The sequence below is a fragment of the Streptomyces sp. NBC_01571 genome (assembly GCF_026339875.1).
In the GTDB taxonomy this organism is placed as follows: domain Bacteria; phylum Actinomycetota; class Actinomycetes; order Streptomycetales; family Streptomycetaceae; genus Streptomyces.
The window spans coordinates 7,884,603-7,939,928 of record NZ_JAPEPZ010000001.1; the positions used below are offsets into that span (position 1 = coordinate 7,884,603).

55 protein-coding genes and 1 pseudogene (2 of these 56 running past the window's edge) are annotated in these 55,326 nt (G+C 69.9%); 28 read left to right on the forward strand and 28 right to left on the reverse strand.

Features of this window, described 5'->3' with window-relative positions; translation table 11 throughout:
* Positions 1–1,096 carry the 3' portion of an IucA/IucC family protein gene (locus OHB41_RS35425; RefSeq protein ID WP_526024999.1) on the forward strand. It extends 569 nt beyond the left edge of the window, so only the last 1,096 of its 1,665 coding nucleotides appear in the window; its start codon lies off the left edge, out of view; it ends in the stop codon at positions 1,094–1,096.
* A gap of 176 nt (positions 1,097–1,272) precedes the next feature.
* Here OHB41_RS35425 and OHB41_RS35430 read toward each other — a convergent pair whose 3' ends face one another.
* The 3 genes from OHB41_RS35430 to OHB41_RS35440 all read right to left on the reverse strand — a co-directional run bounded on the left by OHB41_RS35430 (position 1,273) and on the right by OHB41_RS35440 (position 4,347).
* Entirely contained in the window at positions 1,273–2,235 is a 963-nt protein-coding gene (locus tag OHB41_RS35430) for a cytochrome P450 family protein (RefSeq protein WP_266702868.1), read from the reverse strand.
* 716 nt (positions 2,236–2,951) lie between these two features.
* On the reverse strand, positions 2,952–3,500 hold the full coding sequence (locus OHB41_RS35435) for a DUF1062 domain-containing protein (RefSeq protein WP_266702870.1): 549 nt from the start codon (positions 3,498–3,500) through the stop codon (positions 2,952–2,954).
* A gap of 301 nt (positions 3,501–3,801) precedes the next feature.
* Positions 3,802–4,347, reverse strand: a complete 546-nt coding sequence (locus OHB41_RS35440) for an FUSC family protein (protein ID WP_266702872.1) — start codon at positions 4,345–4,347, stop codon at positions 3,802–3,804.
* Between the two features lie 417 nt (positions 4,348–4,764).
* Between OHB41_RS35440 and OHB41_RS35445 the strand changes: the two genes are divergently transcribed.
* On the forward strand, positions 4,765–7,059 hold the full coding sequence (locus OHB41_RS35445; RefSeq protein ID WP_266702874.1) for an ATP-binding protein: 2,295 nt from the start codon (positions 4,765–4,767) through the stop codon (positions 7,057–7,059).
* Here the strand turns inward: OHB41_RS35445 and OHB41_RS35450 are convergent.
* From OHB41_RS35450 to OHB41_RS52070, 3 genes and pseudogenes are all read right to left on the reverse strand, one after another.
* Positions 7,041–7,508, reverse strand: coding sequence for a response regulator (locus OHB41_RS35450; protein ID WP_266702876.1), 468 nt, complete (start codon positions 7,506–7,508; stop codon positions 7,041–7,043). The genes OHB41_RS35445 and OHB41_RS35450 overlap by 19 nt on opposite strands.
* The gene (locus OHB41_RS35455) at positions 7,505–9,277 is read right to left on the reverse strand and encodes a PP2C family protein-serine/threonine phosphatase (protein WP_266702878.1); all 1,773 of its coding nucleotides are present in this window, start codon (positions 9,275–9,277) and stop codon (positions 7,505–7,507) included. Before OHB41_RS35455 ends, OHB41_RS35450 begins: the two co-directional genes overlap by 4 nt.
* Positions 9,278–9,547: 270 nt before the next feature.
* Positions 9,548–10,005: pseudogene (locus tag OHB41_RS52070) on the reverse strand (maleylpyruvate isomerase N-terminal domain-containing protein).
* A gap of 247 nt (positions 10,006–10,252) precedes the next feature.
* Here OHB41_RS52070 and OHB41_RS35465 point away from each other — a divergent pair.
* The 3 genes from OHB41_RS35465 to OHB41_RS35475 are packed head-to-tail and all read left to right on the forward strand — an operon-like array spanning position 10,253 to position 15,301.
* Entirely contained in the window at positions 10,253–11,194 is a 942-nt protein-coding gene (locus OHB41_RS35465; RefSeq protein WP_266702880.1) for an ABC transporter ATP-binding protein, read from the forward strand.
* A complete protein-coding gene (locus OHB41_RS35470; protein ID WP_266702882.1) occupies positions 11,191–12,546 on the forward strand; it encodes an ABC transporter permease in 1,356 nt (451 codons plus the stop codon). Before OHB41_RS35465 ends, OHB41_RS35470 begins: the two co-directional genes overlap by 4 nt.
* Positions 12,547–12,550: 4 nt before the next feature.
* The gene (locus tag OHB41_RS35475; RefSeq protein WP_266702884.1) at positions 12,551–15,301 is read left to right on the forward strand and encodes a bifunctional YncE family protein/alkaline phosphatase family protein; all 2,751 of its coding nucleotides are present in this window, start codon (positions 12,551–12,553) and stop codon (positions 15,299–15,301) included.
* A gap of 583 nt (positions 15,302–15,884) precedes the next feature.
* On the opposite strand, the gene OHB41_RS35480 is transcribed toward OHB41_RS35475, so the two are convergent.
* Both OHB41_RS35480 and OHB41_RS35485 read right to left on the reverse strand, forming a co-directional pair.
* On the reverse strand, positions 15,885–16,799 hold the full coding sequence (locus OHB41_RS35480) for an SDR family NAD(P)-dependent oxidoreductase (protein ID WP_266702886.1): 915 nt from the start codon (positions 16,797–16,799) through the stop codon (positions 15,885–15,887).
* 90 nt (positions 16,800–16,889) lie between these two features.
* Positions 16,890–17,753: an NAD(P)-dependent oxidoreductase gene (locus tag OHB41_RS35485; protein WP_266702888.1), complete on the reverse strand. Its 864-nt coding sequence runs from the start codon at positions 17,751–17,753 to the stop codon at positions 16,890–16,892.
* A 203-nt stretch (positions 17,754–17,956) separates the two neighbouring features.
* On the opposite strand from OHB41_RS35485, the gene OHB41_RS35490 reads away from it, so the two are divergent.
* Both OHB41_RS35490 and OHB41_RS35495 read left to right on the forward strand, forming a co-directional pair.
* Positions 17,957–18,778, forward strand: coding sequence for a helix-turn-helix transcriptional regulator (locus OHB41_RS35490; RefSeq protein ID WP_266702890.1), 822 nt, complete (start codon positions 17,957–17,959; stop codon positions 18,776–18,778).
* A gap of 287 nt (positions 18,779–19,065) precedes the next feature.
* On the forward strand, positions 19,066–19,329 hold the full coding sequence (locus tag OHB41_RS35495) for a hypothetical protein (RefSeq protein WP_266702892.1): 264 nt from the start codon (positions 19,066–19,068) through the stop codon (positions 19,327–19,329).
* 827 nt (positions 19,330–20,156) lie between these two features.
* On the opposite strand, the gene OHB41_RS35500 is transcribed toward OHB41_RS35495, so the two are convergent.
* The 4 genes from OHB41_RS35500 to OHB41_RS35515 form a co-directional block, all read right to left on the reverse strand.
* Positions 20,157–20,921, reverse strand: coding sequence for a DUF6292 family protein (locus OHB41_RS35500; protein ID WP_266702894.1), 765 nt, complete (start codon positions 20,919–20,921; stop codon positions 20,157–20,159).
* 1,078 nt (positions 20,922–21,999) lie between these two features.
* Positions 22,000–22,434: a DUF2267 domain-containing protein gene (locus OHB41_RS35505; protein WP_266702896.1), complete on the reverse strand. Its 435-nt coding sequence runs from the start codon at positions 22,432–22,434 to the stop codon at positions 22,000–22,002.
* 112 nt (positions 22,435–22,546) lie between these two features.
* Positions 22,547–22,936, reverse strand: coding sequence for a DUF2267 domain-containing protein (locus tag OHB41_RS35510; protein ID WP_148013329.1), 390 nt, complete (start codon positions 22,934–22,936; stop codon positions 22,547–22,549).
* A gap of 113 nt (positions 22,937–23,049) precedes the next feature.
* Positions 23,050–23,484 carry an Hsp20/alpha crystallin family protein gene (locus OHB41_RS35515; RefSeq protein WP_266702899.1) on the reverse strand — a complete coding sequence of 145 codons (435 nt, stop codon included), beginning with the start codon at positions 23,482–23,484 and terminating at the stop codon, positions 23,050–23,052.
* Between the two features lie 126 nt (positions 23,485–23,610).
* Here OHB41_RS35515 and OHB41_RS35520 point away from each other — a divergent pair, with 126 nt between their 5' ends.
* Positions 23,611–24,261 carry a type III effector protein gene (locus tag OHB41_RS35520; protein ID WP_266702901.1) on the forward strand — a complete coding sequence of 217 codons (651 nt, stop codon included), beginning with the start codon at positions 23,611–23,613 and terminating at the stop codon, positions 24,259–24,261.
* A 752-nt stretch (positions 24,262–25,013) separates the two neighbouring features.
* Here OHB41_RS35520 and OHB41_RS35525 read toward each other — a convergent pair.
* The 3 genes from OHB41_RS35525 to OHB41_RS35535 all read right to left on the reverse strand — a co-directional run bounded on the left by OHB41_RS35525 (position 25,014) and on the right by OHB41_RS35535 (position 26,910).
* The gene (locus OHB41_RS35525; RefSeq protein WP_266702903.1) at positions 25,014–25,853 is read right to left on the reverse strand and encodes an RNA polymerase sigma factor SigF; all 840 of its coding nucleotides are present in this window, start codon (positions 25,851–25,853) and stop codon (positions 25,014–25,016) included.
* Between the two features lie 204 nt (positions 25,854–26,057).
* Positions 26,058–26,411: a PRC-barrel domain-containing protein gene (locus OHB41_RS35530; RefSeq protein WP_266702905.1), complete on the reverse strand. Its 354-nt coding sequence runs from the start codon at positions 26,409–26,411 to the stop codon at positions 26,058–26,060.
* Positions 26,412–26,739: 328 nt separating this feature from the next.
* A complete protein-coding gene (locus OHB41_RS35535; protein ID WP_067385923.1) occupies positions 26,740–26,910 on the reverse strand; it encodes a hydrophobic protein in 171 nt (56 codons plus the stop codon).
* 181 nt (positions 26,911–27,091) lie between these two features.
* On the opposite strand from OHB41_RS35535, the gene OHB41_RS35540 reads away from it, so the two are divergent.
* Positions 27,092–27,268 (forward strand): CsbD family protein, encoded by a 177-nt coding sequence (locus OHB41_RS35540; RefSeq protein WP_266702907.1) that lies wholly within the window; start codon positions 27,092–27,094, stop codon positions 27,266–27,268.
* 161 nt (positions 27,269–27,429) lie between these two features.
* Here the strand turns inward: OHB41_RS35540 and OHB41_RS35545 are convergent, their stop codons facing one another.
* The 3 genes from OHB41_RS35545 to OHB41_RS35555 are packed head-to-tail and all read right to left on the reverse strand — an operon-like array spanning position 27,430 to position 29,917.
* Positions 27,430–27,759, reverse strand: coding sequence for an STAS domain-containing protein (locus tag OHB41_RS35545; RefSeq protein WP_266702909.1), 330 nt, complete (start codon positions 27,757–27,759; stop codon positions 27,430–27,432).
* On the reverse strand, positions 27,756–29,111 hold the full coding sequence (locus OHB41_RS35550; RefSeq protein ID WP_266706378.1) for a PP2C family protein-serine/threonine phosphatase: 1,356 nt from the start codon (positions 29,109–29,111) through the stop codon (positions 27,756–27,758). The genes OHB41_RS35545 and OHB41_RS35550 overlap by 4 nt, the downstream gene beginning before the upstream one ends.
* Positions 29,111–29,917: an alpha/beta fold hydrolase gene (locus tag OHB41_RS35555; protein ID WP_266702911.1), complete on the reverse strand. Its 807-nt coding sequence runs from the start codon at positions 29,915–29,917 to the stop codon at positions 29,111–29,113. The genes OHB41_RS35550 and OHB41_RS35555 overlap by 1 nt, the downstream gene beginning before the upstream one ends.
* Positions 29,918–31,003: 1,086 nt before the next feature.
* On the opposite strand from OHB41_RS35555, the gene OHB41_RS35560 reads away from it, so the two are divergent.
* Positions 31,004–31,342 (forward strand): MerR family transcriptional regulator, encoded by a 339-nt coding sequence (locus OHB41_RS35560; RefSeq protein ID WP_266702913.1) that lies wholly within the window; start codon positions 31,004–31,006, stop codon positions 31,340–31,342.
* A gap of 248 nt (positions 31,343–31,590) precedes the next feature.
* Here the strand turns inward: OHB41_RS35560 and OHB41_RS35565 are convergent, their stop codons facing one another.
* Positions 31,591–32,031 carry an ATP-binding protein gene (locus OHB41_RS35565; RefSeq protein ID WP_266702921.1) on the reverse strand — a complete coding sequence of 147 codons (441 nt, stop codon included), beginning with the start codon at positions 32,029–32,031 and terminating at the stop codon, positions 31,591–31,593.
* Positions 32,032–32,660: 629 nt separating this feature from the next.
* Between OHB41_RS35565 and OHB41_RS35570 the strand changes: the two genes are divergently transcribed.
* From OHB41_RS35570 to OHB41_RS35585, 4 genes are all read left to right on the forward strand, one after another.
* Positions 32,661–32,864: a cold-shock protein gene (locus OHB41_RS35570; RefSeq protein WP_067385816.1), complete on the forward strand. Its 204-nt coding sequence runs from the start codon at positions 32,661–32,663 to the stop codon at positions 32,862–32,864.
* A 330-nt stretch (positions 32,865–33,194) separates the two neighbouring features.
* Positions 33,195–34,688 carry a DEAD/DEAH box helicase gene (locus tag OHB41_RS35575; RefSeq protein ID WP_266702924.1) on the forward strand — a complete coding sequence of 498 codons (1,494 nt, stop codon included), beginning with the start codon at positions 33,195–33,197 and terminating at the stop codon, positions 34,686–34,688.
* Positions 34,689–34,734: 46 nt separating this feature from the next.
* Positions 34,735–35,139, forward strand: coding sequence for a CBS domain-containing protein (locus tag OHB41_RS35580; protein WP_266702926.1), 405 nt, complete (start codon positions 34,735–34,737; stop codon positions 35,137–35,139).
* Between the two features lie 58 nt (positions 35,140–35,197).
* On the forward strand, positions 35,198–35,506 hold the full coding sequence (locus tag OHB41_RS35585) for an SCO5918 family protein (protein ID WP_266702928.1): 309 nt from the start codon (positions 35,198–35,200) through the stop codon (positions 35,504–35,506).
* Positions 35,507–35,613: 107 nt separating this feature from the next.
* On the opposite strand, the gene OHB41_RS35590 is transcribed toward OHB41_RS35585, so the two are convergent.
* Positions 35,614–35,973, reverse strand: a complete 360-nt coding sequence (locus OHB41_RS35590) for a GvpU-like protein (protein WP_266702930.1) — start codon at positions 35,971–35,973, stop codon at positions 35,614–35,616.
* A gap of 297 nt (positions 35,974–36,270) precedes the next feature.
* Here OHB41_RS35590 and OHB41_RS35595 point away from each other — a divergent pair, with 297 nt between their 5' ends.
* Positions 36,271–36,615, forward strand: coding sequence for a MarR family transcriptional regulator (locus tag OHB41_RS35595; RefSeq protein WP_266702932.1), 345 nt, complete (start codon positions 36,271–36,273; stop codon positions 36,613–36,615).
* A gap of 96 nt (positions 36,616–36,711) precedes the next feature.
* Here the strand turns inward: OHB41_RS35595 and OHB41_RS35600 are convergent, their stop codons facing one another.
* Positions 36,712–37,272, reverse strand: a complete 561-nt coding sequence (locus OHB41_RS35600; protein ID WP_266702934.1) for a hypothetical protein — start codon at positions 37,270–37,272, stop codon at positions 36,712–36,714.
* A 391-nt stretch (positions 37,273–37,663) separates the two neighbouring features.
* On the opposite strand from OHB41_RS35600, the gene trhA reads away from it, so the two are divergent.
* From trhA to OHB41_RS35630, 6 genes are all read left to right on the forward strand, one after another.
* Positions 37,664–38,320 (forward strand): PAQR family membrane homeostasis protein TrhA, encoded by a 657-nt coding sequence (trhA, locus tag OHB41_RS35605; RefSeq protein WP_266706380.1) that lies wholly within the window; start codon positions 37,664–37,666, stop codon positions 38,318–38,320.
* Positions 38,321–38,545: 225 nt separating this feature from the next.
* Positions 38,546–38,902 carry a PRC-barrel domain-containing protein gene (locus tag OHB41_RS35610; protein WP_266702936.1) on the forward strand — a complete coding sequence of 119 codons (357 nt, stop codon included), beginning with the start codon at positions 38,546–38,548 and terminating at the stop codon, positions 38,900–38,902.
* A 37-nt stretch (positions 38,903–38,939) separates the two neighbouring features.
* Positions 38,940–39,107, forward strand: coding sequence for a hypothetical protein (locus OHB41_RS35615; protein WP_266702938.1), 168 nt, complete (start codon positions 38,940–38,942; stop codon positions 39,105–39,107).
* Positions 39,108–39,413: 306 nt separating this feature from the next.
* Positions 39,414–39,785 carry a tyrosine-type recombinase/integrase gene (locus OHB41_RS35620; RefSeq protein ID WP_266702940.1) on the forward strand — a complete coding sequence of 124 codons (372 nt, stop codon included), beginning with the start codon at positions 39,414–39,416 and terminating at the stop codon, positions 39,783–39,785.
* A 70-nt stretch (positions 39,786–39,855) separates the two neighbouring features.
* Positions 39,856–40,770: a HipA family kinase gene (locus OHB41_RS35625; protein WP_266702942.1), complete on the forward strand. Its 915-nt coding sequence runs from the start codon at positions 39,856–39,858 to the stop codon at positions 40,768–40,770.
* Positions 40,767–41,057: an Rdx family protein gene (locus tag OHB41_RS35630; protein ID WP_266702944.1), complete on the forward strand. Its 291-nt coding sequence runs from the start codon at positions 40,767–40,769 to the stop codon at positions 41,055–41,057. The genes OHB41_RS35625 and OHB41_RS35630 overlap by 4 nt, the downstream gene beginning before the upstream one ends.
* A 12-nt stretch (positions 41,058–41,069) precedes the next feature.
* On the opposite strand, the gene aceB is transcribed toward OHB41_RS35630, so the two are convergent.
* A complete protein-coding gene (gene aceB, locus OHB41_RS35635) occupies positions 41,070–42,695 on the reverse strand; it encodes a malate synthase A (protein ID WP_266702946.1) in 1,626 nt (541 codons plus the stop codon).
* A 187-nt stretch (positions 42,696–42,882) separates the two neighbouring features.
* The gene (locus OHB41_RS35640; RefSeq protein WP_266702948.1) at positions 42,883–43,482 is read right to left on the reverse strand and encodes a nucleotidyltransferase family protein; all 600 of its coding nucleotides are present in this window, start codon (positions 43,480–43,482) and stop codon (positions 42,883–42,885) included.
* Between the two features lie 197 nt (positions 43,483–43,679).
* Between OHB41_RS35640 and OHB41_RS35645 the strand changes: the two genes are divergently transcribed.
* Complete coding sequence (locus OHB41_RS35645) at positions 43,680–43,994, forward strand: DUF5955 family protein (RefSeq protein ID WP_266702949.1); 315 nt, start codon at positions 43,680–43,682, stop codon at positions 43,992–43,994.
* 15 nt (positions 43,995–44,009) lie between these two features.
* On the opposite strand, the gene yczR is transcribed toward OHB41_RS35645, so the two are convergent.
* Positions 44,010–45,485 (reverse strand): MocR-like transcription factor YczR, encoded by a 1,476-nt coding sequence (gene yczR / locus OHB41_RS35650; protein ID WP_266702950.1) that lies wholly within the window; start codon positions 45,483–45,485, stop codon positions 44,010–44,012.
* Positions 45,486–45,601: 116 nt separating this feature from the next.
* Between yczR and OHB41_RS35655 the strand changes: the two genes are divergently transcribed.
* Positions 45,602–45,823, forward strand: a complete 222-nt coding sequence (locus OHB41_RS35655) for a hypothetical protein (protein WP_266702952.1) — start codon at positions 45,602–45,604, stop codon at positions 45,821–45,823.
* A 34-nt stretch (positions 45,824–45,857) separates the two neighbouring features.
* On the opposite strand, the gene OHB41_RS35660 is transcribed toward OHB41_RS35655, so the two are convergent.
* Positions 45,858–46,673 carry an IclR family transcriptional regulator gene (locus OHB41_RS35660; RefSeq protein WP_266702954.1) on the reverse strand — a complete coding sequence of 272 codons (816 nt, stop codon included), beginning with the start codon at positions 46,671–46,673 and terminating at the stop codon, positions 45,858–45,860.
* Between the two features lie 297 nt (positions 46,674–46,970).
* Between OHB41_RS35660 and allB the strand changes: the two genes are divergently transcribed.
* Positions 46,971–48,302: an allantoinase AllB gene (gene allB / locus OHB41_RS35665; RefSeq protein ID WP_266706382.1), complete on the forward strand. Its 1,332-nt coding sequence runs from the start codon at positions 46,971–46,973 to the stop codon at positions 48,300–48,302.
* Positions 48,303–48,445: 143 nt separating this feature from the next.
* Positions 48,446–49,561, forward strand: a complete 1,116-nt coding sequence (gene alc / locus OHB41_RS35670; protein WP_266702956.1) for an allantoicase — start codon at positions 48,446–48,448, stop codon at positions 49,559–49,561.
* Between the two features lie 220 nt (positions 49,562–49,781).
* Here the strand turns inward: alc and OHB41_RS35675 are convergent, their stop codons facing one another.
* Complete coding sequence (locus OHB41_RS35675; RefSeq protein WP_266702958.1) at positions 49,782–50,789, reverse strand: magnesium transporter CorA family protein; 1,008 nt, start codon at positions 50,787–50,789, stop codon at positions 49,782–49,784.
* A 251-nt stretch (positions 50,790–51,040) separates the two neighbouring features.
* Between OHB41_RS35675 and OHB41_RS35680 the strand changes: the two genes are divergently transcribed.
* Both OHB41_RS35680 and OHB41_RS35685 read left to right on the forward strand, forming a co-directional pair.
* Entirely contained in the window at positions 51,041–51,946 is a 906-nt protein-coding gene (locus OHB41_RS35680) for a DMT family transporter (protein ID WP_266702960.1), read from the forward strand.
* A gap of 86 nt (positions 51,947–52,032) precedes the next feature.
* A complete protein-coding gene (locus tag OHB41_RS35685) occupies positions 52,033–52,425 on the forward strand; it encodes a guanyl-specific ribonuclease (protein WP_266702962.1) in 393 nt (130 codons plus the stop codon).
* Positions 52,426–52,464: 39 nt separating this feature from the next.
* Here OHB41_RS35685 and OHB41_RS35690 read toward each other — a convergent pair whose 3' ends face one another.
* A complete protein-coding gene (locus OHB41_RS35690) occupies positions 52,465–52,683 on the reverse strand; it encodes a hypothetical protein (protein WP_266702964.1) in 219 nt (72 codons plus the stop codon).
* 169 nt (positions 52,684–52,852) lie between these two features.
* Between OHB41_RS35690 and OHB41_RS35695 the strand changes: the two genes are divergently transcribed.
* Positions 52,853–54,154: a sensor histidine kinase gene (locus OHB41_RS35695; RefSeq protein ID WP_526025000.1), complete on the forward strand. Its 1,302-nt coding sequence runs from the start codon at positions 52,853–52,855 to the stop codon at positions 54,152–54,154.
* 296 nt (positions 54,155–54,450) lie between these two features.
* Here OHB41_RS35695 and OHB41_RS35700 read toward each other — a convergent pair whose 3' ends face one another.
* Positions 54,451–55,326 carry the 3' portion of an aldo/keto reductase gene (locus OHB41_RS35700; protein WP_266702966.1) on the reverse strand. The gene runs 153 nt beyond the window's last position, so only the last 876 of its 1,029 coding nucleotides appear in the window; its start codon lies off the right edge, out of view; the stop codon is at positions 54,451–54,453.

A 55,326-nucleotide genomic window follows, 5' to 3' on the forward strand; every position in this document is an offset into this window, starting at 1 on the left:
CACGACGCCGCTCGACGTCCTCGGACAGGCGCCGGCCGGCTACCGGCTGCTGCCGGCCCACCCCTGGCAGCTCGACCTGGTCGGGTCCCGTCCGGAGATCCGGGCCGCCTTCGCCGACGGCCGGCTGGTCCGCCTCGGCCGCACGGCGCGCCCGCTGTGGCCGACGGCCGCCATCCGCACGCTGTACGCCCCCGAGGACGACCTCTTCGTCAAGTTCAGTCTCGACGTGCGCATCACCAACGACATCCGCCGGCTGTGGCGGCACGACCTGCTGAAACTGCGCCGCACGGACGCGGCGACCGCGGCGGCCTTCACCGCCATGAGCAGCCCGGCGAGCATTCCCACGGACCGCCCGGACCTTCCGGACCGCCCGGACCTTCCGGACCGCCCGGACCTTCCGGCGAGCGCCCACACCGATCCGCCGTCGTGGACTGCCACGGACCGCACGCCGGGCAGCCGCGCCGCGTGGCTGAGCGACCGCGGCTACCGCACCGCCGACTTCGCCTTCGAGGAACTCGCCGTCCTCGTCCGCGACGGGCTGCGCCGGCACGTCGCCCCCGGCACCACACCCCTGCTCGCGGCCGCCCTGGTGGAAGGCTTCGACGGCAGCCCGCTCGACGGTCTCGGCGATCCGTCCGCCTGGTGGACGGCGTATCTGCGTGCGGTCGTACCGCCGGTGCTGGAGGCGTTCGCGCGCCACGGCGTCGTCCTGGAGGCGCACCTCCAGAACACCCTCGTCGCCGTGGACGCCGCCGGCACACCCGCCCAGGCGCTGTTCCGGGACGCGGAGGGCGTGAAACTCCTGACGGACGTGGACCGGGCCGCGGGGTGGGAACGGCTGGTCTACTGCCTGATCGTCAACAACGTGCTCGAGCTGGCCGCCCTGCTCGCGGAGCAGCACTCGGGCTGGGACCCCTGGCCCGCCGTACGGACCGCACTGGCCGGGCACGGCCTGCCCGGGATCACGGACGAGATCACCGACCTGCTCACCGCCCCCACCCTCCCCGGCAAGACGAACCTGCTGCTCCGCTGGACCGGCGCGGACGGTGCCGACGCCCGCTATCTGCCGCTGCCGAACCCGCTTGCGCGCGCCTGACCGGCCCGCGCGGACCGCCACCGCCACCGGCTGTCGCGGGGCTCGGCGGGGCACGGCGTGGGACGGCGGGGCACGGACCGAGCGGGCCTCCTCAGGGGGTCTTCGACACGTAGTCCCCGAGGGAAAGCGGGACACGGGATACGCGACACGGGTGCCGTACGCCGGTCGGATTCGGCCTAGGGCGTCGCGGGAACCGGGGTGTAGGTGACGGGCAGGCTGACCGGTCCGCGCATGAGGCCGACAGGTATCAACGGAATGTCGGCCGGCGGCACCGCCGTGGTCAGATCCGGGAAGCGGCGCAGGAGTGTCCCGAGACCGACCTCCGCCTCCAGCCGGGCCAGCGGCGCGCCGAGGCAGTGGTGGATGCCGTGTCCGAACGACAGGTGACGGACGGCGGGGCGGCTCACGTCGAGGACGTCGCGGTCCCTCTCCGTCATGGCGGGGTCGGCCCGCCCGACCGAGGTCGGTGCCACCACGACGGCACCTCCGCGCGGGATCCGGGCGCCACCGAGGGTGATCTCCTCGGCCGCGTACCGCATCGGTGTGAACTCGACCGGCGGATCGAACCGCAGTAACTCCTCGACGGCGCCGGGCAGGAGCTCCGGCCGCTCGCGCAGCCGCCGTGCCTGCTCGGGGTGGCGTAACAGCGCCACCATGGCGTTGCCCAGGAGGTTCACCGTCGTGTCGTGACCGGCCACCACCAGGAGGTTCGCGGTGCCCACCAGTTCGGCCTTCGACAGCCGGCCCTCCCGCTGGTCGTACACCGCGGTGAGGGCGGACAGCAGGTGGTCACCGGGCGAGCGCTGTTTCTCCGAGACGAGTTCGGCCAGATAGCCGTTGAGCTCGACGAAGGCCTCCCGCTGCTTCTCCGACGTCGAACCCAGGGCCTGGGACGTCCAGGCGCGGAACGAGGCGCGGCCGTCCTCCGGCACGCCCAGCAGTTCCGAGATGACCTGGACGGGAAGCGGGCCGGTGAACGACCGGACGAGGTCGGCGGTGCCCAGCGGCGCCATGGCGTCGGCGAGGCTCTCGGCGATCTCCGCGACGCGAGGCCGCAGCGCCTCGATCCGGGGTCTGGTGAACGCGGCCGCCACCAGACCGCGCAGCCGGGTGTGGTCGGGCGGGTCGGCGTTGAGCATGTTGACACCCAGACCGGACTCCGGCCGATGCGCGGTGAATCCGACCGCTTCGAGGGCGTCGGCGGCCGGCGTCGCGTCCTTTGAGCAGAGCGGGGTGGGTCAGAGCGACCTTCGCCAGTTCGTGGTCCACCACCACCCAGGTGTCGAGGCCGCGCAGGATCCGCACCTTGTGGATGGGACCGCGGGCACGCAGTTCCGCGTACCGGTCGTGCGCGTCGGCCTTGAAGGCGTTGTCCAGCACGGTGATGTCGTCGTGGTCGGTCGTGGTCATGTTCGTTCCTCCTGTCCAAGTGCGGTGTGTCTGCCGGGGCTTGGGACCGGGGCGTGCCACGGGCATCGGTGGCGGGTCGGCGGGGGAACCGTCGGTGACCGCGACGGACGCCCCGTCGGCCGCACGGGCGGCACGAGGCCGGCGTGCCGGTGCCGGCGTCCACGAGCCGGCCGGGGTCCTCCCCCTCGACGATCACACTCGACCACTATGGTCACCTCACGCCGGAGGGGGAGGCCCATCCGCCAGATAGCCTGGGAAAATGCTCACGGACGGGACTCCGACCGGGCCGGCGCGACTGCCTCCCGGCCCCGACACGTCGGTCCGCCCTCGTGTTCGTGATGTCGAGGCCGTCGCCTCCGAGTTCGGTGTGGAGACGAAGACGTCGCGCCGCCGTCAGGGCCTGCCCGGCGGATCGTGCCGGACAGGCCCGTGTCCCGAGGTGGGCTCAGCGCTTGAGCGTGAAGGTGAAGTCGCCGGAGAGCCTGCCGCTCAGCCGGACCGCCGAGACGACTTTCCCCTCCGTGATCAGTCTCTCCACCTCGGCCCGTGAGAGACCGCAACCTTCAGCGATCAGTCGTACGGGCCGGACAGGGATCCGCGCCGCGAGGCGGACCGAGACGTCGATCGCCTCGCGGTCCAGGTGAGCCGATCCGCCGGTGTCCAGGCGCCAGGCGTTGTCCCAGTCGAGGGTGATGCGATTACGGCGCTGCACGACCGGATCCTGGAGCAGCTCAGCGGTCAGGCCAAGGTCGTTGTCATGCAGCCGGTCGAGCAGCTCAGATCGTACGGAGCGCACGTTCATCCGCTCCAGGACCGTGAGTTTCGTGGTGTCCCCGCAAGTGGTGCAGAGCGCGAGGAGCCAGGCGTCGATGAGCTTGTGGTGTGCGTTGACGCGAAATTTTCCGCTCGCCCGGAAGCGCTCGGACGCGCACGCGTGGCAACGGCGGCGAACGAGCGGCAGGCAGGTGGGAACGACCACCCAGTTTTCGAGCACAGAAGTACACCGGTTTCAGTGAGAAGTCCGCAGCAAAAAGGAGCGCGGCGCACATGCGCGACGCGCGACAGATCAGCGCTCGGGAGGTCTCACAGGGTGTACAACGGCACGTCCTTGACCGACGACTTGGTTCGGCAGCACGGTAATGGCGCGCAGCGGCGTCCCTCCACCGGTTTTCGAGCGCCTCACCGCCGCTGGGGCCAGGATCGAACCGCGCGTGAGGGAAGGCGAGTTCGGAGCAGTCGAGAGCTCGCCCCGTGAAGGCACGAGTGGTCGGTCGGCGCGGGTCGCGGCCGGTCGGTCAGGTGGGTGGAGAGCCGCGGTCCCTGCCTGTCCACTTGCCGATCCGATGCACGATGACCAGCGTGACGATTCCCGCGGCTACGCCGATGGCGGTGTCGGCCAGACGGAGGAGCGGCTGTTTCCAGGCCTCGTGCGGGCTCAGTCCCGCGACGACCATGACGACAGTGGTGGTGATGGCGGCGGTCGCCTCGTCACCCGGCCGTCCGACCAGGCCGGGCACCAGGACGCTCAGGCTCACGAGCAGGGCGAGGCCCCAGATGTGGAAGGGCAGGAACACGAGGTAGACCAGACACAGTGCGAAGCTGACGAGCGTCGCCGACATACGGGCGACCGCCGCCGCAAGGCTCTTCCCTTCGCATTCCCGGCACACGAAAATCGCGGAGATCGCAGCCCACATGCCGCCGAGTTGGACGTCCTCGTACGACTGGTGGGCGCCCGACCAGATGTTGGTGGCCGCCCAGTAGCTCAGCAGACCGGCCAGGCCGACCTCGATCGCGTACGTCAGCAGCTTGGCGTTCCCCGCCTTTGGCGAACCCGCGCTCACCGCCGCCCTCCGACCGCCGCCTCAGGATCCACCGGGTGCCTCGCTCTCACCGGCGAGCGGAAAGCGGCTCGGGTCGGGTAGGTGTGCAAAGAGGTGAATTACGGTGTTTATCGTGTGAATCTACCATGAAGGCATGCCCCGTGCCCGTGTCGGCCTCGCCGCCCGACCCCTCCTGGCCGAAGTGCCGCGAGCGTCACCCCGGCGCGACCACTGCCGCGTCGGGGGAGGCGTCCGCCGCGACGCCGTTCCCCGACCGCCTCGACATCATTTGACGGAGGGCTGCCGGCAGAGGGCCGCGTCCGACCGGGGAGAACGAGGGTGTGTGCTGCCGGGCCGTCCCCGGGTGCCGTGGAAGGATCTCGGCGGGCCCGACGGCCGACCAAGAGCGGATCGAGAACACGGTACGTGGGAGAAGAGATGTCCCATCCGGACCCGGGGCGGGAGGCCGAGGCCGCGGCGGCCATGGGCTTCGATCTCGGCGAATGCGTCCAGGAGCCCATTCATCTGCTGGGCAGGATCCAGTCCCACGGCACCCTGCTCGCGGTGGAGGCCGACACCGGCACCGTGGACACCGCGGCCCTGAACACCGGTTGCCTGCTGGGGATCGAGGCCCAGGAGCTGGTCGGGGGACCCGTCACGCGGGTGCTGTCCCCCGAGGACTGGGCCGAGGCCCTTGAGGCCGGCGCTCAGCACGAGGCAGTGAGCTTGGTTCTCCCTGTCTCCATCGACGCGGCCGGCGACCCCCGGATGTTCGACGTGACCGCACACCGGCAGGGGCCTCTTCTGATCCTGGAGTGCGAGCCGCGAGCCGTTGCGCTGCCGCACTTCGCGCGCTACTACCAGGGGGTCAGGCGAGCCCTGACCCGGCTCCGGTCGTCGACGTCGGCCATCGAGTGCTGCCAGGCGGCCACCCGTGAGATCCGGGCGCTGACCGGCTTCGACCGTGTCGTCGCCTACCGCTTCGAGGGCGAGGACGGGCCGGGCGAGGTTGTCGCGGAGGAACTCACCGACGGCCACGAGCCCTGGCTGGGACTCTGGTTCCCCGCCAGTGACATCCCGCCCCAGGCGCGGCGGCTCTACCGCGACAACTGGATCCGGGTGATCGCCGACGTGGACGACGTCAGCGTGGGCCTGCACCCCCCTCGACAGGCCGGCTCGGGCCTGCCACTGGACCTGTCGAACTCGGTCCTGCGCACCGTGTCGGGCTTTCATCTGGAGTACCTGCGGAACATCGGTGTGAAGTCGTCGATGTCGGTGAGCGTCCTCCGGGAGGGCGGGCTCTGGGGGCTGATCGCCTGTCATGGTGACACCGCCACCACCGTTTCCCCGGAACTGCGGGCGGCATGTGAGTTCTTCGGTGTCGCGTTCTCCCTGCAACTCGCGGCCATCGAGGAACGGCAGCAGGCCGAAGCGCTCGCCGCGTCCCGCGAACGGCTCGACCGGATCGTCTCCCGGGTCACGTCCGATCTGGGGACCTCGCTCCTGACGGGCGACGACGCCCTCAGAACACTGCTGGACGCCGATGGCGCGGCGCTCTGCCGGGGCGGACGCGGCCACTTCAGCGGGATGACCGTCGCGCCCGCTCTGCTGGAGACCCTCCAGGCGCACGCGTCAGGGCTGTCACCGGGCACGGTCTGGAGTACGGACCGCCTCTCCGGGGAACCGGACCGCCCCGGCGGCGACCTGACGAGCGGTCCGGCGGGAGTCCTGATGGTGACGCTGAGCCGCTCGGGCGACTTCCTCGCCTGGTTCCGCAGGGAGCGTCCCACCGCCCGCCAATGGGCCGCCGACCCTTCCAAACCCGTCCAGGCCGGCCCGCGGGGCGAGCGGCTCACCCCTCGTGGATCAGGTGCCGTCTTCCGCGCGGTGGTACGTGGACAGAGCCCGCCCTGGACGCCGGCCGACCGTGCCACCGCGCAGGAGCTCTGGCGCGCGCTGACCGGTCTCGTACTCCGGCACGAGGCCGAACTGAGGGCGCTCAACGACCAGTTGCGCGTCGCGAACGCCGATCTCGACTCGTTCGCCCATGCGGCAGCCCACGACCTCAAGGAACCACTGCGGGGCATCTCCAACGCCGCGGCCTTCGTCGTCGAGGACGCGGCGGCGGATCTCGACGCGACGACCGTCCGGCGGATGCACACCATGCGGCGGCTGGCCGGCCGGATGGACGAACTGCTCGACTCGCTGCTGCATTTCGCCCGGCTGGGCCGGGGCGGCCTGCACCGCGTCCGTGTCCCACTGGACCGGGTGCTGGACTCCGCGCTGGAGGTGGCCGGGGAGCGTCTGGCCGAGGCCCGGGTGCGGGTCATCAGAAGAGATCTGCCCGAGGTGTACGCCGATGAGCACCGGCTCTACGAGGTCCTGGTCAACCTCCTGGTGAACGCGGCCAAGTACGCCGCCGACCAAGGAGATCGCACCGACCGCACCGTCGAGGTTCTCGTCGACACCCTCCGCACCCCGGCAGGCGGAACCCCCCGGCAGACCGTCGTGGTCCGCGACAACGGCATCGGCATTCCGGCCGACCGGCAAGCCGAGGTCTTCGAGCTGTTCCGCAGACTGCACGGGCCGGACGAGCGTGGTGGAGGCGCCGGCGTGGGCCTCGCGATCGTCAAACGGATCATCGAACGGCACGGCGGCGAGCTGTGGCTCGAAAGCGAACCAGGCCGCGGGACCAGTTTCTGCTTCACCCTGGGTCAAGGCGGCGGCGACTGAGCCGCCGGGCCCTCGTCCTCGCCCCGCGCTCTCTTCTGCCAGTAGTCCACGGCCCCCTTCAGAACGGTGCGGAAGAGCTCGAAGTTGACCGGCTTGTAGATGTAACTGTCGGCCCCCGCCGCGTAGGTCGCGTCGACCTCGTCCGGCGCGGCGGACGACGTGAAGACAACCACGGTCACGCGGTCCAGTTCGGGCATGGAGCGGATCGACCGGAGCACCGCGGCTCCGCTGAGGCCGGGCAGGTGCAGATCCAGGAGGACGAGCCCCGGTCGCCGGGTGGCTTCCCGCAACCGCTCCGCCACTCCGGCACCCCTGTCGGTGAATTCCAGCGTCAGACCCGGATGAGTGCGACCGAGCGCCCGCTGAATCGCCTCCGCGTCCTCCGCCGAATCCTCGACCACCCAGACGAAGTCGTGATCGATCCTCGGATCCCCGGACGACCCGCTCACGCGACCGCCTCCGCCTGTGCGACGAGCACGGCGATGTCGTCCGTACCCGCCGCCCGGAATTCCACCACAGCCGCCGCCAACCGTTCGGCGAACCCCTCGGCCTCACCGGCCCCCTCCCGCGTCACCGCGTCCCGCAGGCAGGATTCGAAGAACGTTCCATCGGCCGCTCTCGCCTCGGTCACCCCGTCGGTGAACAGCACCAGCGCGTCCCCCGGCGCCACGTGCGCCGATCCGGATCCGTACTCGATCTCCTCCAGCACACCGAGCAGATCCCCGTGGGCCGTGAGCTCCTCCACAGTGCCGTCCCCACGCCGCACCAGAGGCGCGGGATGTCCGGCACTCCAGTAGCGCAAGCGGAATCCCTTTCCCTCCGACACCAGCACCGCCACGAGCGCTGTCACGAAGCGGGACGTGCCCTCCCTGAGCAGCGCCCGGTTCAGTCGTCCCAGCGCGTGCTCGGGCGTACTGCCGTCCTCGAGCAGGGTGCCCAGGGTGTGGCGGGCCAGACCGGTGAGTGCCGCAGCCTCCGCCCCGCGACCGCACACGTCACCGACAAGGAGCGTCACACCGCCCTGTGCCCCCGGGACAGCGTCGTAGAAGTCACCGCCCACGTCGAGCGAGACGTCGCCCACCGCGTACGCCGAACTCAGAGCGAGCCCCGAGACCCGCGGCAGCTCTCTCGGCAGCAGATACCGCTGGAGGGAGATCACGTGCTGGCGCCGCTGTTCGTACAGGGTGCTGGTGTCGATGGCCAATGCGGCCCGGTCCGCGAGACCGGCGAGGAACCGCGAGGTCACCTCGGCGATGTCCCCCCGGTGGTAGAGGAACGTCAGCGTGCCCAGAGACCGGCCCCGGGCCTTGAGCGGATTCACACTGAGCGCTTGAACGGCCCGCCCCGTCCCGGACGAGGCGGGCCCGAAGGGTCCGCCGGCCAGCTCGACCCCTCGCAGCACCAGCCCCTCCCCGCGGCTGACGACGTGCTCCAACAGATCCGTGAGCCAGTGGTCCTCGGCCGCGATCGCACCGAGCCACCGCTGCTCGCCCGCGTCCACATGTGAGAAGGCCACGGGAGTCAGTCCGCCGGAAAGACGCAGATGGAGGACGCACCCCTCGGCGACAGCGGGAACAGCCGTCCGTGCCACCCGTCGCACGGTCTTCTCCACATCGAGGCTCGAATCCATCTGCAACGACGCCTCCGCCAGGAAGGCGTCACTCACCTGGCGCAGCTCATCCTCCCGCCGCGCCATGATGCGCCTGTCGGTGACCATGGTGACCTCGGCAACCTGCTTCAACCGGGCCCGTAGCGTCGCGTCGACCGTGTCGCTGTCCGCGGTGCCGACCATGAACGACGCCCAGTCGCCCTGCCCCATCGACACGGAGCACAGGGCCACGCTCCGCGCGCCCGCTGCCGCCAGAACCCGGACATACGGCATGGCGCCGTCGAGACCCGACACCTCGTGAACCGTGACGGTCGGATCGCCGTCCGGAGCCCCGGCGGCGGCAGCGTCGCCAAAATCCTGTTCGAATTCCACGAACGACAGCGTCGGCTCCGCCAGGGTGGCGCTCCGCAGACTGTGCAGCAGCCCACCGCTCCAGCGGGTGCCCACGACGGCCAGCACACCGGGCATACGGAGCAGCATGTCGTAGAGGGAGTCGGCCAGCCCTGTCACGTCATGCGCCCCGTCGGCGACACGCCAGAGCTCATGCAGACGGCCGGACCACCATTCGTCATCCGCCTGGCAGAAAGCCCTGTCCTCGTGCTGCTCCACCGCTGATCCGCCGTTCCGTATCACCGCTGCCGGCCCCGGACCACCAGGGAAACGCTATGTCACACGGCGGCTGAGCGCCTCCAGGCGCCGTCTCGGCGGTGGCGCCGCGCGGGGAGACGTGCGAGGCCGGAGGCCGCGTCGTCTCGTCCTATTCCTCCGGCTCCCGCGCGCGGAGCAGGTCGAGCGGACCCGCGACTCCGTCGATCCGCGGAGAGTCCACCGGGATACGGCCGTACACGAAGAGGACCAGGTCACTGGCCCTGCCGCACCTCACCCGGCAGCGGCTCCGGGGCACCCGCGGTGACCGGGGCGTCGTAGGTGCGCCGCGATCTCCTGGAGCTGGTGCCGGGCGACGGCGCCACAGGCCCGCGGCGACTGCGACGCACCCCACCACGTCCAGCAACCGCGATCCGGGCCGGCCTCCCGCAGCGTGTCCAGCAGCCTCTGCGTCGACGCGGCCAACCAGGCGGACACGGCCTCGCGCTCCCGGGGCGCGGCCGGAGCGCCCTTCGGCGCGGACTTGGCCGGGCGGCAGGCTCCGCGGCGACGGTGGCGGCCCAGGAACGGCGCCCCTCGCCCAGGTGCCGCACCAGATCGAACAACGTCCACTCCGGGCGGGTCGGCACCCGCACGTCGGGACCTGGCGCGGCGGCGACCGCGGCACGGAAGGCGGCCGACCGTTCGTCGGTCAGTCGCAGGAGAACGGGGAACGCGATCGTCGCCGTCACACGGACTCTCTCTCACCGCGTTCCGAGCACGGACAGGGATTTTCACAGGGCGACAGGTGTCAAATCAGACGGAACGTCAATTTCCCCTGGAATCCGCGGAACTGACGACATGCAGCGAACAAACGGAAGCAGGACATCGCCATGGCGGATACGAGTCGTCTGCCGTTCCGTGACCGTTCAACTCGCCGTCCCTGACTTCGATGTAGGTCACACCTAGGGTCCTTGAGGGCTTCTGAGGAAGGGACTCATGGACACTCTCCCCGCAATCCGGGCGCGTGAGATCACCAAGTCTTTCGGCGACGTCGTCGCACTCGACGGCATCGATCTGGATGTGACGCAGGGACAGATTCACGGCTTGGTCGGACCGAACGGCGCGGGCAAGACGACCCTGCTCGGCCTCCTGCTGGGTCTGGCCGTCGCCGAGGGCGGCCGACTCGAGATCCTGGGTACGCCGGTCGGGCGCGCGCTCGCGGCCCCCGAGGGTGTCGCGGGCTTCGTGGACGGGCCGGGTCTCTACCCCTCGTTGACCGCACGGCAGAACCTCGCCGCGCTGGCCGCCCTGCGCGGCCGGGAGGCGCGGACGGCGGGGATCGACGACGTACTCGATCAGGTCGGGCTCACCGACGTCGCCGACGACCGGGTCCGAGGCTTCTCCCTGGGGATGCGCCAGAGGCTGGGTCTCGCCGCCGCTCTGCTCACCAAGCCGCGGCTCCTCCTGCTGGACGAACCGTCCAACGGTCTCGATCCAGCGGGCAAGAAGCATGTCCACGGTGTCCTCGCGCGGCTCGCGGCGGAGGGAACCAGCGTGGTGCTCTCGAGTCACCGTATGGACGATCTCGAGGCCCTGTGCTCCGAGGTCACCATCCTCGCGACCGGGCGGGTCGTCTTCTCCGGTCCGCTGGGCAAGCTGGCCGCCGAGAACCGTGAGCTCGACTACCGGGTGCTCACCTCCGATCCGCAGGCCGCCCGTCGGCTGGCCGCCGAGACCGCCGGGATCCAGGTCGTCGGCCCTGCCGGGGCGCAGCGCGCCGCGGAGGTGCTCGTGGTGCGCGGGCTGGTGCCCGCCATGGATGAGCTGGTGGTACGGCTCGTGCGCGCGGGGATCGCGTTGCGCGAGCTGGCCCCCGTGGTGTCGCCGCTGGAAGCCGCGTTCCTCGCCCTCACCGAGCAGCAGGAGGCGGCCCGATGACCGCGACCCTCACTGAGAACGTCACCGTCGGTGCCCCGCGGGTGTCGGTGGTACGCGGCTACCGCTTCGAGCTGGTCAAGCTCCTCTCGCAGTGGCGGATCCGCCTGGTGATCCTCGCCTGCTGGATCGCGCCCGCGCTCTTCGTCGCCGCGGTGAGTCAGCAGGACTCGCTCCCCGTCGACACCCTCTTCGGCCGCTGGATGCACGCCACCGGGTGGGCCGGACCGCTGGTGGTCCTCGGATTCGCGGGCACCTGGGCGCTCCCGCTGCTGACCTCACTGGTCGCCGGTGACGTGTTCGCCTCCGAGGACCGTCTCGGTACCTGGCGCCACCTTCTGGTGGCGGTCCGGTCACCCCCGCGGATCTTCGCGGCGAAGGCCCTGGCCAGCCTGACCGTCATCCTGTCGCTCGTGGCCGGGCTGGTGTGTTCCAGCGCGGTCGGTGGGGTGGCGGCGGTCGGCAACCGGCCGCTGGTCGGCCTCGACGGTCACCTGCTGACGGCGGGGGACGCCGCCGGCAAGGTCTTCCTCGCCTGGGCCTGCGCACTCGCCCCCACGCTCGCCCTCGCGGCGATCGGACTGCTCGGGTCCGTCACGCTGGGCCGTTCCCCGATGGGCCTGCTGCTGCCGGCGCTCGTCGCGCTCGCGATGCAGATCGCCCAGATGCTGCCGTTGCCCGTCGCCGTGCGCCTCGCGCTGCCCGGGTACGCCTTCATCTCCTGGAACGGCCTGTTCACGGGTACGGCGCAGTGGCGTCCGCTGCTGATCGGCATCGTCGTCAGTGCGGTGTGGGCCGTGGTCGCGACGGGGTTGGCCTATCTGCTCTTCCTGCGGCGGGACTTCACCAATCTCACCGATGACGGGTCACCCCGCCGCGCTCTCGTCGCCGGAGCGCTGCCGCTCGCCGGGCTGCTCGCCCTGACGGTCGGGGTCGTCGCCGGGGCGACCGGGGCGATGGGCTCGGGAATCGAGCAGACCAAGGTGCAGGACTCGGTGGCCGTGGCGTTCGCCCACCTCTATCGCCAGCAGGCCGAGGAGCTCAACCGCCCCGCCGTCACCGAAGCACAGCTGCACGCCTCCGCGGCGTGCACCAAGGGCGACGTCGCGGACGGTGCGCAGGGGGCGGGCAACGACTGGCGCTGTGTCGTGTCCTGGCATCTTCCCGACGTCGTGGCCACCGGCACGGCCGTCTACCAGCTCGACGTCACTCCGGACGGGCGGTTCGTCGCCGACGGCGACGGGCCGAAAGAAGTGAACGGCTACTTCCTGGTGCGCACCCCGATCGGGGACGCACCGAATCCGCTCTGGCAGTTCGACGGCAATGTCGCACTGCTCGGCACCACGAAGGGATGACTCCATGCAGGTAACACGCCGCAGACGTGTCGGGGGGGACCGTCCGGGCCTTCTCGGCAGACGCATCGGCCGCATACCCCTGGTGACGGCCGGCATCACCGTCCTCGCCGTCGCCGCCGCCGGCACCGCTCTCGCCCAGACACGCCAGTTCGGCACCGAGCAGGTCGGCCAGACCACTCGTCACGGTCAGGTCGTCTCCAGCGACCAGTACATCGCCCCGTACGGCGACCGACTCGTCATCGGCAACGGCAAGATCATGTCGTCGTCGGTCAGCCCGGACGGCACCCATCTCGCGGCCTCGGTCACCGATGGTGGTGCGGCGCTGTCGATCGTGGACCTCAAGAGCTGGAAGGTGCAGCAGCTCGTCGGCAGCGCCGCGTCGTCGGTTCCGCGCATCAGTGGCAACGACGTGGGCCAGGAAGGGCCCACGTACTCGCCCGACGGCAAGCAGTTGTGGCTGGGCCGGACCGACGGCTACACCAGGTTCAGTGTGAACCCGGACGGCAGCGTCACGGGCCCGGTCAACATCTCGATCCCGGCGGACGGCCCCAAGCACGCGCTGGTCGGTGCCGCGGTGTTCTCACCCGACGGGGCCACCGTGTACTCCGCGGTCAACGGCCAGAACCGAGTGGTCGCCATCAACGCGGCGACGGGCGCCGTCCAGCAGAGCTGGGCCGTGGGGAACGCGCCGCGCGGCGTGGTCGTGGCCGGCGGCAAGCTGTACGTCAGCAACGAGGGCGGCCGTCCGGCGAGGCCAGGCGAGACCACCATCAACTCCTACAACACACAGGTGCCCGCCGACCCGGTGACCGGCGCCACCACCACCGGCACGGTCACGGTCATCGACCTGGAGAAGCCGGCCGCCGCCGTCAAGACCGTCAACGTCGGTCTGCACCCGACCGCGTTGTACGCGAAGAAGGGCGCGGTGTTCGTCACCAACACGGCCACCAACGACGTGTCGGTCATCAGGACCGCCGACGACAAGGTCGTGCAGACCATCGCCACCCAGCCGTGGCCGGAGGCGTCGGTGGGCTACGAGCCCGACGCGGTGACGCTCACCGACGACGGTCATCTGCTGGTGACGCTCGGCCGCGCCAACGCGGTCGCCGTCTACCGGTACACGAGCCCGCAGGAGCCGGTCAGTTACGTCGGTCTGCTGCCGACGGACTACTTCCCCGCGGAGATCGCCACGGTCGGCGACCAGGTGGTGGTCTCCAACACCCGTGGTATCGACGCCCGCCGATCCACCACCAGCGCCGGGCACGGCACCCACGACACCACGTCGAGCCTGACCCGTTTCACGTTGCCCAGTGACAGGACCATCAAGTCCGAGACGGACAAGGTCTTCAAGCAGAACGGCTGGACCGCCAACTCGGTCAAGCTCGCCAAGGGCAGGAGCAAGGCCAAGCCGGTCCCCGTCCCGGTGAAGCTCGGCGACCCTTCGACGATCAAGCACGTCTTCATGATCGTCAAGGAGAACCGGACCTACGACCAGGTCCTCGGTGACATCCCGCAGGGTGACGGCGATCCGACGCTGACGCAGTTCGGCGAGAACGTGACTCCGAACCAGCACGCGCTCGCGGAGCAGTTCGGGCTCTACGACAACACGTACGACATCGGCACGAACTCCGCCGAGGGACACAACTGGCTGATGCAGGCCGACAACCCCGAGTACACCGAGTCCTCGGCCGGCGAGTACCTGCGCAGCTACGACACCGAGGACGACGCCCTCGGCCACCAGAAGTCCGGCTTCCTCTGGACCGGCGCGCAGGCGGCCGACAAGACGGTTCGTGACTTCGGCGAGTTCCACCAGTTCCTGACCAAGCCGACCGGTTCGACCTGGCAGAACCTGTACTGCGACGCCAAGAACATGGGCGCGACGGGGCAGCCCTCCGCGTACTCCCTGGTTTCCTCGTCACCGATCCCGTCGCTCAACAGCGTGTCGGTTCCCGGCTTCCCGAAGTTCGACACCAGTGTCCCGGACGTCTACCGGGAGGAGATCTGGAAGCAGGACTTCGAGAAGAACGGCCCGGCGAACCTGAACATGTTCTGGCTCTCCAGCGACCACACGGGTGGTCCGGCGAGCCCGGCCGCCCAGGTGGCGGACAACGACCTCGCGGTCGGCAGGATGGTCGACGAGATCTCGCACAGCGCGTACTGGAAGGACTCCGCGATCTTCGTCGTCGAGGACGACTCCCAGGCCGGCCTCGACCACGTCGACGGTCACCGTGCACCGATCCAGATCATCAGCCCCTATGCCCAGCACGGCGGCGTCGACAGCCACTACTACTCGCAGATCACGATGATCCGCACCATCGAGCAGATCCTCGGGATCCACCCGATGAACCAGAAGGACAGCGCGGCCACCCCGATGAGCGGGGCGTTCACCAAGAAGGCGAACCTCAAGCCGTTCAACGCCCTGGCCAACCGCACCTCGTTGACCGACGGCCTGGCGACGCCGCCGTCCTGCGGCACGGACACCCCCGCGCCGCAGGACCCTGAGGCGGCGGCGGTGCCGACGGCGAAGGTCCCGGCCGGCATGCGGTCGCTCGCGTCGCAGTGGGACACCTGGAAGTCGCGGCAGCGGCTCACCGGGCCCCATGCCGTGCCCGACTACGCCAACCCCGCACAGATGAACCACCTCACCTGGTACCAGACCCACAACTGGAAGCAGCCGTACCCCGGCGAGAAGAAGATCTTCGCGCCCAAGGACGTGCCGGGCGCCTACATCCCCTCGGCCGAGTCCGACGGCTGACCCCGGCAGATCAGGTGAAGGGGCTCCTGGCCGGCATGACCGCCGGCCGGGAGCCCCTTCCCGCTCCCGGCGGCCTTCCGCCGGGGGAGCGACGAACCCGCAGGGTCGGTGAACCGGCAGGGGGCGGCGGCGCCGAAGGACGGCTTCCACGTGCTGCGGCCCACCCGCGCCTCGATCATGCTGGGGCGGGGGGGTCCGTGGTGACCACGGCACGGCGGCCCGGGCACTTGCTCCCCGGCGATCACCCTCGGTCACTGTGCTCACTTCGTGCCGAAGCGGATTCTCCCCAGGGCCGACGGCGGGCACATCCCGTTGTGCGGCAGCTCCGGAGTCGGTCGTGGAGGGCAAGGTGGATGGGACAGGTGACCTGAGGAGATGCTGAGAGAGGTCACCACGACCCGTTACCTCGTGCCCCCGCACGAGGGCGGTTCGCTGCCGTGACTCGTCGAGGCCGACGACCTGGGCACGTACGTCGTGGAGTCGTGTACCGGGTCGCCCTGACCTGCGATTATGGGCCTCGGTAGTCCTCGCATGGAGGCGACCGGCGCACGAGTGGTGGCGGGTGCGCCCGGCCGTGGTGAGGTCAGGACAGGAGCCGGAGGGACACCTCCCACATGCGTTCCGCGTTGGCGGTGTCGAGTGCGTAGGGTGCGACGCCGCTGGCCCAGCCGTTGCCGTCGGAGACCGGGACGGCCTCGTTGCAGTCTTCGAAGTAGCGGCCGCCGAGGCCTTCCAGCTGAGGAGCGGTGGCGAGCAGCAGGGAGGTTGCGGCGCCCTGCTGGGGGGACTTGCGGCGCTCGGGCGGGGTTTTGAGGCCGCCGGTGTGGCGCTGGAGGCTGGTGGCGATGGCGCCGGGCATGAGGGCGTTGGCGGTGATCCCGTCGGCCGCCCAGCGGCGGCTGGCCTCGACGGCGAAGAGCACGGTGGCGGTCTTGGACTGCCCGTAGGCCACCAGCGGGTCGTAGGGGCGGTAGTGGAAGCCGATGTCGTCGAAGACGACCGGGGAGATCAGATGTCCGCTGGAGCTGACCACCACGACGCGTGCGTTGCCGTCGGCGGCCAGTGCGCCGTGCAGGCCGGTGGTCAGGGCGAAGTGGCCGAGGTGGTTGGTGGCGAACTGCATCTCCCAGCCCTCGGGGGTGCGTTCGAGCTCGGGGGTGGCCATGATCCCGGCGTTGTTGACCAAGAGGTGCAGCGGACCGTCCCAAGCCTGCACGAAGGCGTTTACCGAGGTCCGGTCCGAGATGTCGAGGCGGGCGACGTGGATGTCCTCGTTGCCGGTGGTCGCGGTGATGTCGGCAGCGGTTGCTTCACCGGCTGCCGTGTTGCGTACGGCCAGCGTCACCTGGGCGCCGGTGGCTGCCAGGGTCCGGGCGGTCTCGACGCCGATGCCGGAGGTGGCGCCGGTGATGATCGCGCGCCGTCCGGAGAGGTCGATGCCGTGGGCTACTTCGTCAGCGGTGGAGGAGAAGCCGAAGGACGTCGTGAGGCGAGTCATGATCAGATTTCTTTCGCGAGGGTGCGTGGGAGTGGAAGTTCGGGGTGCCGGTGCGGGGAGCGGCGCGGTGGGCCTCAGACGGTGAGGGGGTCAGGCCGCGTGGCCCCGTGCGGTTGCAAGGGCGACCGCCTCCATCAGGCCGTCGGCGCCGGCCAGTGCACGGCGGCGCAGTTCCTCGGGGTCGATGCCCCGGGCTCTTACGGCATCGGCGAAGTGCTCGATGTCCTTGCGCATCAGGCCCTGCAGGTGGGGGGCGATCTCGGGGGTGATGACGGTGCCCAGTGCGCGCAGTGATGCGCTGCCTCCGCTGCTGTCGGAGATCACGTCGAGGACGGCCGGGATGTCCACGTTGAGCTGCTGGGCGAGGCGGACCAGGTCCACGGCGTTCTTGAGGTTCGACATCGTCATGGCGTTATTGAGGAGTTTGGTCATCTGACCGCTCCCGACCGGGCCCATGCGGCTGACGCGGGTGGAGAAGGTGGCGAATACCGCTCGGCACCGCTCGAAGGCGCCCTCGTCGCCGCCGACGAATGTGGTCAGGGTGCGGGCCTTCGCCCCCGGGCCGCCGCCGCTGACCGGAGCATCCAGGTAGGAGGCGCCGAGGCTGCGCAGAGACTCGGCGATCTTCACGTTCTCGCCCGGATCTCCGGTGCCGTGATTGACGACTACCGTCCCCGGCCGAAGGTGCTCGCGTACCCCCGGGGTGTTCAGAACGTCCCAGATGTCGTTGTCGTCGCGCAGGCACAGCGCGAGAATGTCGCTGGCGGCCACGAGATCGACGACCGTGGTGTGAACGGTATGCGGGACGTCTGCCACGGCGTCCAGCGACGTCGGGCGTCGGGCCCACAGGTGAAGGTCGAGACCACGGTCTCCGATCGCCCGGGCCATGGGGGCGCCCTGGTCTCCCAGTCCGATGAAGCCGACGGCCAGACGTTGCTGTTCAGGGCTGCTCACTGCGGCCACCTTCCAGATGGGGTCACGTATACGGGGAACCGGAACATTCCGTATTTCTTGTCCCCGTCATCGTTGCTGTGCGCCTCGATCCCAGCCAGGGCCGTATCAACACTGGTAGTGCCAGGACCAGGGAGCCGGGCCACAGATCATCAGCCGACGGAGGCGACCCGCGTGGGCGCGGAATGCCTCGTACCGTGGAGCACGTGAGCGCCAACCATCTCGGCACCTACCTGCGAGCGCGTCGTGACCTCGTTGACCCCAAGGATGTCGGCCTGCCCGGCGGGGGCCGCCGCCGCGTGCCGGGCCTGCGCCGCGAGGAGGTCGCCCTGCTCGCCGGCATCAGCAGCGAGTACTATCTGCGCCTCGAACAAGGACGCGACCAAAACCCCTCACCAGCCGTCCTTGATGCCCTCGCTCGCGTCCTCCAGCTCGACCTGGACGCAACACGGCACCTGCACGCCCTCGCCACCCCCGCTCCGCGACACGGCAGTCCGTCCCCCGGCGACGAGCGGATTCCTCCCGGCATCCAGCAACTGATCAATACATCCTGGGCGAGCACCCCTGCCGTGATCTTGAACCGCTACATGGACGTTCTGACGGCCAACCCCCTCGCCATCGCGCTGTCGCCCAGCAACCAGCCCGGCACGAATGCCATACGGTCCGCACTCCTCGACCCGCGCATGCGCTCCCTCTACCTCAACTGGGGCGAGATGACCGTCCGTGCCGTCGCCAGCCTGCGCGCCCTCATCGGCCCAGATGGCAGTGATCCACGCATCGTCGAGCTGGTGAACGAACTCTCCGCAGACAGCGAGACCTTCCGCCGTCTGTGGTCCCGTCACGACGTCAGCCCCCGGGGCGCCGGCGCCTCACAGATAGACCACCCGCAGGTGGGGCGGCTGGAGCTGCGCTACGAACGACTCCTGCTCGCCGGTACCGACGGCCAACTCCTCGTCGTGCACCATGCCCTTCCCGGCAGCCCATCCGCCCAGAAACTGGCCCAACTCGCCGACGCCCTCAGTACGTAGCGAACCAACGCTGCTCCCCGACCAGCCACCGTCCTAACCTCCATGGACAGCCCTTAGTGCCGCGGCAGGCAACGTTTGGCCTTCGGGGAGCGGCGTGCGCTGCCACCAGCCGTGAAAATCAGGAGTCAGTGGGCACGCTACGGCAGGGGGAACCCCGGCGGGTGCTCCGGTGGCCCGTTCGCAGTGCTGGTGGTCTCCTGGAACTACGGGTCTGTGCCCAGGCCAGCCTAGATGTGGCTACGCCAGAACCCGTTCCCATCGTTCTCTCTAGCGTCCTGGGAGCAGTTATGTTCGTAAAAAAGCTACATGAGGCCGGGATGACCAGCGAGCATGCCTATACTGCGGGGTTTGCGTCCATCGGTCTATCTGTTGTTTCCTGGTTCGCTTCAGTGAAGGCCGAGGCTCGCGGCATCGAGCGAGCCGACCGCTGGGGAATCTTCGTCGGCGAATGGGCGGCCACATTCTTCGCCCTCGGCCTCGCTCTCCACACCTACGAGCGCGATGCTCTCATCACCCCCGAAAAGATTACTGGCGAGACGGTCCACACCTGAAAACCGAAGAGCCGTGGCGGCATGACTGCGGCCCGCCGCGTCGCGGCCTTTCTCGATACCGATCGGCACGCCTCGACAGCAGTTGCCGCGTGCGAGGACTTCTGCAGGGGACGTTTCGGCAGAGCTCATTGACGCGCACGGCGCGGTGCCTCCGGTTGAGGTAGATCGGGTGTGCCGTCAGCGGGGTGGGTGTTCCCTTCCAGGTGTAGTTGGCGCAAGGTGCTTTCTGTCTCGTGCCTGAGGTGTTCGGGAGAAGCCAGACGCTGCCACAGCGGGTCCGGGCGGCAGGGGACGGTGGCGCCGCGGGCGGCCCACTCCTTGGCGAGCTGTGTGTACACGGGTGTGCCCTGGTCCGGGGCTTCTGCTGGGGTCTGGCCACGGGCGTGTGCGGGGTGCCTTCGGCGCGTTTGTCCAGGGAGACGGGCGTCGGCTCTGCGTTTGCCGCTGCCTGCCTGTGGGCCCTGGCTGGAGGTCATCCAATGATCATCCGTCACGTTCGTCAAAACGATCCGGCCGCCCTCTTGGACACCGCTTCTGGTCCGCTGCGACGAACTCGGCCACGGCCCTCCTTCAGCGAGGTGCGACACCGTTGGGCTGCCCGGCCGTAAACCGGTTGGTCCGTCTGGTCGTTGGGTGGTCCGGGATGAACTCCCGACCCGGGGTATTTCCCCGAGCGTCCGCGGGGCGGGGCCCCGCCGGCCTGGCACCTGAATCCGCTCCGCCCCGCGCCGTCGCGCCGAGCGGGATTGCGTGGAGCGGGAAGTTGCCTGCGCGGCGCAGAGAACGGGCGGCCGGCCGGCGCGTTCTGCGTCTGCGCTCCGTCTCTCTCAAGGCGCTTGCCGGCGGTGGTCCGCTTCCTGGAGGGCACCCTTGTATGTCTCCGCGGCTTCGGGGGGCCGGCCCGCGCGGGCGCCGAGGTCGGCCGCCAGCAGCCTGTTGAGGGCGCTGGAGTTGCTGCTTTCGGCGTACTCGAGCATGTGCAGGAGGGCTGTGAGCTCGCCCTGGCGGAGGTGCAGATGGGTCAGGGGGTCGGAGGCGCGGGAGACCAGTGCCCGCCGCACGCGGTCTTCGTAGGCACGTCTGTGCAGGTCGGCGAAGCGGATCTGGGGTTCCTCGAACAGGTAGGGCTGGGCGGGAAGGTAGGGGGCCAGGCTGTCCAGCAGCGTGGGGATGTCCTGGCCCTCCTGTCGGTAGGACGGCTGTTCGCCGCTGCCGGCCCCGCCCGGGTCGAGACGGAAAGCGTCGACGAAGGCCGTGACGAGCCGGGGCTCGGGAAGCAGGCCGGCCCCGGGCCACCGGACACCGGACAGGTACCGGTCCTCTTCGTCGGCCGTGTAGAGACACCAGCCGGACGTGCCCGCCCAGTGGAGCCCGCAGTCGCCCCCGCCATGCCGGTCCTGGAATGCCTGCGTGAACGAGATGCCGGCCTCGACGTCGAGGTACTCGCCATCCTTGTCGCGCCAGGGACCGCAACTCTGAATCCCGGTCACCGGCAGACCCGCTTCCAGGAGGCACTCGGCGACAGCAGCGGCATAGTGGCCCGCCCGCCTCGCGAGCTCAGCTGACATCTGGGGGCTCGGTTCGCTGGCCACGGAACTCTCTCTCCGCTGTCGGGATCGGACGGTGACGTCGCCGTAGGCCGTGCCGGGCCGGATCGGCGTCCGCCGCAGCGCGTGCAGCAGCGCGTCCCGGCTCGCGTCCGCGGGGTACGACGGCTGGTGATGGTACCGACCCGAACTCGGAGCGGCCGGCACTGCTCCCTGTGTTGCGCCGCGGCGGTGCCGGGGGAGCGGCCGTGGTTGTTCGAGCTCGATTACCTTCTCACGAGCCATGCGGAAATCTATGTTGGCTGGAGTAGACATTGGGCGGTGGCTTGGTTATGGTTTCTCTCGTAGCCAGGAAGAGAGCAGGACCCGGCAGACACGAACTGCCAGGTAGCAGCATGTAGTTGCAGTGCGCAGGACGGTGCGGTGGTGGAGTTTCGAAGCCATTTTTTTTGCAGGACGGCGACGGGACTGACGACCGGACCGGGTGGCCCGCAGTGATCAGGGGCCACCATCAGTAGGACCGCAGGTATTGCGGTGGCAGTACCGGCAAGTGCAGTACGCAGTACCCAGCAGTGGAGTCAGTGAGCGGTACCTCGGTGAAGGCGTCGGCTGCGGGCGCGCGCACCGGGAGGTTCGGCAGTGGGGTTCTAAGCCAGAGCAGATGCAGGACGGGCGACGGGGCTGGCTGCCGAAGAGTGGCGCTGTGACAGGCCACTGTGCGGTTCGCATCACCAGCAGTACGCAGTTCCCGTTTGGTAAGTGATTGATCCCAGAGGGAAAGAACGGAGGGACCGAGCGCCATCAGGATCGCCCGGGCGTGAGTAGTGAGCCCGGGTACCGCAGGACATCGATAGTGAGGTGGTCTCCGGTCGAGCAACCGCGATCCCCGCATTCCCCGTCCTCTCCCGGGCGGGCGTGCGGACACAGAAGGCCGGCGCGATATCAGGGCCGGCAGATGGTGTAGCAGTTCCTTCGGGGCCCTGGTGCCAGTACGGCACCAGGGCCCCTCGACGCGTTCCACAGAGAGATCAGATGACAGCAGACGATTCGTTCAGCCGTCCCGATGACGGCGATCACCCCGCCTGCACGCTGGGCCGCGCCGCCGAACAACCGCCCGGAACCGTCAGGCGGCCTGGGTGAGTTCGGCGCGGCCGAACAGCAGCGCGTATCCGGACGGGAGCCGGCCGAGGATGCGGTCCATGAGGCCAGGCCCCGCCAGGTGGGCGACGACGGCGAGGACGGCTCCGGTGTCCCAGCGTGCGACCGCGGGGGTGACACCCGCGTGTGTGGCGAGGTCCTTGACGAAGCCCCAGCCGGTGAGCGGTTGGAGGTCGGGGATCTGGCTGGTGAAGACGAGGGCGGCCTCAGCGGGCAGGCAGGCGGCGAGGTCGACGCGCTCGTCGCCGGTGAGCTGACGGCCCAGGGCCTCCAGCACGCCACGTGTGACGTCCTCGGCCCGCTCCCGGGTGGGATATGCGCCCTCGTACCGGACTCTTTCAAGCATCTGCCGAAACGTCATGCTGGGTCGGGCAGTGGCCGGTTCACGCAGCGGAAGCATGGGGGAGTGGTTGCCTTTCTCGTGCGACGGCGTTTTCTCCGTTGGGCAGGGCCGGCCGGGTGGGTCCCGGCCGACCCCGCCGATGTGATGAGCGGGTCGCGCTTTCCTGGGTTCAGGCGCGCTCGGGACGGCCGAAGAGGAGGTCGTAGCCCGGGGGGAGCTGGAGCAGGATGCGGCCGGTGAGTTCCTCGCCCGCCGCATCGGCGGCCACGCTCAGTACGGCGCTGACATCCCAGGCCGCCGTCTGTTCGGTGGCTCCCTCGATCCACGCCGCGGTCGCTCGCAGGAACCGCTCCGGCGGGAGCGGTTCGGCTGTCTGCAGCGGGTTGAGAAGAACCAGGGCGAAGGTCTCCGGGAGCCGGGCGGCCAGCTCGGCCCGGACCTCACCCACCAGATGCGCGCCCAGCAATGCCAGAACGGTACGCGCAGCCCGTTCGGCTTCCTGGGGTGTGGTGTACTCGCCGCGTTCTTGAACGTGGTCGAGGAATGCTTCCCATCGCATGGCTACCACTGCCTCTTCACGTCGTTGTGTGACGGACGCGGGGCGGAGGACGGGACCAGAGAGGCGGAACGATGCCCGTCCTCCGCCGTCGGCGCGGCCGGGGAACCGGCTCCTCAGCCGCCGAGTTGCTTGCGGTCGGACTCCCCGCCGATTGCGATCTTGCGGGGCTTGGCGCGCTCGGCGATGGGGATCCGCAGCGTCAGTACCCCCGCTTCGTAGTCGGCCGTGATGCGCTCGGTGTCCAGGGTGTCGGCCAGGACCAGCTGGCGGGAGAAGACGCCCAGGGGCCGCTCGGAGAGCTCCAGCTGTACGTCGTCGGCCTTCGCGACCGGACGCCGCTCGGCCTTGACGGTGAGCATGTTCCGCTCGACATCGACATCGATCGCGTCCTTCGCGACACCGGGCAGATCGAGGGCGATCACGTACTCCTCGCCCTCGCGGTAGGCGTCCATCGGCATGGTCGAGGGCCTCGTCCAGGTGCCGGCCCCACCCGTCAGCTGCTGAGCAAGACGGTCGAGTTCGCGGAAGGGGTCAGTGCGCATCAACATCGCGAAAACACCTCCAAAGGTCTGGCATGAACTGCCAATGCGCTTGGTCTGACACCGTTGTAACATGTCATCCAAACGATGACAACTGAAGGCGTCATCGAAAGGGTGACACCCGAGAGGATCTTCATGAGCGCCTCCTCCGAGCCGCATGACCCCGCCTCGTTCCTCGCCGCCGCGACAGCGCTGAACACGATCAGTGAGGCCGTCCGCACCGCTCACGACCCACCGACCGCAGCGCCCTCCCAGGACGGACCGGTCAGTGTGGACCAGGCCCTGACCGCACTCCTGCTGTTGCGAGAACTACGCGACGAACTCGCACGCTGGGAACCTGGACTGATCGAGGCAGCCCGCGCCGCAGGCTCCAGCTGGGCGGACCTCGCCCACCCCCTGGGCGTCGCCAGCCGCCAGGCCGCCGAGCGCCGCTACCTGCGCGTACGCCCCGGAACACCCGGCACCACCGGCGAACAGCGCGTACAGGCCACCCGCAACCGCCGGGCCGCCGACCGCACCACTACCACCTGGGCCCGGGCCAACGCCGCCGAACTGCGCCAGCTCGCCGGCCAGGTCTCCGCGCTCACGGACCTCCCGGCTCGTGCCCGCACGCCGCTGGCCCGGCTCGCAAACGCCCTGGCCGACAACGACGCCGCCCACCTCATCGATCCACTCGCAGACACCCACACACACCTCGCGGCCACCCACCCCGACCTCGCGGCCCGCATCGCCGCCATCACCCACCACGCCGACCAAATCCGCCAGGCCGGTGACGACCCCCACTGAACACCGGAGCACTCCCGATTGGCGGTTGTGCTCCGGTCTGCGGCACTGATGCCAGAAGCCGGTCGCCCTGGAGTGGGCGGTGGCACGGATGCGCTGGTCGGGCACCCGTCCACGCAATCCTTGGCGGAGCTGGAGAAGTGTGTGAGGCAGGCACACACATCAGGAGCCGGCGCTCTGACCGAGCCCCAAGGCTGGCATATCGTCATACGTCAGAGCACGGAACACTCGTTGGCCACGGGTCTCGTCCGGCATGATCGGACTCTGGCGCCGTCCGACGACGTGCGCATGACCCTGGTCAGGGACCAGGCCCGCGGATGCATGACACATGACCGAGCGGCGCCAGCCCCGTTTCGACCCCGTCCGCGCCGCGGCCGGCCAGGCCGGCAGCATCGCCGAACTCCTCGACGTCATGTGCGAACAAGACCACAACGACGGCCCGCCTCCGTATGTCTGTGTCTCCCAGTTGCGTGTGACGCACATCGTCGACCGCGAGAGAGGGATCCGCGTGCGGGCGCTCACCCGGCTCCTGGGCGCATCGCCGCCCTCGGTCCGCCGCTTGGCCGACCCGCGCCGACGCCACGAGAGACACTTAGCCCGGCCCCCCGGCATGCCGGTACACCGATCCCCCAGATCTGTCCGCCCAATGATCCACACGTGAGGTGGAGGAAGGCGCCCTCACCGACATGCCGTGACGCGAACCGGCGGTGCCTCCCTCCCTGGTGGAGGAGGGAAACACCACCGGTTCGCTGCGGTCAGCTCGTGGTCAGCATGCCTTCGCGAAGCTTGGCGAGGGTGCGGTTGAGCAGACGGGAGACGTGCATCTGGGAGATGCCGAGGTGCTCGCCGATCTGGGCCTGGGTGAGTTCCTCGACGAACCGCATGTGGATGATGCGCCGCTCGCGGTCGTCGAGTTCGGCGATCAGCGGGGCGAGGGCGTTGAAGTCCTCGACGAGTTCGAGAGCGTTGTCATCGATGCCGATGAAGTCGGCCAGCGCCGCTTCGCCGTCCTCACTGGAGCTGATGGTGGCGTCGAGGGAGGAGGAGTTGTAGCCGTTGGAAGCCAGGCGCGCTTCGTTGACCTCCTCCTCGCTCAGGCACATGAGCTGCGAGAGTTCCTTGACGCTGGGCATGCGCCCCAGTCGGCTGCGGAGTTCCTCGGTGGCTTTGGCGAGCTGGATGCGCGCTTCCTGCAGGCGGCGGGGGACATGGACCGCCCAGGAGGTGTCGCGGAAGAAGCGCTTGATCTCACCGACGATGTAGGGGACGGCGAAGGAGGTGAACTCGACCTCGCGGGACAGCTCGAACCGGTCGATGGCCTTGATCAGTCCGATCGTGCCGACCTGGACGATGTCCTCCATCTCGTCCTGGCCCCGGCTGCGGAAGCGCCCGGCCGCGTACTGGACGAGGGACATGTTCATTTCGATGAGTGTGTTGCGCGCGTACTGGTACTCGGGTGTGCCCTCTTCGAGCACGGCGAGCTGGTCGAAGAACAGCCTGGACAGTTGCCGGGCGTCCTTGGGCGCGACCTGCGAAGGGTCCGCGATCTCGGGCAGCGCCGCGGTCCGTGCCTCTGCCGTCTTCGTCACTGTCATGTCAGGCCCCTCCTGCGCGATTCAGCTTTCGTGTCACCGGCCCCTTGTGTGGCGGCAACAGACGGCGTACCCGAGTTCGAAGAATGCATGCCAGGTGATTTTACTGCGCACCCGGCCTTCGCCCAGTGGGCTGGTCCGGGCCACGAGAAGTGGGGCCCGCCGGAGACGTTCCGGCGGGCCCCACTTCTGGGCTGGTGCGTGATCTCAGACGCCTCGGTGGTTCTGGTAGTAGCCGCCGACCTGCTCGTGGTAGCCGACGTCGCCGACGTGCTTGTCCTTGTCGAACTCGGGGGAGCCCTTGATCTGGTCCTTCGTGAGGTCGACGTAGATCTTCCGCGCGGTCAGGTCGACCGTTTTCACGGTCCCGGCCGGCAGCAGAACGTGCTTGCCGAAGATCCACACGCCGGTGTCGACGACAAGGTACGAGGAGCTGACGTCGTCCGAGTGCTTGTCGACCTTCCCGATGCTGCCGTCGGTGGCCTCGACCTTCCATCCGGTCAGGTCAGTGCCCGCGGTGTAGCCGGCGGTCGGCTGGTAGCCCCAGATGCTGTCACTCATAAAGAACGGCTCCTTTATCGAGATTCCTTGCTGCTGCCGCAGCAGAACTGCGGAGTTACCGGCGTCATCGAATTCGGTGACGCTTCCTCAGCAAGCCGGGTGCCCCGGCCTCCCGGACCCCACACATTCATGCCGAGAAGAAATGCGGATGGCCGGAGGTGCCGTGCTGGAGGCCACGGTTCCTGGCGTCACGGCCACCTCCGGTCATGACCTCCAGGTACCCCGAAGCGGAAGAATCACCACTTTCATCCCTGAGGTAACAGGAAACGGGTGGGGCCCGACGCCAAGGCGTCGGGCCCCACCCGCATGGGTGCGCTGGTCAGACCGCTTACCAGCGGTACCAGCGGCCGCGCTTGCCACCGCTTGCTGTGGGGCGGATCACGAAGCCGAGGACCCACACGATCAGCACGATGACGGCGATCCACCACAGGGCCTTGAGTGCGAAACCCGCACCGAAGAGGATCAGGGCGAGCAGAAGAACGAGAAGAATAGGAACCATAGTTATCAACCTCCGCCGCCTCGTGTGCCCCGCGTGGCGATCTCCATTCCTGGGGACCTCGCGTACTTCGGAGAGATCCCGGAGCCGCGAGGAGCCCGTGCGGCGGCCTTCCGGTTTAAGAGTGGAATCCAGGGCGACACGGGGGTGAAACTTCCTTCGAGCGAGACAGGAGTGAGTGGTTGTGGCTGCGGACGAGAAGGCTCAGGCCAAGGGCGAGCAGGCCGAGGGCAAGGTCAAGAAGGTCGTCGGCGACGCGGTCGGCAACGAGTCCCTGAAGGCCAAGGGGCACGCCGAGGAGTCCAAGGGCGACCTGCGCGAGGCCAAGGAGAAGGCCAAGGACGCCGTCAAGCCCGAGTAGAGGCACCACTTCTGATCCCGGCAGTCACGTCCATGGGCTGCCGGGATTTGTGCTGTCCTGCCCCCAGCAACCGGACTGAACCGCTTGGCGCACGTGATGAGTTCGGGTCCGACGCTCACCCGTGCAGGGGGCGCCGAGTCGACGCCGTGATGACGTGGAGGTCACGCGGTACTGCTGCCGCCTCGGATGGTGAAGACCTGGTCCAGACCGACAATGGTGAGGATGCGCAGGGTGTTGGCGGGGACGGCGGCCAGAGCCATGTCTGCGCCGGCGGCTTGGGCGCGTTGGCGGGCGGCGAGGAGAGCGGTGATGCCGGTGGAGTCGCAGTACTCGAGGGCGGACAGGTCGATGACCAGGTCCTGGCCCGGGCTCAGGACGAGGCGTTCGAGCTCTTCGCGCAGGGCGCCTGCCGTCGCGTAGTCGAGTTCGCCCGCTACGCGCAGGACCGGCCCGGCGGCGGCATGGTGGTGGGTGATGTTCAGGGGGCTCATAGCGGTGGGTTCGTTGCCGGGCCGGTGGTCGGATGCGTTGCGGGGACACCGAGCGCGAGCAGGGCGGTGTCGTCGTCCAGGCCGTCGCCGAAACTTTCCAGCAGCCCGGTCAGTGCGGTGATCACGCCCTGGGGCGTAGTGGGGGCATGGTCGGTGGCGAAGGCGCGCAGGGCGGTGTCGCCGAAGAGGTGCTTGCGGGTGGGGCCCGTACGGGCCTCGGTGAGGCCGTCGGTGTAGAGCAGGAGCGTGTCGCCGGGGGTGAGGATGGTCTCCGCGGTGCTGAAGGGGGCCGTGGGCAGAGCGCCGACGAGGAGTCCTCCCGGGGTGGGGAGGTAGTCGGCGCGGCCGTCGGCCCCCATGACCAGCGCCGGGGGGTGTCCGCCGGAGGCAAGGCGGATGGTGGTGCGGCCGTGGTCGGCGTCGGGTTCGATGACGCCGAAGATGACGGTGCAGTAGCGGGGGTCGCCGCCGGCGGCGTACCGGTCGTGCAGGACGGCGTTGAGCGTGGTCAGTGCCGCGGTCGGCTCGGGGTTGTGCATGGCCGCCGCGCGCAGCGTGTACCGGGTCAGTGAGGTGAGGGAGGCCGCTTGGGGGCCTTTGCCGCACACGTCGCCGAGGAAGAACGCCCACCGGCCCTCGCCCACCGAGAACAGGTCGTAGAAGTCGCCGCCCAGCCTGTCGGAAGAGGCGGTGTGGTAGTAGCCGGCCGCCTCCAGACCCGGCACGGCGGGCAGCGAGGAGGGCATGAGTGATCGCTGCAGTACAGCGAGCGCGTCGGCCAGCCGTTTCCGGTCGGCCTCGGCCTGCCGGCGGGCCTGCTCCGCCTCCGCGTGCGCACGCTCCGCTTCGGCACGTGCTCGTTCGGCTTCCTGGCGGCGGGTCAGTAGTTCCTGTTCGTAGGCGCGTCGGTCGGAGGCGTCGAAGACGGTGGTGCGGATCAGCAGAGGCTCGCCTTCGCTGCCGTGTTTGACCACGGAGGAGACCAGCACTGGCAGGCGGCGCCCGTCGGCGGCTTTCATCTCCAGGGCGATACCGTGCAGCCCGCCCTGCATGCGCAGCAGCGGCGCGAAGTGCGTCTCGTGGTAGAGCTTCCCGCCGACGGTGAGGAGGTCGGGGAAGCGGAGTTTGCCCACCACCGTCTCGCGTGCCAGGCCGAGCCAGTCCAGCAGGGTGGCGTTGATCTTGGCGATGGTGCCGTCCATCAGCGTCGACAGATACCCGCAGGGCGCCGCCTCGTACAGGTCCTCGGCGCTGTCCTCGAGCAGCGCGGTGAACGAGGCGTCCGTGTCGGGCCCGTGCCCGACGCGCGCCGGCTCCGGTCCCTCACCCGACTCCTCGCCGGTGCGGCACATCACCGCAGGACTTCCAGGAACTCGAGGATCGCTTCGGTGGTGGCCTCCGGCGCGCTCAGCTGCGGGCAGTGCCCGGTGGCGTCGAGGGTGACCAGGCGGGAGGAGGGGATCGCGGCGTGGACATACGCGCCGACCTCGCGGGGCGCGATCACGTCCTGAGAGCACTCCACCACCAGCGTCGGTACCGTCACGCTCTTCAGGTCCTCGCGGCTGTCGGACAGGAACGTGGTGCGGGCAAAGACGCGGGCCATGTCAGGGTCGGTGGCGCAGAAGCTGTTCGTCAGTTCCTGCCCCAGCTCGGGCCGCTCCGGATTACCCATGATCACCGGGGCCATCGTCGAGGACCAGCCCAGGTAGTTCGACTCCAGCGAATCCAGCAGCTCATCGATGTCCTGCGCGCTGAAGCCACCGCGGTATCCGTCATCGTCGATGTAGCAAGGAGACGGGGCCACCATCACCAGCGCCCCGATCCGCTGCGGCGCCATCCGCGCGGCCAGCACCCCCACCATGGCGCTGACCGAATGCCCGACGAACACCGCCTGCCGCAGGTCCAGCTCCTCAAAGATCTCCACCACATCCTGGGCATAGCCATTCAGCGAGGAGTACCGCTCGGGGCTGAAGGCCGACGGATCCGAGCCGCCGGAGCCTACGTAGTCGAACAGCACCACCCGGTACCGCTCGGCCAGGGCGGGCACGGTCAGCCGCCACATGTTCTGATCACAGCCGAATCCGTGCGCCAGCACCACCACCGGCCCATCAGTGGCCCGGCCGGTGACCGTCACGTTGTTCCTGCTGCGGAGATCCATACCGCCATACTCCCACCCAGCCGCAAGCGGCTTTCGTCCGCCGTCGGACCGGGCACCTGGTGTTCGCCCCTCCCGCTTCCGGCGTGCCTCGGCGGCCGGTCGGTGCGGCCGGGCGATCTGCGCGCGGCCAGGGAGAGGGCGTAGGACGCGATCAAACCCAAGTGGGCGAGCCACCCTGATCGACGCTGACGCTCATCGTGTCCATCAGGTCCCCCCGGGTCTTGAGATCGTCATGGCCGTTCGTGTGCGCGGGGCTCATGTCCTGGTCAGCGGCCCGTTAACCCGGCGCATGACGGCTTCACTCACTCTGCCTTCGCTGCACGGGGCCGATTACCTCGTTGTCGAACGAACGGAAATCTATGTTGGCTGGAGTAGACATTGGGTGATCGACTGGCTATGGTTTCTCTCGTAGCCCAGAGAGACAGCAGGGCCCGGCAGACACGAACTGCCGGGCAGCAGTGCGCAGGACGGTGCGGTGGTGGAGTTTCGAAGCCAGGGTGGTTGCAGGACGGCGACGGGACTGACGACCGGACCGGGTGGCCCGCAGTGATCAGGGGCCACCGTGAGCAGGACCGCAGTTGATGCAGTGGCGGTACCGGTAAGTGCAGTTCGCAAGTCCCAGCAGTGAAGAGAGTGAGCGGTACCTCGGTGAAGGCGTCGGCTGCGGGCGCGCGCACCGGGAAGTCCGGCAGTGGGGTTCCAAGCCAGAGCAGACGCAGGACGGGCGACGGGGCTGGCTGCCGGAAAGTGGCGCTGTGGCAGGTCACTGAACGGTTCGTAATACCAGTAGTACGCAGGAGAGCAGTACCAGCAGTTAGTTGATCCAAGAGGGAAAGAACGGAGGGGCCGAGCGCCATCAGGATCGCCCGGGCGCAAGTCGTGAGCCCGGGTACCGCAGGACATCGATAGTGAGGTGGTCTCCGGTCGAGCAACCGCGATCCCCGCACACGCTCTCCTTCCGTGTGAGCCGGTGCGGACTCAGAAGGCCGGCGCAGTATCAAGGCCGGTAGATGGTGTAGCAGTTCCTTCGGGGCCCTGGCGCGCATAGTGCCAGGGCCCCTCCACGCGTTCCATGAGAGAGGTGCAATGACAGCGGATGACTCGTTCGGGCGTCTCGATGACGACGACTACCCGGCCTACACGATGGGCCGGGCCGCCGAGCTGCTCGGTACCACCCAGGGTTTCCTCCGTGCCATCGGCGAAGCCCGCCTGATCACACCGCTGCGCTCCGCGGGCGGCCACCGCCGCTACTCCCGCTACCAGCTGCGCACTGCCGCTCGCGCCCGGGAACTCGTGGACCAGGGCACACCCATCGATGCCGCCTGCCGGATCGTCATCCTCGAAGATCAGCTGGAGGAGGCGCAGCGCATCAACGCCGAATACCGCCGCGCCGCCGGATCAGTGAACCCAACAGCCGCCGCCTGAGCCGCTAGTCGCAGCACACTGAGCGTGCGGCGTTCCACGAGCGCCGGGCCCACCTCGGCTCCGCAGATGCCGCGGCCCGGTGCGTCCCTGGCGGCCAGTTCGCGACCGGGTTTCCGCGCTTCCGGGTTGTGCCCGTGGGGGGGTGCTCGATGGGGACGGTACGGGGGCCACGTCTCGCAAGTCACACGGCCGCCGGCCGACCGGCGGCCGTCGCCGTGAGCGGACGTGAACGGGTGGGACCGGTCCGGTTATGCGGTGGCCGTGGTGAGGGCGATGTCCGCGGTGATGCGCTTGCCGAGGGGTGTCTGCTCGACGGTGACGGTCTGGGCGAGTGCTCTGACGATCTCCAGGCCGTGCCGGCCGATACGTTCGGGGTCTTGGGGCTTGGCGGCCGGTACGACGGGATTGCTGTCGCAGAGGTCGACTCGGACCACGGCACCGGTGACCCGCAGGCGCAAAAGGGCCGGTCCCGGCGCGTACTTGCGGGCGTTGGCGACCAGCTCGCTGACGATCAGCTGGACGATCTCGACCGTGGCGGTCACCACCGGGATGCCGTGGTCGTCTCGCGCCGTCGTCAGGAAAGCCGATGCCAGATGGCGGGCCTGGGCTATGCGGGAGCTGTCCAGCGCGAGCGATGCCTCCAGCAGCGAGGCCGCCCCGCCGCCGTCGGCCTCACTTGTCTCGTCCATCCGTGCCCGCTTCCCTCTCCCCACCCGCTCCCCCTTAGGGCCGGGTCCCCCCCGGAGCGTTACCCGCCAGCACAGTTACACGGGGGCAGTGCCCTTGTGGGGTGTGGCGCTTCCGATTCCCTCTTTGGGGGCGTTGGCGGTGCCGCAGAGGATCGTTGAAGGACGCGTGTCAGACACGCACGAGACAGCCGGGCAGGGCGCCCGGCCTGTGTTAACCGTTGTTGAAGGCGATCCCTCGGACGGCGCACACGTCATAGCGCCCTGGCGGCCCTGGTAGCGGATGACGACTCAGCTCCTTTTTTCGGAACGTTGCACTGCGAGGGAGTCAATATCTGTGTTCTTGAGGTGAGAGTTTGCCGGGCCATGCTGTGAGGGATTGACGGACGATGCGGTGAGAGTTTTTGCTGCAACGAGCGGGTGGAATTACTTATCCCGACGCGGGCCCTTGCGGCGTGCTACTGTCCATCTCAGTTGCAGTTGTGGTTCCCGAAACTTCAAGTGCTCCCACTCGGCTCCTGCCGGGGAGAGCGCTTTTGTATTTCCGGTCATTTTCCGGCGGGGTAATCATCGCGGCGACACGGTGTCCGCACAGTGCGGACGCCGGTGTACTGCCCCAAAGGAGATATGACATGGCTGCTGGTACCGTGAAGTGGTTCAACGCGGAAAAGGGTTTCGGCTTCATCGAGCAGGACGGCGGCGGCGCTGACGTGTTCGCCCACTTCTCGAACATTGCCGCCCAGGGCTTCCGTGAGCTGCTCGAAGGCCAGAAGGTGAACTTCGACATCGCGCAGGGCCAGAAGGGCCTGACGGCCGAGAACATCGTTCCGGCCTGACAGACCTGTAGCTGGGGCCCGCATCCTTCGGGGTGCGGGCCCCAGCTGCAGTCATTTTCCGCGGCGGTTTCACCCGCGGGACGTCTCGGAGGAATCCGCAGTCTCGCCACATGCGGCTCCTCCTTCGGGATGTAGGCGCATCCTGTAGAGCTGCACCGCAGTCGACGCCCCGGATTTCACGTCCCCACTGCGTCACCTATATCGGCATTTACGCCCGCGTGGATTCACGTCGGCTGCATTTGCTTAGACATCGGTCCATATTTTGTAATTCCGTGCTGCTCATCGCTTGCGGGAATTCCTTGATATGCGCCACATCGAGGAAGGTTCCGCATGAACCGCACACGTACGAACGACCGCTCCGCCCGCACCCGTAAGGGCGGTGCCGACGCGGGGAAGGGCGGCAGTCGCTTCGGCTCGCCGGCGCCGCGCCGTTCCGGCGGTCCGGCCCGTTCCGGCGGTTACGGCCGTCGGCCCGCCGCGGTGCAGGGGGAGTTCGCCCTCCCCAAGACGATCACCCCCGCGTTGCCTGCCGTTGAGGGCTTCGCCGATCTCGGTATGCCCGAGCAGCTGTTGGCCGAACTCGGCAAGCAGGGCGTGACCGCGCCGTTCCCCATCCAGGGCGCGACGCTGCCGAACTCCCTGGCAGGCCGTGACGTCCTGGGCCGCGGGCGCACCGGTTCCGGCAAGACCCTCGCCTTCGGCCTCGCCCTGCTCGCCCGTACCGCCGGGCGGCGTGCTGAGCCCCGCCAGCCGCTGGGGCTGATCCTCGTACCGACGCGTGAACTGGCGCAGCAGGTGGCCGACGCGCTCACTCCGTACGCCCGATCCGTCAGGCTGCGGCTGGCCACGGTGGTCGGTGGGATGTCGATCGGCAAGCAGGCCGGCGCGCTGCGAGGCGGAGCCGAGATCGTCGTCGCGACCCCTGGCCGGCTCAAGGACCTCATCGACCGTGGCGACTGCCGGCTGAACCAGGTGGGGATCACGGTGCTGGACGAGGCCGACCAGATGGCCGACATGGGCTTCATGCCGCAGGTCACCGCGCTGCTCGACCAGGTGCGTCCGGAGGGGCAACGGATGCTGTTCTCCGCCACCCTGGACCGTAACGTCGACCTGCTGGTGCGCCGCTATCTGACCGACCCCGTCGTGCATTCGGTCGACCCCTCGGCCGGTGCGGTCACGACGATGGAGCACCACGTCCTGCACGTCCACGGCGCTGACAAGCACGCCGCCACGACCGAGATCGCCGCTCGCGACGGTCGGGTGATCATGTTCCTGGACACCAAGCATGCCGTCGACCGGCTGACCCAGGACCTCCTCAACAGCGGGGTACGGGCCGCCGCGCTGCACGGCGGCAAGTCGCAGCCGCAGCGCACCCGCACGCTGGCGCAGTTCAAGACGGGGCACGTCAGCGTGCTGGTGGCGACCAACGTCGCGGCGCGCGGCATCCACGTCGACAACCTCGACCTCGTCGTCAACGTCGACCCGCCGACCGACCACAAGGACTACCTCCACCGCGGCGGACGCACCGCCCGCGCCGGCGAGTCCGGCAGCGTCGTCACCCTCGTCACACCGAACCAGCGCCGCGACATGCTCCGCCTCATGTCGGACGCCGGGATCCGGCCGCAGACCACCCAGATCCACTCGGGCGACGAGGCCCTGCACAGGATCACCGGCGCCCAGGCCCCCTCCGGCATCCCGGTCGTCATCACCGCACCGGTGGCCGAACGCCCCAAGCGCGGTGCCTCCTCCCGAGGCCGGCGCCGCCCCTCTTCGACGACCCGGCGCGCGCCCGTACGCCAGTCCGTCTTCGATGCGGCGGCCTAGAGCCTTCGTGATCAGGAAGCTGACCCATCTCTGCAGGAGGCACCTTTTGACGCTGGTTCAGATGCAGCCCCGCCCGGCGAGCGCCAGCCCCGTGCACAGGACGGTGGCGGAGGTCATGGATGCGGCCGGACCACAGGTCTGTGACGACATGAGCGTCGAGGTTGCGCTGTCCGTCATGGCAGCCGCCCGCACGGGCCGGCTGGTCGTCTGCGACCAGGACGGCCAGTGCACCGGACTGGTCACCCGGACAGAACTCACCGGGGTCCGTGACGGCTCCGCTTATACGGACCGCGTCCGCCTGCGCGACGTCCTCGGCGACCCCGGCTCGTTCGCCTCACCCGTGACCACGATGGCCGAAGCCGAGCACGCGATGCGCTCCCGCCGGCTCGGTGCCCTGCCGGTGGTCGACGGGCAAGGCAGCGCCCTGGGCGTCCTCGCCCTCTCCCGCTGAACCGCCTCACCCCGGTCGGATCGTTCTCCCCTCCTCCCTGTTCTCCCTGTGAGGCCACATGCGCTGCGTCATCGCCCGCTTCCCCTTCGAGCTCACCAAGACCGGCGTACTGGAATCGATGAAGGGCGTCAAGCCCGAACCGGTCGCCGGCGAATCCGTGATAATCGGCCGCCGCCACTACCCCGTGAAGCAGGTCGGCCAGGTCATCACCCGCCAGGACCGCCGTGACTTCAGCGCCGGCGAAGTCCTCCGGGCCATGACTCAGCTCGGCTTCACCTGCCGCACCCTCCCGAAGGCCGCCCCCGTCCGCATCCTCAGCTCGCTCCAGCAGGCTTCCGCGATGATCGGCACTCCCGTGTCCGTCTGACCGACGGGACGGGCAACGAGCCGACGCTTGGACAGCAGTGTGGGCCCGATCGGCGCGCGCCGATCGGGCCCACACTGCTTGCGACGGGTTCCCGTGGCAGTGGTTGCTCAGTGGTCGGAATAGCTGAAGTCGCCCATGGTCCAGGCGCTGACGTCGTTGATCGCCACACGGTACATCCCGCCTGTCTCCGGGATCCCGACCGTGCCCTGCAGGATCCGGGCGACATGGAAGTGCAGATGAGTGGGCGGTCCGTCCTTCTTCGCGGGGGTGTCGAAGACGGCGGAGAACTCTCCCAAGCGGGTGGAATCCGTCAGCACATCCGACACCCTCTGCCTCCACGCTGCCTCGGGAGCCAGCCGACCGGTGATGACAGCACCACCGGTGACCACGGTCAGGGACATCTGGTTGCTCTGCCCGGACTCCACCAGGGTGGCGACGTCAACGAGCAGTTCGTCAGGCTTCGACATAAGGCAGATTATATTTACTGGCCACCCTGCTCCTGACGGGTGGTGACAGCGCGGGCGGAGGGCGTTCACGGGCGTGGCGCTGATGACCAGGGTGACCGCGGTGGCGCGTGCGAGGCGGTCAAAGATGCTCAGCCGAACCCCCGGCGCTGCCGCCGTTCAGGGCAGGGGCGCGCCGGTGGCGGACGATCTGGCGGTTTATGGCCCGCTGCGCGGCTGGATCAGCGACCGCGAGCACACCTCGTAGGCGACATCTGCGGGGTCTGCCGCTGATGGTGATGGTTACCGAACTCCCTGGGGGTGTCCCAACTGGTCAGCGTCGAAGAGCGTCGAAGAGCGGGGCAGATCGTAAATGAGCAGGCCGGGAACTGGAGCTTCCTCACCAACCACGCCCGAGTGCTGATCGTCATCGCTCGCGACGCTGCCAGCCGTGTTCGCGAGGTCGCCGCGGCCTGCCACATCACCGAACGCACCGCTCAGAGCGTCGTCAAGGACCTCGAAGAGGCCGGCTACATGCGCCGCGAGCGCAGCGGACGGCGCACGCGCTACACCCTCTGCCTGGGCGGCATCCTCCGACACCCAGCCGAGGCGCACGTGCCCGTCCGGGGACTGCTGGAGCTCACCCCTCACGGCGGCGAACGCTGAAGCCTGGGCCCGCCCCCTGGCGCACTGCGCAGCTGTCGGTACCGCACACCACTGGTGCGTCTCTGTCAGCCGTGGGCCGTATGACAAACACCCTCATCACACGCTCGTCCAGGCGTCGAGGAAGGCTTTCCGTCCAGCGGGATCGTCCGATCTGTGGTCTGCGTGCAGGACGCGCCAGGCGGTGAGCTCGAGATCTCGCAGCCACAGTTCTCCGATGACCTGTGTCTTGAGGTCGGGAAAGTGGTCGGACTCGGCGAGGGCTTGACCGATCACCTCCCCGGCTGCGACGCGCTGGGGAGGGGTCATCTGATCGACGGCCGACAGGATTTGTCGGGCCAGGGCGGTTCCTTCTCCTGTCAGGGAACGCAGCACCAGGGCCTTGATGTTGGCGGGAAGCAGGTACGCGGTGCCCGAGGTCCTCCACAGCTCCGCCCAGAAGCGTTCTCCCGCCTTGGTAGGGGCAGGGAGTGCAGCCAGCAGCCCGAGGAGATGGCCGGTGGCCGCATAGCCGTCGGAGTGGGCGGCTGCGACGACTGCGATGCCGGCGACGCGCTCCACATCGAGATGGCCCGCTTCGAGATGCGGAGCCAGGCCCAATTGGTGTTCCACCTGGTGTGCGAGGGGGGCGGATACGTGGGGGCGGACCTCAGGAAGCATCGGCGATCCTTGCGCGTAGGCGGGCCCAATGCCCGTTCGGAAGTCCTGATCGTTCCCATGAGCAGCCGGTCTACTCGGCTTCGGCGGGCCCAATTGACGCCAGGATCAACGAGGTCGGAGTTCAAACGGTTGCGGAGCACACACCGACGACGTGGGCGTGGTGGTCGCGACCGGACTCCTGGAGTGCCGTCCGGGCGTCGTCTTCTAGCATGGCCCCGTGATCACCGGTGACGCCCAGGAGTCCGAGGGAGGACGAGAAGCTGTGTCCCGCGACGCCGCAGAAACCGAATACAGTCACGCCGCCTCAAGGGGTGGAGCGGGTCGTGAAGACGGGTCGCCCGCCGGATCACAAGCCGACGAAGCAGAAGAGGAAGCGCACCCGGTTGCCGCTCTGGTGGAGCGGGCGGCCGGCCTGGCCGAACCGATCAAGCCGAGGCTGCGTGGCTGGCTCCATGCCGGAATGGTTCCCGCCGCACTGATCGCGGGAATCGTGCTCATCTGCCTGGCTCGCACCCCGCAGGCGGCTCTGGCCTGCGCCGTGTACTCGGTCACCGCCTGGCTGCTGTTCGCGACAAGCGCCATCTACCACCGCGGAACCTGGGGGCCGCTCGGCGAGGCTCTCCTGCGACGTCTCGACCACGCCAACATCTTCCTCATCATCGCCGGCACCTGCACGCCCCTGGCCGTGCTCCTTCTCTCGCCGGACCAGCGGTCCGTGCTGCTGTGGGTCGTGTGGGCGGGCGCATTGGCCGGCATCGTGTTCCGGGTCCTGTGGGTCGGAGCGCCGCGCTGGTTGTACACCCCGTGCTACCTGGCACTGGGGTGGGCGCCAGTGCGCTACCTGCCCGACTTCCTGCACACCGGCGGAGCAGCCGTACTCACCCTGATCGTGGCCGGCGGTCTCCTCTACAGCGCGGGCGCGGTCGTCTACGCCCTTCAGCGACCCGACCCCTCACCCCGCTGGTTCGGCTTCCACGAGGTGTTCCACGCCCTGACCGTGGCAGCCTTCACCGCGCACTACATCGCCATTTCCCTGGCCACCTACTGACCCCGCGACAGGTGGTCCGGCCCGCGCGGCTCACCGCCCGCGCTGCCGCGCTGGACCGCGACGGGCCGGACGGTCGCAAAGGCGCCGCACCACGCGCGGATCGTCCGCCGTCGGGGCCGCAAGTTGGCTGCTCTCCAGGGTGTGACCCTCCGAAGGAAGGTAAGGAGGAAGGAGCGAGAGAGCGACGACAGCGGTCTTCAGCTGACCTGCGACAGAGGGGGCCCCGTGTTCGAGGCGCAAGACATCAGGGAATGGCGAGGCCACGACGTGGTCGACCACGAGCGGCACAAGATCGGCGTCCTGGAGGCGATCTACGTCGACACGGCCACGGACCAGCCCGCGTTCGCGACGGTCACGGTCGGCCTGCCGACCCGGCACCGGCTGGTGTTCGTCCCCCTGGGCGACGCGACGGTCGGTCCCGGTTATGTGAAGATCGCCTACGACAAGAAACAGGTCAAGGAAGCGCCCTCGATCGGCACGGACGGCGAACTGCTCGCGGAGGAAGAGAAGTCGGTCTTCGCGCACTACGAGCTCGCCTACCGAACGGGTGCGGGCGGCGAACGTCGCCTCGCCCGCCGCTGATGCCCCGACCGACGTCTCCCACCCTGAGGTGACACCAATGGCTCTCTTCCTCCTGCTGGCCATCGTGGCCATCGTGCTCGGCATCATCGGTGTGGTGGCGAAGGGCCTGTTCTACCTGTTGGTCATCGGCGTGGTGGTTCTGGTCGCCGACTTCGTCCTCCTCGGCCTGCGCCTGGGCCGCCGCCGCAGGCACCTTCCCAGGTGACGCGGTCAGCCGGGGAAGCGCCCCCGGGCCGCCCGCCCGGGAACCGGACGTAGCGCGGTGCCGAGACGTCGTCGAGTCATCGCCCAGGAGTGTTCCGCCCCGTCCGCGACGGGACGGAGGCAGGGGAGGGCAGGATCGCGCAACGTACGCGGTCATCTTCTCGTAGTAGTCGAGATACACGCCCGTCTCGACCGGCTTGCTGGAGAACGTGAACGTCGTCCGCACCCCGGCCAGGACTCAGAGGGCATCGACTACGCGCGAGGCGTCATCCACGGCCGCCGTCACATCCAAGCGATCCATGGAAGGTTGTACTTCACCCTGCCGACGGGGAAGAACACCTGGAACACCTACACCTGGAAGCCCGCGCCGGCCGGGGCCGGCGTCATCCCGCCGCGCGCCGAGGGATCGAAACCCTGGCAGTGGGCGGCGGCCCCGAAGGACGGCTTCCACGTGCTGCGGCACACCTATGCCTCGGTCATGCTGGAGGCCGGAGAGTCCGTCGTGACCTTGGCGCGGTGGCTCGGGCACTCCTCGCCCGCGATCACCCTCGGTTACTATGCTCACTTCATGCCGGAGGCCGGAAGCAAGGGGCGCGCCGTGATCGACGGACTGCTCGGGGAGCGGGGAGATCGGCCAGCCGAAACTCCCCGGATTCTCCCCAGGCCCGTTGACGGGTGATCCCTACTGCCGACACCCCTCCACAATTGATCGTGGATTGCAAGCTGGATGAGACGGGTGGCCTGGGAAAATGCTGAAAGAGGTCGCCGTGACCCGCTATATCGCGCCCCTGCGCGAGGGTGGTTCGCTGCCGGGACTCGTCGAGGCCGACGACCTGGGCACGTACGTCGTGAAGTTCACGGGCTCCGCGCAGGGCCGCAAGGCGCTGGTCGCCGAGGTGATCGTCGGTGAGCTCGCGCGCGCCCTCGGGCTCCGCTTCCCCGAGCTGGTCCTCGTGCACTTCGACCCCGCGGTCGCCGAGCACGAGCCCCACCAGGAGGTCCAGGACCTGCTGCGCGCCAGCGCCGGCGTGAACCTCGGGATGGACTATCTGCCGGGCGCGCGGGACTTCACCCCGGAGGTGGCCAGGACCTTCGCCGTCGACCCGCTGGAGGCGGGCGGGGTGATCTGGCTGGACGCCCTGACGGTCAACGTCGACCGCACGGTGCACAGCTCGAACCTGATGATCTGGCCCACCTTCGGTATCGCGCCGCCGCGGCTGTGGCTGATCGACCACGGCGCCGCCCTCGTCTTCCACCACCGCTGGGACGCCTCCGCGCCGGAGAAGGCCTACGACTTCCGGCACCACGCGCTCGGCGGCTGCGCCCCGGACACCCGGGCGGCGGACGCCGAGTTCGCGCCCAGGGTGACGGAGGCGCTGCTGCGGGAGGTCACGGCCCAGGTGCCGGACGCCTGGCTCGCGGACGAGCCCGGTTTCGCGACCCCCGACGAGGCCCGGGACGCGTACGTCGGCTACCTCCTCGCCCGGGTGAAGGCGTCGGCGGCCTGGCTGCCCACGGACTTCCCGAGCCGCGAGCAGCTCGCCGCCGAGGACGCGGACCGGGCGGCGCGAACCGAGCGGGGACGTCCGAACTGGCTCAAGCGGGTGCCGGACCTGCACGGCAGACCGGCGGCGGAACAGGATTGGTCGGTGCACCTCGAATGACCACGACGCCCTCGGCGAGCGCTCACCGCGTGCAGATCGAGTACTGCACCCAGTGCCGCTGGCTTCCGCGCGCGGCCTGGCTGGCGCAGGAGCTGCTGACCACGTTCGAGACCGAACTCGGTGAGCTGTCCCTCAAGCCCGGCACGGGCGGCGTCTTCGTGGTCCGGGTCGACGACGAGGTCGTCTGGGACCGCCGTGAGCAGGGCTTCCCGGAGCCCACGGCGGTCAAGAGGCTCGTACGCGACCGAGTGGCCCCGGGCAGGTCCCTGGGCCACTCGGAGAGATGACGTCTCGACGGCTCAGCCGGCGAGCTGCTCGTAGGCGGGCAGCGTGAGGAAGTCCGCGTAGTCCTCGTCCAGGGACACCGTCAGCAGCAGGTCGTGCGCCTGCTGCCAGTTGCCCGCGGTGAAGGCCTCCTCACCGATCTCGGCGCGGATGGCGGCCAGTTCCTCGGCGGCGATCTTCCGGGCGAGCTCCGGGGTGGCGCTCTCGCCGTTCTCGAAGACGACGCCCGCGTTGATCCACTGCCAGATCTGCGAGCGCGAGATCTCCGCCGTCGCCGCGTCCTCCATCAGGTTGAAGATGGCGACCGCGCCGAGGCCGCGCAGCCAGGCCTCGATGTAACGGATCCCCACCTGGACGGCGTTGACCAGACCGCCGTACGTGGGTTTGGCGTCGAGCGAGTCGACGGCGATCAGGTCACCGGCGGCGACCGACACGTCCTCGCGCAGCCGGTCCTTCTGGTTCGGCCGGTCGCCGAGCACGGCGTCGAAGGATGCCATCGCGATCGGGACGAGGTCCGGATGGGCCACCCACGACCCGTCGAACCCGTCGCCCGCCTCGCGGTCCTTGTCGGCCTTGACCTTCTCGAAGGCGACCTTGTTGACCTCCTCGTCGCGCCGCGACGGGATGAACGCCGCCATACCGCCGATGGCGTGCGCGCCGCGCCGGTGGCAGGTGCGGACGAGGAGTTCGGTGTACGCGCGCATGAACGGGGCCGTCATCGTGACCGCGTTGCGGTCCGGCAGCACGAACTTCTGCCCGCCGTCACGGAAGTTCTTGACGATGGAGAAGAGGTAGTCCCAGCGGCCCGCGTTCAACCCGGAGGCGTGGTCGCGGAGTTCGTAGAGGATCTCGTCCATCTCGTACGCGGCCGTGATCGTCTCGATCAGGACGGTCGCGCGGACCGTGCCCTGCGGGATGCCGACGTAGTCCTGCGCGAAGACGAAGACGTCGTTCCAGAGGCGGGCCTCCAGGTGCGACTCCGTCTTCGGGAGATAGAAGTACGGGCCCTTGCCGAGGTCGATCAGCCGCTGCGCGTTGTGGAAGAAGTACAGGCCGAAGTCGACGAGGGCGCCGGGCACGGTCGTGCCGTCGGCGGCGACGAGGTGACGCTCGTTCAGGTGCCAGCCGCGCGGCCGCACGACGACGGTCGCGAGGTCCTCGTCCGCCTTGAGGGCGTACGACTTGCCGGACCCCGGGTCGGTGAAGTCGATGTTCCGGGTGTAGGCGTCGGTCAGGTTGAGCTGGCCGAGGACCACGTTCTCCCAGGTGGGCGCGGAGGCGTCCTCGAAGTCCGCGAGCCACACCCGGGCCCCGGAGTTGAGGGCGTTGACGGTCATCTTGCGGTCGGTGGGGCCGGTGATCTCCACCCGGCGGTCGTTCAGGGCCGCCGGGGCCGGGGCCACCTTCCAGGAGTCGTCCGCGCGGATCGCGGCGGTCTCCGGGAGGAAGTCGAGCGTGGAGGTGCGGGCGATCTCGGCGCGGCGCTCCGCGCGGCGGGCGAGGAGCTCGTCACGCCGGGGCGTGAACAGCCGGTGCAGCTCGGCCACGAAGGCGAGGGCCGCGTCCGTGAGGACCTCTTCCTGCCGGGGCAGGGGCTCGGCGTCGACGATGGCCAGCGGGGACGGCGCTGGTGCGGACATGAGCTGTCACTTCCTTCAGCGAGCGTGGCACCGGGTGCCAGACGACCCGGGCAGGGCAGTGAGCGCCTGGAGAGCAGCACGGCGCTTCTGAACAGTGGATAGTAGTTTCCTCATGGTGGAAGTTCAATGATTTGTTGATATCGAGATTCTCCGGGTCGAGGCACTATGGCGCTCAGTGCCACGCCGCTCACTCAAGGTGTCCCAGATCGTCCTCCGTGTCGATGTCGTACGGTCGCGCCACGTCCCCGCACTCGACGAGTGTGATCGCCGCGTCCCGCTCCCCGAGGTAGGCACGTGCCCCGCGGTCGCCGGTCGCACTCGCCGCGACGCCCGCCCAGTGGGCGGCGCCGAAGAGGACGGGATGGCCGCGCGTGCCGTCGTACGCGGCCGAGACCAGGGAGGTCTCGTCCCGGTACGCGGCGAGCACCCGGGCGACCGCCCGGGGCCCGATGCCGGGCTGGTCGACCAGCGAGACCAGCGCCGCCCGCGCGCCCGTGCCGGCGAGCGAGCCGAGCCCGGCCCGCAGCGACGAGCCCATACCGCGCTCCCACTCCGGGTTGTCGACGAGCACGCAGCCGTCGAGGCGTGCGCGCTCCCGTACGACGGCGGCGTCCGCCCCCAGCACCACGTGGACGCGTGTGCATCCGGCCGCTCGCAGCACTCCCGCCGCGAACTCCACGAGGGGTCGCCCCCGGTGTTCGAGCAGTGCCTTGGGCCGCCCGCCGAGCCGTCGTCCCCCGCCCGCCGCGAGGAGCAGCCCGGCGACCTGGTCTTCCCTGTGCGTCATACCTCCTGCATACCTGACCGCGCGTCGACCGCACGGTTTCGGGAGGCTGAATTTCGGTCCGTGCTGTGGCGCCCACCTCACCGGGTGGCGTTTACTGGCCCGCGTCCCTCGGTGCCCGACCGACGCCCTGGGGCGCAGGACATGCGGGCGCGCGGCCGAGACGACCGCGCGCCGGGGTGGCGAGTGGGGAGAGAGCTGTGTTGCGGAGCTTGGGGCAGAGGTCAGTGACCGGCAGCGACGAGGACCCGAGAGTGGCGGAACTGCGGACCGCCGTCTCCCGGCTGCGCCGTGAACTCGCGGTGCACCCGGTGGAGTTCCCCGACCGGGGCATCGCCGAGGACGAACTCGCGGCGCTCGCCGCGATGGCCCTCAGCGGCGCCCCCGAGATCCCGCGACTGCGTCGCTCCCTGCTGCTGATCGCGGGCGCGATCGGCTCGGTCAGCGCGCTGGCGACGGGCCTCGCGGAGGTGCGCAGCGCGGTGGAGCTGTTCGGACGGCCGCCCCTGCGGTAGCCCGACCCCGCGCGGTCAGGCGACCCAGCGCGGGCGTCCGGTGTCCGCGCCGGCCGCGTCGAGACCGCCGTCCAGGGCGGCGGCGACCCGGCCTACGGCCTCCTCGAGCACCTCCGGCGCCAGAGTGTAGGGGAAGCGCAGCCGGGACTCATGGGTGCCCGGGTCCGCGCCGAAGCGGGCGCCACCCTCGATGCGTACGCCCTTGGCGAGGGCCGCACGGGCCAGCGGCGAGGCGATCGGACGCCCCAGGTCGACCCACAGGGACAGCCCGCCCGGCGGCAACTTCCAGCGCCAGTCGGGTAGATGACGGCCCAACGACGCGGCGAGCGCGTCCCGCTGGGCCCGCAGCCGCGGCAGCCGCTCGGCCAGCACCTGGTCCGTGCGTGCCAGCAGACCGAGGGCGACCAACTGGTTCAGGACCGAACCGCCCATGTCCACCGGCACCCGCGCGGTCGCCAGTTCCGTGATCAGCCGCGACCCCGCGCGCACCCAGCCGAGCCGCAGCCCGCCCCAGTGCGTCTTGCTCAACGACCCCACGGTCACGATCTGTTCGCCCGTCCCGCGCGGGGCGAGCGAGGCGAACGGCACGGCTGAGGGCACCTCCAGCGCGATGTCCGTCATCGTCTCGTCGACCACCAGCCAGGTACCCGTCGCGCGCACCGACTCCAGTACGGCCAGGCGCTGTTCGGGCGGCATCAGACGGCCCGTCGGATTGTGGAAGTCGGGGATCAGATACGCGAGCCGGGGTGCCGCCTGCCGCAGCGCGCAGTCGATCAGCCCCGGGTCCCAGCCGTCCTCCGTGACGGGAACGGGGGTGGTGCGCAGTCCCGCGCGCCGCATCGTGTCGAGCGCGTTCGGATACGAGGGGTTCTCGACCAGGATCCGGTCACCGGGCCGCCCGAGCAGTCCCAGCGTCAGCGAGAGGGCCTGCTGCGCCCCGTTCGTGATGAGGATCTGGTCCGGCAGGGTCGGCAGGCCGCGCCGGGTGAACCGCTCCGCGACGGCGGCCCTCAACTCCGTTATCCCGTAGGGGTGGTAACCGGGGGTCGAGGCCCGCACGGCCAGTAGTCCGGCTGCCTCCGTGAAAGCCTCCGCGAGCTGCGTCCCGGGCGCGCCGGGCGCCGCGATGGCCAGGTCGATCACCCCGTCGTCGGCCGGGAAGGAAGCCACATTGGCCGGGCGGTGGCCGTCGGGCAGCTCCGTCCACGTCCCCGCCCCCCGCCTGCTGCGCGCGAACCCGTCCTCCCGCAACAGGTCGTACGCCGCCGTCACCGTGGCACGGCTGATCCCGAGTGTGGCGGCCAGTTCGCGCTCCGCGGGCAGCCGCACGTGCAACGGGATGCGGCCGTGCAGGAGCAGTGTGCGGACCCCGTCGGCGAGGGCGCGGTATCCGAGGCGGCCGTCGGTGCGGGGCGCGGCGGACAGCAGCCCGGCGAGCCGGCGGCTTCCCAGCGTCCTGTCCATTCCGTGGACGATCGGTCCGTTCGCCATGCCAACTCCCTCGCATTGGCCCTGTGGGGCAGGCCAATCAGCCTACAGACTTCGCAGACGCGGCGGGAGTCACGGGGAAGTGGCCCACGCATGGGTGCGGGAAGGGGAACGGAGCGATGCCGATCGACACCGGAGACGTCTGCGGGAAGGGGAGCGGAGGCGATCGCCGCTCCACCGATCACCGCTTCACCGATCGCCAGGAGCGGGAGATGCAGCGCCGCGCGGAGGAGCGGATGCCGGGGGTGCCGCTGGGGGAGTGGATGCGCAGGCGGGCCGCCGGGCGCGGCGCCGGCCGTCGCGGGCTCGGGCTGCGGTGGCGCTACAGGGAAGGGGCCTGAGAGGGTCTGGGTCGTCACCGAGCGGCGGGTTCCGTCAGGCGTTCGGGCCCGAGCTCGCCAGGGCCTCCGACAGCTCCACGGCGACCTGCTGCAGCACCGGCACGATCTTCTCCGTGGCCGCCTCGGTGACACGGCCCGCGGGGCCGGAGATCGAGATGGCGGCCGCGGTGGGGGAGTCGGGGACGGAGACGGCGAGGCAGCGGACGCCGATCTCCTGCTCGTTGTCGTCGACCGCGTAGCCGAGCCGGCGCACCTCCTCCAGCGCGGTGAGGAAACCGTCCGGCGTGGTGATCGTCTTCTCCGTCGCGGCGGGCATGCCGGTACGGGCGAGCAGCGCGCGCACCTCGTCCGCCGGGGTGTTCGCGAGCAGTGCCTTGCCCACGCCCGTGGAGTGCGGCAGTACCCGGCGGCCCACCTCGGTGAACATGCGCATCGAGTGCTTGGAGGGCACCTGCGCCACGTAGACGATCTCGTCCCCGTCGAGCAGCGCCATGTTCGCCGTCTCGCCGGTCTCCTCGACCAGACGGGCGAGGTAGGGGCGGGCCCAGGTGCCGAGCAGCCGGGACGCGGACTCGCCGAGCCGGATCAGCCGGGGGCCGAGCGCGTAACGGCGGTTCGGCTGCTGGCGTACGTAGCCACAGACCACCAGCGTGCGCATCAGCCGGTGGATGGTGGGCAGCGGCAGCCCGCTGCTGGCGGAGAGCTCGCTCAGACCGACCTCGCCCCCGGCGTCGGCCATGCGCTCGAGCAGATCGAAGGCGCGCTCGAGGGACTGGACACCGCCGCTCGGCGCGGGCGACTTGGCGGAGGCGTTTTGCGCTGGGGCGTCGCTGGCGCGGGACGTCGGCACGGCGCGGTCCTTTCGAGGCTGACAGGCAGTGATGCAGCCTACCCGGGTGTCGGTTGACTCCTCGGTGGCGCATGACTACGTTCTGCTTTGTGGAAGTCTATTTCCATTCTGTGGAAACATCCAGAGGGTGCACACCCGAGGGGGAGGGTGGAGTGTGCTCTTGACGGCGGGAAGGCGGGAGTGAAGACTCCTTCAACAGAACGTTGAATTCCGTTACGTGCATGTGAACAGCGGTATCGGAAGGCGACAGCGGCGGAGAGAGGGGTCCGGGTGTCCGAGGTCGGAGGGGTCGAGCTGATGCTGCGCTCGACGCGTGTCATCACTCCCGAGGGAACACGCGCCGCCGCGGTCGCGGTCGCCGGGGGCAGGATCACGGCCGTGCTCGCGTACGACGCCGAGGTGCCGCCCGGTGCCCGTCTGGAAGACTTCGGCGACGACGTCCTCCTGCCCGGCCTCGTCGACACCCACGTGCACGTCAACGATCCGGGCCGCACGGAGTGGGAGGGCTTCTGGACGGCGACGCGCGCCGCCGCGGCGGGCGGCATCACCACGATCGTCGACATGCCGCTCAACTCCCTCCCGCCGACGACGACGGTCGGCCACCTCCGTACGAAGCAGAACGTCGCGCGCTCCAAGGCGCACATCGACGTCGGCTTCTGGGGCGGCGCGCTGCCCGACAACGTCAAGGACCTGCGCCCCCTGCACGACGCCGGCGTGTTCGGCTTCAAGGCCTTCCTGTCACCGTCCGGCGTGGACGAGTTCCCGGAGCTCGACCAGGACCGGCTCGCCCGGTCCCTCGCCGAGATCGCGGGGTTCGGCGGCCTGCTGATCGTGCACGCCGAGGACCCGCACCACCTGGACGCAGCCCCCCACAAGGGCGGCCGACGGTACGCCGACTTCCTCGCCTCACGCCCGCGCGACGCCGAGAACACCGCCATCGAGAACCTGATCGCGCAGGCCCGGCGCCTCGACGCGCGCGTGCACGTGCTGCACCTGTCGTCCTCCGACGCGCTGCCGGGGATCGCCGCGGCGAAGGCGGAGGGCGTCCGGCTCACCGTGGAGACCTGCCCGCACTACCTCACGCTCACCGCCGAGGAAGTCCCGGACGGCGCCTCCGAGTTCAAGTGCTGCCCGCCCATCCGCGAGGCCGCAAACCAGGACCTCCTGTGGCAGGCGCTGGCGGACGGCACGATCGACTGTGTCGTCACCGACCACTCGCCGTCGACGGCCGATCTCAAGACGGACGACTTCGCGACCGCCTGGGGCGGCATCTCGGGTCTGCAACTGAGCCTGCCGGCCATCTGGACCGAGGCCCGCAGGCGCGGCCACGGACTGGAGGACGTCGTCCGCTGGATGTCCACCCGTACGGCGCGGCTGGTCGGCCTCGACCACCGCAAGGGGGCCATCCGGGCGGGCCACGACGCCGACTTCGCCGTCCTCGCGCCCGACGAGACCTTCACCGTGGACCCCGCCGCGCTGGAACACCGCAACCGGGTCACGGCCTACGCGGGCAGGACCCTCAGCGGCGTCGTGAAGTCCACCTGGCTGCGCGGCGAACGCGTCATGTCCGAGGGCCGGTTCACCGAGCCGGCCGGCGAACTCCTCTCCCGACACCCGCAGCTTCCGTAGCCACATGGCTTCCGTGGACACCCGTGGCCCCGTAGCCCCGTAGTCATCCGAGGCCACGCGTCGTACCCGCACCCGCTGTTCCGGCACCCGCACCCGCACGTGCGCCCGCACCGGCCGACTCCCGAAAGGCAGACCTGATCATCGTGACGGCGATTCCCCGCTTCACCGGCGACGCGAACCCCTACGGCGGCGGCGACCCGTACGCCGACTACCGCACCGCCGAGTTCCCGTTCGCGCAGGACGCCGACCTCGCGGACCGCCGGCTCGGCGCGGGTGTCGTCGCCGCCAACGACGAGTTCTTCGCCGAGCGGGAGAACCTCCTGGTGCCCGGGCGCGCCGAGTTCGACCCCGAGCACTTCGGCCACAAGGGCAAGATCATGGACGGCTGGGAGACCCGCCGCAGGCGCGGCGTCTCGGCCGACCACCCGTGGCCGACGGCCGAGGACCACGACTGGGCGCTGGTCCGCCTCGGCGCGCCCGGCGTGATCAGCGGCATCGTCGTGGACACGGCCCACTTCCGCGGCAACTACCCGCAGGCCGTGTCGGTCGAGGGCGTGTCGATGCCCGGCTCCCCGTCGCCGCGGGACCTGCTGGCGGACGACGTGAAGTGGACGACCCTCGTCCCGCGCACAGCGGTCGGCGGCCACGCGGCCAACGGATTCGCCGTCGACGTCGAACAGCGCTTCACGCACCTGCGCGTCAACCAGCACCCCGACGGCGGCATCGCGCGCCTGCGGGTCCACGGCGAGGTCGTCCCCGACCCGGCGTGGCTCGCCGCGCTCGGTACCTTCGACGTCGTCGCCCTGGAGAACGGCGGCCGGGCCGAGGACGCCTCCGACCGCTTCTACTCGCCCGCCACCAACACCATCCAGCCGGGGCGCTCCCGCAAGATGGACGACGGCTGGGAGACGCGCCGCCGTCGTGACACCGGGCACGACTGGATCCGCTACCGGCTCGTCGCCCGGTCCGAGATCCGCGCCCTGGAGATCGACACGGCCTGTCTGAAGGGCAACAGCGCGGGCTGGGCGTCCGTGTCGGTACGGGACGGTGAGGACGGCGAGTGGCGGGAGATCCTCCCCCGCACCCGTCTCCAGCCCGACACCGACCACCGCTTCCCGCTCACCGCGCCCGCCGTCGGCACCCACGCGCGCGTGGACATCTTCCCGGACGGCGGCATCTCCCGGCTGCGGCTGTTCGGCTCGCTGACGCAGGACGGGACGGCGGGGCTGGAGGCCAGGTACCAGGAGCTCGGCGGCTGAGGCCTGAGGTCAGGTATCAGGAGCCCGGCGGCTGAGGCCTGAGGTCAGGTACCAGGAGCCCGGCGGCCGAGTACCGCACGTCCGGCGACCCGCGACGCTCCGTGCGGCGTGCGGCGTGCGGCGTGCGGCGGTCGGGGTCCGGCGTCCGGCGGTCGGGGTCCGGCGGTCGGTGCCTGGGGCGGTCCGCCGTCCGCGGCCCGCCGCGCCGACGAGCGGGGCGTCAGAGCTGGTCGTCGGCGGGGCCGCGGGAACGGCCGCCCCGGAGCTGCCGCCAGTGCGTGCGGTACAGCACGTAGTAGAGCGCGGCGACCACGGAAGCGGCCTGCAGGCCCAGACCGAGCGCCAGGAAGGAGTCCTTGCTCGACAGGCGGTTGGTCAGGAAGGTGAAGTTCATGCCGAAGAACCCGGTCAGGAACGACAGCGGCAAGAAGATCATCGAGACGACGGTGAGTCTGTTGATCACGAGGTTCTGCTGATCGGCGACGATCGACGCGTAACTGCTTGCCGCCCGCCGGGTCGCGTCCCGCAGCGACTCGATCTCCAGCAGCACCAGCTGCACCGTGTGCTCGTGCAAGCTGTTCATCGCCCGCCGCTCCTCCGGGATGCCGTGAGCGGTCATCCTGCGGCGGAGGAGGATCTCCTGGACGACCGAGGCGTACGGCAGGAACACGCGGTGCAGGTGGGCCGCGCGCCGCCGCAGCCGGGCCAGCGCCTGGGCGTGCTGCGGCTGCCGCTCCTCGAACATCGCCTCCTCCAGGTCCTCGACCTCCAGATGGGCCAGCGTGACGGCCCGGCGGAAGCTCTCCAGGACACCCTGCAGGATCAGATACAGCGCGGTGACCGAGTCGGCGGGCCGGTCGTGCCGCAGCCGTTCGACGAAGGTGTCGATCAGCTCCACGGGCCCACGGTGGACCGTGATCACGTGTTCCTCGTCGGAGTGGATCTGGACGTAGACGATCCGGTCGCCGCAGACCACGGGGACGACGCCCGCGGCCACCCCCGCGTGGTAGTCGGCGCGCGCGTGCTCCTGCCGCTCGCCGAGCCACTCCCAGATCTCGTCGTCCAGTCCGAGCCGACGTGACAGGGGCCGGTCGTCGTCGGGCGGGGACTCTTCGCCCAGATCGATGTCCACGATCACGAATCCGGAGGCCGTCAGACGCTCGCGGGCCCCCTGCAGGTCCGTGCGCACGACGACGCCCTCCGGCATCGACACCACCGATACGATCATCGTCCCTCACCGTGGATGACGTGCCCGATCACGGCGCAGGACGCCTCGGCATGTGCAAACTGCAACGTCCCACCGCACACTACCGCCGAAGGCCCCGCGCGCAGCCGACCGGAGAGCCTGCCGTGTCCCCGCCGGCCCCGCGAAACCTGTAGCCCTCACGCAGGTCCGCCGGTACGGTGATCGTCCCCCCCCCGTGAGAGCCGGTGCCGTCTCCACGCCCGCGCCCGTCCGCCCCGCTGGAGACCGCTCCGATGTCGACGATCGCCGTACCCGGCGCGCTCGCACCCCGCCGCGCCTGGCTCACCGACCTGCCCCTGCTGCTCGTCGCGGCGGTGTGGGGAGCCAGCTATCTCGCGGCCAAGGACGTCACCACCGCACGGACGGTGATCGCCGTGCTGGTGCTGCGCTTCGCCGTCGCGCTGCCGGTGCTGGTGGCGGCGGGATGGCGTTCCCTGCGCGCGCTGACCGCCGCGCAGTGGCGCGGGGCCGCCGTGCTGGGCCTGATCCTGAGCGGGATCTTCCTGTTGGAGACGTACGGCGTCGTGCACACCTCGGCGACCAACGCGGGCCTCGTCATCAGCCTCACCATGATCTTCACGCCGCTCGCCGAGGCGGCCGTGAACCGTGTCCGGCCCGCCCGCGCCTTCCTCGCCGCGGCCGGAGTCTCGGTACTCGGCGTGGTCCTGCTGACCCAGAGCGGTGGCTTCACCCGCCCCTCGCCGGGCGATCTGCTGATGCTGCTCGCGGCCGTCGCCCGGACCGGGCACGTACTCGTCATGTCCCGCAGCAAGGCGGTCCGGGGTGCCGGCGCGCTGCCGCTGACCACGGTGCAACTGGGTACCGCGGTGCTGGTGTTCGCGCTGCTGTCGGCCGGCGCCGACACCACGCCCTGGGCCGCGGCCGCGGACTTCGGGGCGCGGGAGTGGGCCGGGCTGCTGTTCCTCGCCGTGTGCTGCACGCTCTTCGCCTTCTTCGTGCAGATGTGGGCCGTGCGCCGGACCTCGCCGTCCCGGGTCGGCCTGCTGCTCGGCACCGAGCCGCTGTGGGCCGCCGCCGCGGGCATCGCGCTCGGCGGCGAACGGCTGGGCGCGGTGGGCCTGCTGGGCGGCGTTCTCGTCATCGCCGGGACCGTGTGGGGACGCCGGGCGGCAGGTTAACTCGCGGATAACTCATCGGACTCGACGGGAGAAATCATCGACCTTGACATTGACATGTCACTGTCTACGCGCGTCATCCTAGGGCCATGAGATTCCCCCCACGAATCACTCGCATCGGTTCCCTGGTCGCTCTCATGTCCGCGCTGCTCATCGGCGGGAGCACGGTCGTCCCCGCCAACGCCGCGGCGACCGCCGTCGGCAGCATCTGTTACGGGCAGCTGCCGTCGCAGGCGTACGACACGCTGGACCTGATCGCCTCCGGAGGCCCCTTCCCGTACTCGCAGGACGGGGTCGTCTTCCAGAACCGCGAAGGTGTCCTGCCCACCCAGTCCACCGGCTACTACCACGAGTACACCGTCATCACGCCGGGCTCCTCGACGCGGGGCGCCAAGCGCATCGTGACCGGCAAGAAGACGCGGGAGGACTACTACACCTCGGACCACTACGTCACGTTCAAGCTGATCAACTTCGGCTGCTGATCCGAGGGTGACGCGGTTGCCCGGGAGTCCGGTCCGTGTTCAGCCGGACTCCCGGCTCCCGGCGGCGGCGAACAACGCGAACGAGAGGACGAGGAGCGCGACGCTCGTGCAGCTCTCGTAGCCGTCGAGGACGCCGAGCCGCCGTACGAGGCCCCACCCTCGTAGGCGGCCGGTCGTCCCGTGCACCAGGCCGAGAGCGCCCTGCACCAGCGCGACGACACCCAGCGCCTCCAGGAACCGCTTCACCGTTCGCTTCATGGCAAGACCCTCGCCCCGCGGACCCCCCACGTTCATCGGCCGCGGGGCGGGGCATGCCGGTCCGGAGTTCCGTCCCGGGGCGAGAGGGAGGGACGAAAGTCCTCGCCCTTGCGACTTTGGTCGGAGATGGCGGGCGGGAAGACCTCACGACGGACCCGACTGCGTAGATTTGTCGACCGTGAGTGCTGACCATCCCCCGCCCATACCGGGGAACCTGTCCGCGCCGGGCCTGCCGGTGTCCCCGGCGCTGCTCCTGCCCGGGCCGCGCTGGCTGCTGCCGTCGGCCGTGGCGGCCGAGCTCGACCCCGGACAGACCGGCAGAGGCGGGCGGCCCCGGCGTACCGTGCGCGACTGGATCGTCGACTTCGGCTGGTTTCTGCTGGCCGTCGTCATCGGAGTGCTCGCCGCGGACACGCTGACGGGTGACCCGAACACCCCGCACGGCCTGGCCGTCGCCGACCAGTGGATCGGCGCGCTCGCCTGCGCCGCGGTCTGGCTGCGACGGCGCTGGCCGGTGGGGCTGGCCGTGGCGATGATCCCCGTCGGACTGGTGTCGAACACCGCGGGGGGTGCCGGGCTGGTCGCCCTCTTCACCCTCGCCGTGCACCGGCCCTTCCCGTACGTGGCCTGGATCGCCGGCAGCCAGCTCGCCCTGCTCCCCGCCTACTTCTGGCTGCGCCCCGACCCCGATCTGCCGTACCTCGCCGCGGTGCTGGTCACCGCGCTGCTGACCGCCGCGGTGGTCGGCTGGGGCATGTTCGTACGGTCCAAGCGGCAGCTGATGCTGAGTCTGCGGGACCGGGCGCGGCGGGCCGAGACGGAGGCCGCGCTGCGGGCCGAGCAGGCGCAGCGGCTGGCCCGCGAGGCCATCGCGCGCGAGATGCACGACGTGCTGGCCCACCGGCTGACGCTGCTGAGCGTGCACGCGGGGGCGCTGGAGTTCCGGCCGGACGCGCCCCGCGCGGAGGTCGCGCGGGCCGCCGGGGTGATCCGGGAGAGCGCGCACGAGGCGCTGCAGGACCTGCGGGAGATCATCGGCGTGCTGCGGGCGGGGGACGCCGACGACGCGGGGCGGCCGCAGCCGACGCTCGCCGCGCTCGACGCGTTGGTCGCGGAGTCGCGGGAGGCGGGCATGAGGGTGGTCCTCGATCTGGTCGTCGCGGACCCTGTGGGCGTGCCCGCTTCCGTCGGCCGAACCGCCTATCGCATCGCCCAGGAAGGGCTGACCAACGCCCGCAAGCACGCGCCGGGCGCGGAGGTCACCGTCCGGGTCTCGGGTGGGTTCGGGGACGGTCTGACCGTGTCCGTGCGCAATCCGGCACCGTCGGGGGAGGTGCCGCACGTGCCGGGGTCCGGGCAGGGGCTGATCGGACTGACCGAGCGTGCCGCCCTCGCGGGTGGGCGGTTGTCGCACGGGGCCGAGCGGGACGGGGGGTTCGAGGTGCGGGCGTGGTTGCCTTGGGGCGGGTGAGGGGTGGCCCTGGGCGGGCGGTGGTGGGGCGGGGCCGTGCTGGTACGTCGGGCCCGTCGCCGCCGTATGTGGGCGGCGTTGGGCGGGCGGTGGGGGCGGGGCCGTGCCGGTACGTCGAGCCCGTCGCCGCTGGATCAGACGTGGGCCGGGCAGGGGAGCCGCTGCTCGATCCGGGCGTAAGCGACGGGCTGCGACGTACCGGCACGGCCCCTCGCGTGCGTCGGCGGGTGCGGGTTCGGGGTGTGGTCGGCTTGTTCGGGCGTGGGTTGGGGGTTGCGGTGGTTTCGGGGCGGGGCTCAGTGCGTGCGGGGGATCACTCGGTGGCCCGCCGTTCCGTACACCCATGCCGATGTCTCGTCGATGAAGTCGGTCGGGAAGCCGGTGCGGAAACCGGTGACCTCCTCCAAGGTGGTCACCAGCTCCGTGGGCAGGGTCAGTTCGGCCGCGCCGAGGTTGTCGACGAGCTGGGTGACGTGGCGGGCGCCCACGATGGGGTGGACGGCGGGGGAGCGGGCCATGGTCCAGGCGATGGCGACCTGGGCGGGAGAGGCGCCGAGTTCGTCGGCCGCCGTCTGGACGGCCCCGGCCACGGTCCGCTCCAGTTCTCCGATCGCCTCCGGGGAGAGCCGGGTCGCCTCGCCCGGGAGCACCCCGCCCGGCCGGGTGTACTTGCCGGACAGGATGCCGTTCTGCAAAGGGCTCCACGCCGCGACCGACATGCCGAACGCCTCGGCCATCGGCAGGAGTTCGCGCTCGGCGTCCCGGCTCAGCAGGCTGTACGGCACCTGGAGCGCCGAGAACGGTGACCAACCCCGCCACTCGGCGAGCGTGTTGGCCCGTGACACCACCCAGGCCGGGGCGTCCGAGATGCCCACGTACAGGACCTTCCCGGACCGTACGGCGTCGTCGAGGGCACGCATCGTTTCTTCGACCGGGGTGTTCCGGTCCCAGATGTGCACCCAGTAGATGTCGATGTAGTCGGTTCCCAGCCGCCGCAGGCTCGTCTCCAGGGAGAGCGCGAGGTTCTTGCGGTGGTTCCCGGCGGCGTTCGGGTCCGCGCCGTCACGGGATATCGTGTACTTGGTGGACAGCACGAAGCGGTCGCGGCGCCCCTTCAGCAACTCGCCCACGATCTCCTCGCTGGCCCCGCCACGGTAGTTGACGGCGGTGTC

What these genes read in the sequence shown, in the direction of transcription:
- OHB41_RS35430 (WP_266702868.1), bottom strand. Translation starts at nt 2,235, where the DNA reads ATGCTCAACGCCGACCCGCCCGACCACACCCGGCTGCGCGGTCTGGTG.
- OHB41_RS35445 (WP_266702874.1), top strand. Translation starts at nt 4,765, where the DNA reads ATGTCCCATCCGGACCCGGGGCGGGAGGCCGAGGCCGCGGCGGCCATG.
- OHB41_RS35465 (WP_266702880.1), top strand. Translation starts at nt 10,253, where the DNA reads ATGGACACTCTCCCCGCAATCCGGGCGCGTGAGATCACCAAGTCTTTC.
- OHB41_RS35470 (WP_266702882.1), top strand. Translation starts at nt 11,191, where the DNA reads ATGACCGCGACCCTCACTGAGAACGTCACCGTCGGTGCCCCGCGGGTG.
- OHB41_RS35475 (WP_266702884.1), top strand. Translation starts at nt 12,551, where the DNA reads ATGCAGGTAACACGCCGCAGACGTGTCGGGGGGGACCGTCCGGGCCTT.
- OHB41_RS35480 (WP_266702886.1), bottom strand. Translation starts at nt 16,799, where the DNA reads ATGACTCGCCTCACGACGTCCTTCGGCTTCTCCTCCACCGCTGACGAA.
- OHB41_RS35495 (WP_266702892.1), top strand. Translation starts at nt 19,066, where the DNA reads ATGTTCGTAAAAAAGCTACATGAGGCCGGGATGACCAGCGAGCATGCC.
- OHB41_RS35505 (WP_266702896.1), bottom strand. Translation starts at nt 22,434, where the DNA reads ATGCTTCCGCTGCGTGAACCGGCCACTGCCCGACCCAGCATGACGTTT.
- OHB41_RS35510 (WP_148013329.1), bottom strand. Translation starts at nt 22,936, where the DNA reads ATGCGATGGGAAGCATTCCTCGACCACGTTCAAGAACGCGGCGAGTAC.
- OHB41_RS35515 (WP_266702899.1), bottom strand. Translation starts at nt 23,484, where the DNA reads ATGTTGATGCGCACTGACCCCTTCCGCGAACTCGACCGTCTTGCTCAG.
- OHB41_RS35520 (WP_266702901.1), top strand. Translation starts at nt 23,611, where the DNA reads ATGAGCGCCTCCTCCGAGCCGCATGACCCCGCCTCGTTCCTCGCCGCC.
- OHB41_RS35525 (WP_266702903.1), bottom strand. Translation starts at nt 25,853, where the DNA reads ATGACAGTGACGAAGACGGCAGAGGCACGGACCGCGGCGCTGCCCGAG.
- OHB41_RS35530 (WP_266702905.1), bottom strand. Translation starts at nt 26,411, where the DNA reads ATGAGTGACAGCATCTGGGGCTACCAGCCGACCGCCGGCTACACCGCG.
- OHB41_RS35535 (WP_067385923.1), bottom strand. Translation starts at nt 26,910, where the DNA reads ATGGTTCCTATTCTTCTCGTTCTTCTGCTCGCCCTGATCCTCTTCGGT.
- OHB41_RS35545 (WP_266702909.1), bottom strand. Translation starts at nt 27,759, where the DNA reads ATGAGCCCCCTGAACATCACCCACCACCATGCCGCCGCCGGGCCGGTC.
- OHB41_RS35550 (WP_266706378.1), bottom strand. Translation starts at nt 29,111, where the DNA reads ATGTGCCGCACCGGCGAGGAGTCGGGTGAGGGACCGGAGCCGGCGCGC.
- OHB41_RS35555 (WP_266702911.1), bottom strand. Translation starts at nt 29,917, where the DNA reads ATGGATCTCCGCAGCAGGAACAACGTGACGGTCACCGGCCGGGCCACT.
- OHB41_RS35560 (WP_266702913.1), top strand. Translation starts at nt 31,004, where the DNA reads ATGACAGCGGATGACTCGTTCGGGCGTCTCGATGACGACGACTACCCG.
- OHB41_RS35565 (WP_266702921.1), bottom strand. Translation starts at nt 32,031, where the DNA reads ATGGACGAGACAAGTGAGGCCGACGGCGGCGGGGCGGCCTCGCTGCTG.
- OHB41_RS35570 (WP_067385816.1), top strand. Translation starts at nt 32,661, where the DNA reads ATGGCTGCTGGTACCGTGAAGTGGTTCAACGCGGAAAAGGGTTTCGGC.
- OHB41_RS35575 (WP_266702924.1), top strand. Translation starts at nt 33,195, where the DNA reads ATGAACCGCACACGTACGAACGACCGCTCCGCCCGCACCCGTAAGGGC.
- OHB41_RS35585 (WP_266702928.1), top strand. Translation starts at nt 35,198, where the DNA reads ATGCGCTGCGTCATCGCCCGCTTCCCCTTCGAGCTCACCAAGACCGGC.
- OHB41_RS35590 (WP_266702930.1), bottom strand. Translation starts at nt 35,973, where the DNA reads ATGTCGAAGCCTGACGAACTGCTCGTTGACGTCGCCACCCTGGTGGAG.
- OHB41_RS35600 (WP_266702934.1), bottom strand. Translation starts at nt 37,272, where the DNA reads ATGCTTCCTGAGGTCCGCCCCCACGTATCCGCCCCCCTCGCACACCAG.
- OHB41_RS35615 (WP_266702938.1), top strand. Translation starts at nt 38,940, where the DNA reads ATGGCTCTCTTCCTCCTGCTGGCCATCGTGGCCATCGTGCTCGGCATC.
- OHB41_RS35625 (WP_266702942.1), top strand. Translation starts at nt 39,856, where the DNA reads ATGCTGAAAGAGGTCGCCGTGACCCGCTATATCGCGCCCCTGCGCGAG.
- OHB41_RS35630 (WP_266702944.1), top strand. Translation starts at nt 40,767, where the DNA reads ATGACCACGACGCCCTCGGCGAGCGCTCACCGCGTGCAGATCGAGTAC.
- aceB (WP_266702946.1), bottom strand. Translation starts at nt 42,695, where the DNA reads ATGTCCGCACCAGCGCCGTCCCCGCTGGCCATCGTCGACGCCGAGCCC.
- OHB41_RS35640 (WP_266702948.1), bottom strand. Translation starts at nt 43,482, where the DNA reads ATGACGCACAGGGAAGACCAGGTCGCCGGGCTGCTCCTCGCGGCGGGC.
- yczR (WP_266702950.1), bottom strand. Translation starts at nt 45,485, where the DNA reads ATGGCGAACGGACCGATCGTCCACGGAATGGACAGGACGCTGGGAAGC.
- OHB41_RS35655 (WP_266702952.1), top strand. Translation starts at nt 45,602, where the DNA reads ATGCCGATCGACACCGGAGACGTCTGCGGGAAGGGGAGCGGAGGCGAT.
- allB (WP_266706382.1), top strand. Translation starts at nt 46,971, where the DNA reads ATGCTGCGCTCGACGCGTGTCATCACTCCCGAGGGAACACGCGCCGCC.
- OHB41_RS35675 (WP_266702958.1), bottom strand. Translation starts at nt 50,789, where the DNA reads ATGATCGTATCGGTGGTGTCGATGCCGGAGGGCGTCGTCGTGCGCACG.
- OHB41_RS35680 (WP_266702960.1), top strand. Translation starts at nt 51,041, where the DNA reads ATGTCGACGATCGCCGTACCCGGCGCGCTCGCACCCCGCCGCGCCTGG.
- OHB41_RS35685 (WP_266702962.1), top strand. Translation starts at nt 52,033, where the DNA reads ATGAGATTCCCCCCACGAATCACTCGCATCGGTTCCCTGGTCGCTCTC.
- OHB41_RS35690 (WP_266702964.1), bottom strand. Translation starts at nt 52,683, where the DNA reads ATGAAGCGAACGGTGAAGCGGTTCCTGGAGGCGCTGGGTGTCGTCGCG.